Here is a 57,671-nt window from a genome sequence, read left to right as displayed (position 1 = left end):
AAAATCAGAAAAAACTGCAGGAAATTTTGCAGACAGAGGGCATTGAGAAACTTCAGGAAATTTTAAAAAATCTTGATCCTGAATATTTTGAGATCGTTGATTTTCATAATTACAGAAGACTTCTGCGTGCGATTGATATCATTTGGCAAACCGGAAAAAAATATTCTGAGCAGATTGCTGTTTCTCAGGATTCCAGAAATTTTAATGTCATCCGAATCGGAATTGAAGCTCCCAGAGAGGAATTATATGAAAGAATTAACCGCAGAGTAGATCTTATGATTGAAAACGGACTTTTGGAAGAAGTAAAAAGTCTTGATAGATTTAAAGATTTAACTGCTTTGAAAACTGTTGGTTATACAGAGCTTTTTAAATATCTTGACGGCGAATGGGATTTGGATTTTGCAGTTTCTGAAATTAAAAAAAACAGCCGAAGATATGCAAAACGCCAGCTGACTTGGTATAGGAAAGCCGATGATATTTATTATTTGTCTTTAGGTTATTCTGATAGTGATTTCATGAACCTGTTAGAATATATTCATCAGAAAATTAATGAATAATGCACAAAAAAGTCCTCAAAATAGAGGACTTTTATAATGTGTTGAGCAGCAATTAAGCTAAAATTCTTTTTACTGCTTCTTTTACGGCTGCTGCATCAATTTTATATTTCTTCATCAGTTCCGCAGGCGTTGCAGATTCCCCAAAAGTATCGTTTACCGCAACAAACTCTTGTCTTGTAGGTCTTTTTCTTGCCAACATTCCGGCAACCGATTCACCTAAACCACCTAAGTAATTGTGTTCTTCGGCAGTGACAATTTTACCTGTTTTTTCAACGGATTTCAAAATGATTTCTTCGTCTAATGGCTTAATGGTGTGTATATTAATCACTTCACAAGAGATGCCTTCTTTTTCAAGTTCATCTGCTGCAACCAAAGATTCCCAAACGAGGTGACCTGTTGCAACAATGGTTACATCGGTTCCTTCCTGAAGCATGATTCCTTTTCCAATTTCGAAAGGCATATCTTCCGGAATAAATACAGGAACAGTTGGTCTTCCGAATCTTAAATAAACAGGACCTTTGTGATCTGCAATAGCAAGTGTTGCCGCCTTGGTCTGGTTGTAATCACAAGGATTGATTACCGTCATTCCCGGAAGCATTTTCATCATTCCAATATCTTCTAAAACCTGATGTGTTGCCCCGTCTTCACCCAAAGTAAGACCTGCGTGAGAAGCACATATTTTTACATTTTTATCAGAATATGCAATCGACTGACGGATCTGATCGTATACTCTTGAAGTAGAAAAGTTGGCGAAAGTTCCTGTGAATGGAATTTTTCCTGTTATGCTTAATCCTGCTGCAATACCCATCATATTGGCTTCTGCGATACCTACCTGGTAAAATCTTTCAGGAGCTTTTTCGATGAACTTTTCCATCTTTAAAGAACCGATAAGGTCTGCGCAAAGTGCAACAACATTTGGATTTTTATCTGCTAATTCTGCTAATCCGGCTCCGAAACCAGAACGTGTATCTTTTTTTTCTGTATATGTATATTTCATGAGAATTCTAAATTTATAATTGTTTGATGATGTAAATAATTGACTTTTAAAAAATATCGTTTATCAATTATCATTAATCATTCATATTAATAATCTGTCGGAGCTTCTAAGTATAATTGTTTGAAAGCAGTATCCAATTGTTCGTCATTAGGAGCTTTTCCGTGCCAAGCGTGAGTTCCCATCATATAATCTACACCAAATCCCATTTGAGTATAAAGGATGATTGCTACAGGTTTTCCTTTTCCTGTTTCTGTTTTTGCTTTTTCTAAAATAGCGATCACGGCTTCCATATCGTTTCCGTTTTTCTCTTCAAGAACAGTCCATCCGAAAGCTTCCAGCTTTGCATGAAGATTTCCTAGGGAAAGTACGTTGTCTGTGCTTCCGTCAATCTGCTGTCCGTTATAATCTATAGTGGAAATAATATTGTCAACTTTTTTAGCTGCAGCATACATCAAAGCTTCCCAGATTTGTCCTTCCTGCAATTCCCCATCTCCGTGAAGCGAGTAAACTAAAGAATTGTCGCCATCTAATTTTTTTCCTTCAGCAACTCCCAAAGCAACAGAAAGTCCTTGTCCTAAAGATCCTGAAGCGATTCTTACTCCAGGTAAACCTTCATGAGTAGTAGGGTGTCCCTGTAATCTCGAATCTAATTTTCTGAAAGTTCTCAATTCATCCACAGGAAAGAAGTTGAATCTTGCTAAAGTAGAATAGAAAACCGGAGAGATATGTCCGTTGGAAAGATAGAAGTGGTCTTCATTTTTTCCTTCCATAGTAAATGGAAGATTATAGTTCATTACTTTACCATATAGTGCTGTGAAATACTCTGTACAGCCTAAACTTCCACCCGGGTGACCAGAATTTACAGCATGAACCATTCTTAAAATGTCTCTTCTGATTTGCGTAGTAAGAGATTTCAGCTCTTCAATACTTTTACTCATTTTTGATAGATTTATTTGCGTGCGAATTTACGATTTTTTGACGGTTTACGGAAATGTAAAAAATCCGGTTATTGAAGCCGGATTTATGTTAATAAATTAGTATTTTATTATTTTCAAATTAATAAATTAGTTTCTAAACTCTTAAGAATTCTACCGTCAGAAGTTTTCCATTCTGTCAAACCATTAGCATTTCTTCCCATCACTATAGCTGCAGCATAAGATGGACTTGAAAAAATAAAGTCTTCAGTGAATTGATTATTAACAATTATCTCTTTTTTTAATAACTCTTCCCTGAAGTTTTTAAAAGAATTTGATAATGATGGTGTAACTGAATCGGCTACTTTTGATCCTTTTAAAACAAGAAAGCCTTCAGATGTTTGTTCTCCTGTAGCCTCGCAACCTCTTGCAGATGTAATATAGAAAATTTCTTTGTTTTTTGAAGATTGAGAATTTTCTCTCTTATCTTCAAAAACTTTGTGACCAAGGGTATTAACCATTAGAAATATATAATTTAGAAATTCTTCCATTTCAGCTCGGTCAGATTCTGAAATTGAAGATTGGGTAGGTATACATCCGTTTTCTAAAATATATCTGTTAGTTTTTGTTGCAGTTTCATGGAGTCTATTTTCGAGGTATTTAATATGTGCTTTATTCAGATTCTCGTCTTTACTTGTAAATACAATTGCTTCATTCCAAAAGTCTTTACTGGAAAGGTGTTGATTTAATCTTGCAAATACATTTTCTGCTTCCCCAATGTAAACTAAATCTTTATTGCTGTCATTTTTTCCTAATAACAAATAAACGCCTGTAGACATTAAATCTTTTCGATCAACGCAATCTTTAATTTTTATTCTAGGGATTTTATATGCTTTACCTGTCCAGTTTGATAATTCGCAAGACATTCTTCCATTTGGATCACCGTCTATTAGAAATATTTTAATTGTTTTACCAAAAGCCATTATTCAATTTTTTTTAAATATAAAGTTTGCTTTAGCAATAATATTTTATGAAGTAACTTAAAAAGTTCTTTGATAATGATAATTTAAACCACCTTCAGATAATTCTTATTCTTCACCAACCATAAACCAACGAACGTCAGCAATCCATTCAGAATAATCAATTCTACGCCAATTTTGTAGTCAGTATAAGTAGTTACCGCTAAATTTATTAAGTATGTAATAATCGGTGCTAAAATCGTCACCGCAAGAATTGAATATTTTCTTGAAATTTTAAATTTGGTAAAAATTCCAAAAGCAAAAAGTCCCAGAAGTGGTCCATACGTATACCCGGCAACTTCCATGATTAAGTAAACAATAGATTTATCATTTAATGCTTTAAAAACCATAATTAGAAGAAAGAAAACTGCTGTAAAAGTTAAGTGAACCTTCATCCTAAGACGTTTTTTCTGCTTTTCTGTTTTCTTTTTGTCTTCATTCAGGTTGAGAAGATCCACACAATATGAACTTGTCACTGCGGTTAAAGCTCCGTCTGCCGAAGGGAAAAGAGCAGAAATAAGCCCGATGATGAAAATTACAGAAATTGCCATTGGAAAATATCCGTTTAAAGATAATGCAGGGAATAAATCGTCTCCCATAATATTGGTAATATTTCCCGAAGCATTTTTGAACCCGAAAATATTAGAAACAACTTCTTTTCCGTCTACAATATTGGTGATTTGAGCATAGCCCGCTCCATTTTGCAAGGCAAAAAGATAAAGTAACCCACCTAGAAACAGGAAAGCAAGATTTACAATAAGTAAAGTTCCTGCAAAAGTGAGCATATTTTTCTTGGAATTCTGAAGATTGTCAACCGAAATATTTTTTTGCATCATTTCCTGATCCAGTCCGGTCATGGCTATCGTAATGAAGATTCCACCTAAAATGGTTTTCAGAAAAAATGTTTTTGAATTTGGATCTAAATTGACGAAATGAGTGTAATTTTTCTGTTCTAAAATGGTATAAGCTTCTCCAAAAGATAGATTTAGATTAGATAAAATATAAACGATACAGGCTATTAAACTGATAATCATAAAAGAAGTCTGCAACGTATCTGTAATGACGATGGTTTTTACTCCGCCTTCAAAAGTATATAAAAGCACCATCAGTAAAAGCACCAACGCAGTTACCCAAAACGGAACTCCCAAAGCTTCAAGTAAAAATATCTGTAAAACATTTACAACAAGATAAAGTCTCGCAGTTGCCCCGATTGCTCTTGAAACAATGAAAAATACCGAACCGATTTTGTGTGCCTCAACATTGAATCTCTTGCCTAAATAAGTGTAAATTGAGGTAAGATTCATCTTATAATAAAGCGGAAGAAGAATAGCAGCAACAATAAAGTATCCGATGAAAAACCCGATAACCATCATATAATACTCGAAACCACCAAAAATATATTCAGTTCCGGTCATTTTTCCGACAGTTCCCGGAACGGAAATAAAGGTAACACCGCTTAAGCTGGTTCCGATCATTCCAAATGCTACAAGCCACCATTTACTTTTTTTATTTCCGATGAAAAAGGACTGATTATCAGAGTTTCGGCTTGTGAAATACGAGATGACCAAAAGCCCGATGAAGTATATAAAAACAAATAGCAAAAGGATTGTTCCTGAATTCATGCTTATAAATAATTTTCAGCAAATATAGTTTTTTTTCAAATGCAGCTGTATGTTGAATGTTTGTTGATGGAAGTTTTGGAAATTTCAAACAGATTGCGAAGCTTCACACAGATTTATTATATCTAAGAAAATAGCCACGAATGCACGAATTTGTTTAAGAAATTAGAAAAAACAAATTCGTGCATTTGTGGCAATGATAACAGATTTTCCATAAATTATCCGTGGAAATCTTTATTGTTTGTGGAAACCGACATCAAGCGTCCAGCTTCCATTATCCAAAATTACAGAACATCCTTTAAGTCTTCGTTTTTCTGGAAAGTAGCTTTCGCAAACGGGCAGAGAGGGATGATTTTTTTGTTGTTTTCTCTTGCAAATTCTACTGCTTTAATCAGCATTTCTTTTCCGACTCCTTTTCCGTTGTAGGCTTCTTCCACTTCGGTGTGATCTATAATAAACCTGTCTTCACCTGCCCATGTGTAGGTCATGAGTCCGGCTTTGTTTCCGTCGATTGAAGCTTCAAAGCTTCCGTGTTTTTTGTCGTCGTTTTGTTTTACTTCTATCATTTTAAGAAAATTTTGTTTGAATTTCTATTTCGTTGGTCAGAATTTTATGTATCGGACAGGCATCTGCAATAGCATGAAGCCTTTTTAGCTGTTCTTCGCTAAGATGTTTTCCGTCAAAACTGATGTTTCTTTTAAAAACAGCGAGTTTGGTGAGAGGGAAATTTTCCAGTTCTACTTCCACATCTATTTTCTCTACTTCCCATTCTTTTCTGTCGATATACATTCGCAGTGTAGCTGCAGTGCAGCTTGCCAAAGATGTTGCGAGTATTTCAAAAGGATTGAAGCCTTTGTTTTGTCCGCCTTTGTCAAGAGGTTCATCGGTAATCAGGTGATTGTCACCTGCTACAACTTCTGTATAATATTTTGTAGTTCCTAAGCTTGCTTTTACAGTTAGTGCCATTTTTTAGTAAAGATTTTATTTCAATAAAAACAATTTTATGAAAAAAAAATTAGAAATCTGAATAATTTGGTTTATCTCTATCAGACAATAAATTATCAGATTTCTAAAATACGTAATAATTTCGATTTTACAATTTTAATAGAAATTCAAAAATTATTTTAGAGGAATATTGGCCAAAATATCTTTGGTAAATTCCCAGAATTTCTGTGTCGAAGAAATGCTTGCTTTTTCATCAGGCGAATGAGCTCCTCTGATTGTAGGACCAAAGCTTACCATTTCCATCTCCGGATAATTGGCTCCGATGATTCCGCACTCCAGACCTGCGTGACAGGCAACAACATGAGGCTTTTCATTAAACTTTTCCGTATAAATTTTCTCCATGAGCTGAACGATTGCAGAGCCGGGTTTAGGTTTCCATCCGGGATACGAACCGCTGAATTCTACATTCATTCCTGCTAATTCTGCTACTGATTTCAGCTGTTCTGCTACGGAGTTTTTTGAAGATTCTACCGAAGATCTTGATAAGTTTAAAATTTTCAAATCACCATTTTTAAGATCAACTCTTGCGACATTGTTGGATGCTTCAACCAGATCAGCAACATCCGGGCTCATTCTATATACACCGTTATGCAATGATTTAAGCGTTAAAATTATCCTTTTAGAGTCTGCTTCTGATAAGGCTTTTTCTGTATTGCTTGTGTGTTCTATATTGATTTGAAGTCCCGGCTCAACGGAAGCGAATTCTTCAAGGATTTCTTTTTTTAAGCCATTACTTGTATTTTCTATAAACTCATTGGCATTTCTTACAGAAATTACAGCAAAAGCTTCTCTTGGAATGGCATTTCTAAGGCTTCCGCCGTCAATAGATATCAGTTGGATGTTTTGATTATTCAATCCTTCATATAAAAATCTTCCTAAAATGATGTTTGAATTTCCAAATCCTTTATGAATATCCATTCCGGAGTGACCTCCCTGTAAACCTTTTATTTCAATTCTTATAAACTGCCCTTTTGCTTCTTCTACTTGATAAGACTGCGTAATCGTCACATCAATTCCTCCGGCACAGCCTATGTCAATCTCATCATCTTCTTCAGTATCAAGATTGAGCAGAATTTGTCCGGTTAACTGTCCTGGTTTTAATCCTAAAGCACCTGTCATGCCTGTTTCTTCATCAATGGTAAACAAAGCTTCGAGATCAGGATGAGGAATATCCGTACTTTCTAAAACCGACATAATGGTTGCCACGCCTAAGCCATTGTCTGCACCTAATGTAGTTCCTTTTGCTTTTACCCAATCCCCGTCAATTTCCATTTGAATTCCCTGAGTTTCAAAATCAAAGTTTACATCATTGTTCTTTTGGCAGACCATATCCAGATGCGATTGCATGACAATAGATTGGCGGTTTTCCATTCCGGGAGTTGCCGGTTTTCTGATGATGACGTTTCCTGTTTCGTCTACAATGGTTTCAAGTCCGAGATTTTCACCAAATTCTTTGATAAATGCAATTACTTTTTCTTCTTTTTTTGAAGGTCTTGGAACAGCATTCAGCTTAGAAAAATTTTTCCAGATAATCTGAGGTTCTATGTTGGATAATTCCATAAAAATTTTATTTTTCTCAAATTTACGGATAAAAAAAATGCTCCCGAAATTCAGGAGCTGTATTTTTACTAATTACTAATTACTAATTACTAATTACTAATTACTAATTACTAATTACTAACTACTAATTGCTTAACATCCGCATTCGCCATAAATTGGAATCACGCTTTTTGTTCCGTCCGGCTTTTCTATCGTTAGAGTGCCTTCAAACAATAAGGCTTCTTCGTTTTTTATCTTTTTTCCTTTTACGGATATTTTATAATTTTCGTTTTCAATTTCTTTGCTAAGTTCATCATTGGCTTCCATGTCACTGGATGAGATCAGGTTTAATGCCATTCTTTTTCCGTCCAGCATCATATAAGCCGTTTTTCCGGCATCATCTGCATAAATATATTTTTCGTTAAGAAAATCTTCTCTGTTTTTAGAGAAAAAGCAGGAGCATTCTTTTATTTCTTTAGGAAAAGGAAAGGAATTAACAGTGATATCCGTATTCTGAATAGCTGTTTTTGCTGAATCCTGAATGTTTTTTATGGAGTCTGTTTTTACTGATTCCGAAATGCTTTCTTTATCTTTTTTACAGGCAATCAACATAAAAGCTGAAACTAAAATGATTAAATATTTCATTGATAAATTTTAAAAAAAATACAGTTTCAAATTATAAGCCATAAGCTTATTTATCCTCTTGATCTTTCCAGAAGAACCATCATCAATAAGGACAGAATAACAAGACTTTCATCTTCATCGTCTATATCAATCAATCTTTCCAGCTGAAACCTTCTTCCAAACATAGAAGGCATCTTTTTGAGTCTGAAATAATCTTTACCGTCAATTCCTTTTACGGTGTATGAAGGATTAAGAAAATATCCTGTAAACATACTGATAACCGGAATTTCTCCTACCATATTGTCGAAAATTTTCACCCACGGATTGTCTTCTGTAACGGTGAATCTGTTCTGATCAGTCTGATCCAAGATATTATAAGTAGATTTCCATATAGAACGCATTCCTTTTCTGGCAAGTCTTCCGAAATTTTTTCCATCCAAAATACTTTTGATAGAATAAGAAGCGTTAAAATCAATCCATTGGTTTGCCTGAATTCTAAACAGCTCCTTGGTTTTGCTTTCATCGTTAAAAACGATTACATCTTCTTTCAGTTTAAACATTTTCTGACGTACATACGCCACATAGTTTCCATTTTTATCTGTAATATTGAAATCACTGGCAAGAGTGGTAATTTTAAATTTAAAATCAAGCGGATAGTTCAGGTTGTTTAAAGTCATTCTGATTTTTTTATCATTTCAAAGATAGTGGTTTTTTATGTAAATTTCTCTTCTGGTCTAAGATAGATTTTAGCCTTATTTAGCTTCTGGTTATCAAGTATAATTGTTATTTTTGCAGATATGGATTATCCGAGTAAAGTATTGGCAAAAGCAGTTGACGAAATTTCAGGACTTCCCGGAATAGGAAAGAAAACCGCTTTACGCTTAGCTCTTCATCTTCTTAAGCAGCCGAGTTCCAGAGCAGCGGGACTGGGAAATTCTATCATAAGTCTTGTTAATGAAATAAAATACTGTAAAGAATGTCATAATTTTTCGGATTTTGAAATCTGTGAGATTTGCAGCAGCCATAAAAGAAGCGATGAGGTTGTCTGTATTGTGGAGGATGTACGAGACGTGATTGCGATTGAAAATACAGGGAAATATACAGGGAAATATCTTATTTTAGGCGGTAAAATTTCCCCAATGGAAGGAGTAGGTCCGAATCAGCTTAATATTCCGAGTATTGAAAAAAAGCTAAGTACAGGAAATGTAAAAGAATTTATTTTTGCTTTGAGCGCAACAATGGAGGGAGATACAACGGCATATTATATTTACAAAAAATTCAAAAATTCGGATGTTAAATTTTCCAGTATCGCAAGAGGAATTTCTGTAGGTGATGAATTGGAATATGCAGACGAAATTTCTTTGGGAAGATCTATTGTCAACAGGTTGCCATATAACGAAAAAGATTAAATGATGGTGAAACTTTCGTTTATAATCGTTAACTACAATGTTACGCAGTTATTGAGAAATTGCCTTCTTTCAATTCAAAAATACGGAACTGGGGTAGAGTATGAGGTGATTGTTATTGATAATAATTCTTCAGATGTGTCATGGAAAAATCTTATCAGCGAGTTTCCTGATTTCCACTTTATTGCTTCTGTTACCAATGACGGTTTTTCTAAGGCGAATAACAAAGCAATACAGTCGGCGAAAGGGGAATACCTTCTTATTCTGAATCCCGATACGGAGCTTGAAGGATTTTACTTAAAAGAAATTTTAGATTTTGCAGATTCTAAACCTAAATTTGGCTGTCTCGGTGTAAGAATGCATGATGCGGAAGGTAATTTTCTTCCTGAAAGTAAAAGATCCGTACCTGATATGTTCAATTCGTTTGAAAAACTTTTTGCAGGATTTAAGAAGAATAATTCAAAATCATATTACCGAAATGATATTGAAGAATATGACATTGGAGAAACAGAAGTCATTACCGGAGCTTTTTTTCTGATAAAAAAAGAAGTGTATCATGCTGTTGGCGGATTGGATGAGAAATACTTTATGTACGGAGAAGATATTGATATTTGCTATACTTTACTGAATCACGGATTTAGGAATTACTATTACGGTAAAGTTTCTATTCTTCATCATAAAGGAGAAAGCACCATAAAAGATGAGATATATCTGCAACGGTTTTACGGAGCAATGCAGGTTTTTATTGATAAATATTATAAAACTCAAAATCCCGTTCAATACTCTTTTCTTAAAGCTGGTTTAAAGCTCAGACATAAAATTGAAAAAATAAAGCTTAAATAAAAAATGCAACTCAGGATTGAGCTGCATTTTTTTATTATTAGTTAATTTAAATCTTATTTAGCCGGTGCGTTTGCCGGAGCAGGATTATTTTCAGAAGCCGGAGCATTCTTTGCCGGAGCTTCAGTTTTAACTGGTGCTGCCGGAATCGGAGCTACCGTTTTCTTTGGTTTACCTGTTACTACTACACTGATCAAAATTAAAACGATAATCACAGTTCCTAAAGTCCATGTAGATTTTTCCATAAAATCGTTGGTTCTCTGTACGCCAAACTGTGCGGAAGATGCTCCCCCGAATGTGCTTGAAAGACCTCCACCTTTAGGGTTTTGAGCCATAACAACGATTACCAGAAGTACGCAGGCAATCATAATAAGAACCATCAATAGTGTAAATATTGTATCCATTAATTTTGATATCTTTTTGAATGGGCAAATTTAATGTTTTTTTGCCGAACAGCAAAATAAGATTGATATAAAAATAAAAACGGCAGCTGAATGCCGCCGTTTCATTAAAAATATATTGATTCTTATTTGAAGTCTGTATCTTTCGCCTGATTTACTTCATAAGATTTTACCTTCATGGTCATATCCATTCCCATTTGGTTCACCGTCATTGTGTAAGGCATTTTTACACCGGAAACATCTTTGTAGTCAGAGAAAGTTGTAGGGATGGTAAATGTTTGTCCCTGCGCTGACATTGTTTTTGTTTCTCCTGTTTTAAGACCTGTTTTTACGCTATAGTAATAGGTAGTATCGTTGCTCTTAATTGCGTAAGAATCTTCACCGTTGATTTTTTCAATTCCTGCCAATTTGTAATCTCCAGATTTAGCAAAGCCAACCTCAGGAAAAAGTTCAGTGTTCTTCAATCTGTCTGCAATTTCCTCTTTAGTCATTTCTGCTTTTTGACCCATTTGCTCAGAAAAACCGGTTTTACCATCAAATACCTGCTTCTGGAAAGTCATTCCGTTAGCTGTAACAAGCATTAATTCTTTTCCTCCTTTAGCTTTGATGTTTTTAATATCAATGTTTTGTCCCTGCATAGACATTGATGCGTTTACAGTATAAGAATTAACTTTAGCAATGTTTTCCTTGCCTCCGATAGCTGCAATATATTTATCGGCAACAGAAGCAACAGTTACACCGGCATCAACTTTTTGTACAGTAGGTTTAGCTACAGGATTTGCATTGCTGTCATAATACTTTACAGGATATCCTAATTTTTCAAGGCTTTCAGAAATATCAGATGCTTTACCGGCAACAAAAATTCTGCTTTGATTTGGATTAATAGTAGATTTTACCGCATTAGAAACATCAGCTGCAGTTACTTTATCAATTGATTTCAAATAGTTGGTGTAGAAATCTTCCGGCAGATTCTGTACTTTTTGGTTTACTGCAAATCTTGCGATAGTCGCAGGCTGCTCCAATGACATGATGAAACTTCCTTTAAGCTTTGCCTTTGCATTTTCAAGCTCATCAGGTTTTACTGTTGAGATAGCATTAAGCTCATTCATAAACTCTTTTATCGCCTTGTCAGTCACTTCATTTCTTACACTTGCCTGCGCAGAAAAAGAAGGAGAATACTTGCTTGCACTCATGCTTGAGTAAGCTCCGTAAGTAAAGCCGTTTTTCTCACGAAGATTCATGAAAAGTCTTGCTTCACCACCACCTCCAAGAATGTAGTTGGCAATTGTTGCCGGGAAGTAGTTTGGATCTTTCATTTTCAATGTAGTAAGGTTTTCCACCGAAACTACTGACTGTACTGCAGTAGGAACGTCTACAACATTGATCTCTGTTTTGGCAACATTATTAGCCGGCTCAAGAGGCCGATATGTTGTTCCTGCTTTTTTCCAGTTAGCAAAAGCTTTCTCAACCATCGGTTTCACCTTGTCAAACTTTACATCACCCACAATTACCAGATAAGCATTGTCTGGTACATAATGTTTTTTGTATATATTCTGTACGTCTGATAATTGAATTTTGCTGATAGATTGTTCTGTCTCAAATTCACCTCTTGAAGTGTTTTTTCCGTAGGCTAATGCGTTGGAAACTTTTGATGCAATGGCATCGGCACTTTTTTCTGAAGCTTTTAAGCCTTCAATTGATCTTTCTTTTGATTTTTGAATTTCGTCAGCAGAAAATTTAGGATTGATGATTGCATCAGCCATTAAATTTAAAACTTCCGGAAAGTATTTTGAAAGGGAATTGGAAGCTGCACCTCCTGAGCTGAAGTTTAAATTAGCTCCTAAGAAGTCTACTTTTTTATTAAATTCGTCTTTGCTTAAAGTAGTGGTTCCGTTACCCAGCTGATCTGCCATGATTTCGCTTACTCCGGCAATATCTCCTTCGTAATAAGGAGGTCTGTCCATTGAAAGGCTCATGTTTACTCTTGGTAACTTGTTGTTTTCCACAACCATTACGGTCATCCCGTTTTTAAGCTGAAAAGTTTTTGGCTTGGCAATGTTGATCACAGGAGTTGGTCCTGGTTTTGGCATTGCATTCAAATCAATTTTTTGTGCAGAAAGCATTCCTGAAAATAAAAATGCTACGGCTATATATGTTAATTGCTTTTTCATTTGTAAAAATTTTAATGGATAATCTTTATAAAACTTAAGTTTTCTCTAGATTATTTTTTTTCAGGTAAGTAATTAAGGATGATTCTCTGGTTAGAATTCAAATACTTTTTAGCCGCATTTTGAAGATCTTGCTTAGTGATAGATCTGTAAATGTCAATTTCTTTGTTGATTAAATTGGTGTCACCCATCAAAACATTGTAAGTAGCAAGCGATGAAGCTATTCCTTCTATGCTTGAATTGGCATTTACAAACTGATTTTCGTATTGGTTTTGAAGCTTTTGATAATCTTCATCAGAAATGAGAGTAGTCTGGAGTTTTTTGATCTCAGCATCTATGTCGGTCTGAAGTGTCTGCTTCGTAGTCGCTCCCATAGGAATAGCAAAAAAAGCAAAAATACCGTAATCTTCAAGACCCTGGTTGAATGCAGCAACCTGAAGTGCTTTTTTCTCCTGATCTACCAGTTTTTTATAAAGTACAGAAGATTTTCCGCTGCTGAGGTAAGAAGAAAGCATATCTAATATATAGGCATCTTTTTCTTTATTCCCCGGAGTTCTGTAAGCGAAAACGTAAGCAGGAAGCTGGATATTCGGATCATAAGCGGTAACTTCTTTCTCTTTTGTTATTGGCTCGTCCTTAGGGAAATTTTTAGGATAAACTGTTCCTTTCGGAATGCTTCCGTAATATTCCTGAATCCATTTTTTTGTCTGTTCCGGTTTAATGTCACCTGCTACAACCAAAGTTGCATTATTCGGAACATAGTATTTCTTGTAAAATGCCTGAAACTCTTCCAGTTTAGCAGCATTCAGATCTTCCATCGAGCCAATGGTTGACCAATGGTAAGGGTGATTTGTGAAAAGATTTTTCTGCACATTAGTGAAAAGATTTCCATAAGGCTGGTTATCCATTCTCAATCTCTTTTCTTCTTTTACAACCTCTCTCTGAGTGTCTACACCAACCTGATTGATTTGTGCGTGGCGAAGTCTTTCTGCCTCCATCCAAAGACCAAGCTGCTCATTATTGGAAGGGAAAGTTTCGTAATAATAAGTTCTGTCGTTGGTTGTATTGGCATTATTCTGCCCACCGTTAGACGAAACAATTTTAAACCATTCTCCTCTTTTGATGTTAGGAGTTCCTTCAAATAACAGGTGTTCAAAGAAATGTGCAAAACCTGTTCTTCCCACTACTTCATCTTTCGCTCCTACATGATACATGATACCTGTTGTTACTACAGGTGCAGAATTGTCCTGATGAAGAATAACGTGAAGACCATTTGGTAAATCATATTCTTCAAACTTGATTTGCTGTGCGTTCAGCATTGCTCCGAAAAAGGCAGCTGCTGCAGCACTAAGAAGTCGTTTTTTCATAAATAGAAATTGTTTTGTCAATAAGTCTCAAAAATACATTATTTGTTACAATTTTGGAAAAACTTTTGCATAAGGTTGTGATAAAATTATTTTTTAAACTTTTGTGGTATCTGTTTCTAAAATTAAATTTTATTAAATTGATAAATAACAACTAATTTTGATTTCCAAATCTGATAATGAAAAATACTTTACCTTCCGATATATCCTACGATTCACTTATCACTCTATTCAGCCAGGCACCGGTAGCGATGTCTCTTCTGATGGGAGATGATTATGTCATTCATACTGCGAATCCTAAAATTCTTGAACTTTGGGGTAAAGATAAATCATGCATAGGTAAAGCATTGTTTGATGTTTTGCCTGAAATAAAATCGCAGGGTTTTATAGAAATCTTTGATAATGTCTACCATAAAGGTGAAATTTTCAAAGGTGATAAACTTTCGGTATATCTGGAAAAGTATGGTTTGTATGAAGAGCATTTTTTCGACTTTATTTATTCTCCGGTTTATGATAAAAATCACGAGCAGATTATTGGGGTAAGTGTTGTTGCAACAGAAGTTACGGATCAGGTTTTATCCGAAAAAAGATTAAAAGAAAGTGAATACAGATTTGAAGATCTGATACAAAAATCAGATTATTCGATTGCGATTTACAGATCAGGGGATTTGTTTATAGAATTGGCCAATGAGCCGATGCTGAAAACATGGGGCAAAGAGAAATCTGTCATCGGAATGAAACTGGAAGATGCACTTCCTGAACTGGAAGGTCAGCCATTTATAGGTTTGCTAAAAGATATTTTTATTACTGGTAAAACATATACCGCAAAAGAAGACAGAGTAGATCTTGTGGTAGACGGTAAACTTCAGACATTTTACTATAATTTTTCTTATAAACCTTTAAAGAACTCGGACGGTCAGGTTTATGCCATTTATAATGTTGCAGTAGATGTAACTCATTCTGTGAATGCCCGAAAAGAAATTCAGAAAAACGAAGAGAAGCTGCGGGAAATGGCAAATTCAATGCCTCAGATTGTATGGACTACCGATCCTAACGGAAGATTGCAGTACATGAATGAAAAATGGTTTGATTTTGCTGATGCCAATTCGGAAATGAATCTCACAGAGTCGGTAAAAAACATGATAAAGCCAGAGGTTTTTGAAAGAGTTGATGAAATTTGGAAAGAATGTGTGAAAACAGGAAAGCCTTTTGAAGTAGAGCACGAATTTCGCAATCCGTCTAATGAGGAAGAATATCGCTGGTTTCTCGCAAGAGCTGTACCTATCGTTAATGAAAAGAATGAAATCAAAGAATGGATAGGAACTTTCACCGATATTGATGATTTTAAAAAACTACAGACTCAAAAAGATAATTTTCTCGGTATTGCAAGCCATGAGCTGAAAACTCCTCTTACAAGTTTGAAACTCTACACACAGGTTATAGAAAGGAATCTTTTGCTCAACGGAGATCAAAGAAATGCAGAAATTGCTTCAAAAATGGACTCTCAGATTGAGCTTCTTAACGGTCTCGTAAGAGATTTGCTGGATGTTACAAAGATTCAGAATGGACAGATTCAGCTTAATGAGTCTTATTTTGATTTTGATACACTAATTGATGAGGTAGTAGCAGAACAGCAAATGGCATCCAGGCATAAAATTGTTGTTCAGAAGGGCGATATTGGTGAGATCTTTGCAGACAGGCACAGAATTGCACAGGTAATGAGCAATTTGATCTGTAATGCAACAAAATATTCTCCGGAAGCAGATGAGGTTCATGTAAAAGCTTCATTATTGAATGATAGTATTCAGTTTAGTGTAAAAGATTTCGGAATTGGTATTCCACCGGAAAAGCAGTCAAAAGTTTTTGAACAGTATTACCGCGTCAGCGGTTCCAAAGAACATACATTTCCGGGATTAGGTTTGGGACTTTATATTTCATCTGAAATCATTAAAAGGTCGGGAGGTAAAATTTTTGTCAACTCAATTGAAGGAAAAGGGTCTGATTTTTGCTTCCAGATTCCAACATGCAAAAAATAATAACGTACAAAAAATAAAAGATGTCTGATTCGCTGAAGGTATTGGTAGTGGATGATAGTCCTGCAATAGTAGATTCAATAGGGATGATGCTGGATTTTGAAGGTTTCCGGGTAGAAAAATTTTATAAAGGATCTGATATGTTCAAAACGCTGAGTCCGGAATCTAAGCCCAACGTAATTCTGATGGATATATGGCTTTCCGGAGAAGACGGAAGAGATATCTGCAAAATGGTAAAAGCTGATGAAAACCTGAAGAGTATCCCGGTTTTAATCATGTCTGCAAGCCGTGGATTAGAGCAGTCAGCATTAGATGCGGGTGCAGATGCATTTATTGCAAAACCTTTTGACATCAATGATATGATTGAAAAAATAAGGCTTTACTCTAAGTAAGAACTAATTGTTAGGACTGCGTTATAATTTGATTTTCAACGTATGATAACATTAATAAACGCAATCAGCCAAACAAGGCTGATTTTTATTTTTATCTCAAATGATGATTCATCTTTCAACGATCTAATTTGAATTCTCCTTATAAAACACTATTTTTGTTTTCCAAATTTTTTTGCAGTATGGATTATCTGAATGGACTGAATGAATCACAATATGAAGCTGTTACAACACTGGAAGGGCCTTTGATGGTGCTTGCAGGAGCTGGTTCCGGGAAAACGCGTGTTCTCACCATGCGGATTGCACATTTAATTACCAATGGAATAGATCCTTTCAATATTCTGGCGCTTACCTTTACCAATAAGGCAGCCAAAGAAATGAAAGAACGTATTGCAAAAGTTGTAGGACAAAGCAACGCAAGAAGTCTTTGGATGGGAACTTTTCACTCTGTTTTTGCAAGAATTCTGAGAAGTGAAGCGCATTATCTGGGATATCCATCCAATTTTACTATTTACGATCAGCAGGATGCGCTGAATGTGATTAAAAAAGTGATTAAAGACCTGAATATTGATGCGGATTTATACAAACCCAAAAAAGTTCAGGCAAGAATTTCATCCTACAAAAACAACCTTATTACCGTAAAGGCTTATTATAATAACCCTGAATTGCTGGAAGCTGACGAAAAAGCCAATATGAAGTTTCTGGGTAAAATTTATGAAAAATATGTTGAAGCCTGCTTCAGAAACGGGTCGATGGATTTTGATGATTTATTGTTAAAAACCAATGAATTGCTGACTAGATTCCCTGAAGTTTTGGCTAAATATCAGGACAGATTCAGATATATTCTCGTGGATGAGTATCAGGATACCAATCATTCACAATACCTTATTGTAAAAGCTTTAGCCTCAAAATTTGAAAATATTTGTGTAGTAGGAGACGATGCACAATCGATCTATTCTTTCCGTGGAGCGAATATTTACAATATTTTAAATTTCAAAAAAGATTATCCCGATGCAGTAACGGTTTCACTGGAGCAGAACTACCGTTCGACTCAGAATATCGTGAATGCTGCCAATGTAGTGATTGCTAAGAACCTTCAGCAGTTTAAGAAAAATGTTTTCAGTGAAAACGAAGAAGGAGAGAAAATAAAAGTGTACCGCTCACTTTCCGACGCTGATGAAGCCAATTTTGTTGCCGGAAATATCTGGGAGATTCACAATAGGGATCAAAGGAAATTTGGTGAATTTGCCATTTTGTACCGTACAAATTCTCAGACAAGAGCATTTGAAGATGCTTTAAGAAGAAAAAATATTCCGTATAAAGTATATGGAGGTCTCTCTTTTTATCAAAGAAAAGAAGTAAAAGATTTAATTGCCTATCTAAGGCTTTTAGTCAATGAAAATGACTCGGAAGCTTTGATGAGAGTCATCAATTATCCTGCAAGAGGAATTGGCGAAACTACTCAAAATAAATTAATCGTTTTTGCAGATTCTCAGAATGTTTCGGTGTCAAAAGTTCTAAGTAATCTGCCGATGTATGCACCTCATATGGGGTTTAATAACGGAGTTATTACCAAGCTGAATGATTTCTGGTCAATGATCAAAGCCTTTCAGGTTTTGCTTAAAACAGAAACGGCGTACAATGTTGCCATGGAAGTGGCAAAAAGAAGCGGTCTGATTAAATTTTTAAAAGACGATCAGACTCCTGAAGGAATTTCCAGAGTAGAAAACGTACAGGAATTAATGAACTCTATGCAGGGGTTCATTGAGGAGCAAATGCAGCTGGAAGACGGGGATCCGAGTTTACCCAACTTCCTGGAAAATATTGCGCTTTCGGCAGATACACAAAAGAAGGATGATGCAGATGATGCCGTTTCTTTAATGACGATTCACCTTTCCAAAGGTCTGGAATTTCCGGTTGTGCATCTGGTAGGTTTAGAGGAAAATCTTTTTCCGAGCTTTATGAGTTCTGCCACAAGAGAGGATCTGGAAGAAGAAAGAAGATTGTTTTATGTAGCTTTAACCAGAGCTGAAAAGCAGGCGTTTTTCTCCTATGCGGTGTCAAGATTTCAATGGGGGAAAATTACCGATGCAGAGCCATCAAGATTTTTAAGTGAAGTTGATGAAGAATATATCGAATTTTTAAATCCGGCGATGCAGGGCAGATTTATCAATAATTCCGGTATTACCTCCAATATTTTTGACGAGCATCCTTCGGAAATCCGCAGCTTTAAAAAAGTTGAGAAAAAAACTATTACTAAAGCAGATAAAGACAAACCTGTTGCCGAACCAAGAAAGCTAAAACCTGTAAGTACAGCCAAAATTATCAATCCAAGCGGAGCTTCTTCTCAGGATATTGAGGTAGGAGATAAAGTAAGGCATGATCGTTTCGGAGTTGGTGAAGTAGCATTTTTAGACGGTACAGATCCACAAAATATTAAAGCGAAAGTAATTTTCCTTCACGAAGGCGAAAAGAATCTGATTCTTAAATATGCAAAACTGACGAAGATTTAAAAAAAATCAACATATTTTTAAAAGTATTGGTACAGAAAGCTGTAAAGGATACCTATTGTCTTAGTTAAAAAGAAACTAAGTAAGAAATATCAAATTTGTATCTTTACACTCCAAAATATTTAAAATGAAAAAGCTTCTTTTTATTTTCTTTCTCAGTTTAGTTTCATTCCAAACTTTTGCGCAGGATTATAAAACGGTCAATAATATTCATTATTATGACGAAAAAACAAACAAGTCTGATGCATACATCAATGAAAGATGTGTTTTGGATATTTATATTCCGCAGAATATCAAAGATTTTCCGACAGTAATTTGGTTTCACGGCGGAGGAATTACCGGAGGGGAAAAGTTTATTCCTGAGGAACTAAAAAATCAGGGTATTGCTGTAATCGCTGTAAATTACAGATTGTCGCCAAAAGTAAAAGCGCCTAAATATATTGAAGATGCAGCAGCTGCAACAGCCTGGGTTTTTAATAATATTAAAAAATACGGAGGAAATGATGAGAAGATTTTCATTACAGGGCATTCTGCAGGAGGTTATCTTGCAATAATGGTCGGTCTAAACAAATCTTATCTGAATAAATATCAGATTGATGCCAATAAATTAGCCGGAATTATACCATTCAGCGGACAGATGATTTCGCATTTTACTACCAGAAAAGAAAAAGGCATTGGTGAACTTGATGCAAGAATAGATGATATGGCTCCTCTGTATTTTATACGTGCAGATGCTTCTCCTTTACTTTTGATTACCGGAGACAGAGAAAAAGAGCTGATGGGAAGATACGAAGAAAATGCCTATATGTGGAGAATGATGAAACTGAAAGGTCATAAAGAAACTACTTTATACGAGTTACAGGGTTTTGATCACGGGGGAATGGCACACCCTGCTTTTCCTTTGCTTTTGAACGAAATCAAAAGAGTGGAAAAAAGTAAGAAATAATGACATAATGCAGTGACTATTTGATCACTGCATTTATTTTTTGCCATAAAACATCATCAAAATCAGAAAGTGCGGGATTTATGCTGTCTGCCGCATCACCCATTCTTATTACTACTAATTTTTTGCTAGGGACAACATAAATTTTCTGATCGTTTTTTCCTAAAGCGCAAAAAAGATCATCCGGAGCATTAGGAATAATCTTTCCGCTAAACTGAAATTGCGTTTGGGGCAGATGATAGCTTGTTTTTCCGTTGAGCCACCACAGATATCCGTAAGCCAGATTAATGTTTTGTGAAGTGGTAATAGCATTCTGAAAATAATTGGAATTAATCACTTGAGTTCCGTTCCAGTTTCCCCGGTTTAAAGCCAATAATCCGAATCTTGCCATACTTTTTGTTGTACTCCAGTATACACTGTTGTTGCCATTTTGAATCCAGCTTCCGGTCATTCCTATTTTGTCTCTTAGTCTGGAATTAAAATACTGTGACCAGGTTTGACCTGTAGCAGAAGCAACCACATCCTGCAACTTTACATAAACATTATGATATGCCCATCTGGTACCGGCATCCGCTTTATACAGAAGGTTGGCAGGAGATACATCATCTCCGAGGCTGTCATCAAGACCTGATGTCATGGTGAGTAAGTTTTTGCACGTGATAAGATTTTCTTTGACCAACGGAGCACTTGTCCAGCCCGTTCCAATATACGTGGAAACTGTATTGTTGATATTTAAAAAACCTTCCTGCTCAGCAATTCCCGCAACGGCTGAGGTTAGAGTTTTACCGGCGCTTGCCCAATACCATGGTGTTACTGATGTGTGTCCCGAAAAATAATTTTCCATGACTATTCTTCCGTTTTGAAGGATAATAAAGCTTTTAGTGTTTTTGGTTTCAAGATAAGTCAAAAGATCCTGTACTTTTGTCTGGTTCCAGCCAAGAGATGAGATCGTTTTTCTTTCCCACAGATCACTATTGTTTGGTGGGAAATACATAGGTTCTTCAGATGGGGAATTTTCAGATTTAGCAGGTACTTCTTCAGAGGAATCAGTACTGCATGCAAAAAATATTAATAAAAAGATCCAAACAGAGAATAGATTTTTTGTTTTCATAGATTAGTTTTAAATCAGATTTTAGATTTATAAAAAACCTTATAGTTAAAAAAGATTTAAAATAAATTGACTGGCTCTTAGTAGAGAACCAGTCAATGATAAAAATTTATTTAAAAAAATTACTACCTGAAATTTTCAATAGCTTTATTAATCACATCAATTTGAGGATTGATGCTTGACGCTTTCTGAGGATTCTGCTTAAGCAGCTCCATTTTTTTGTTCAGACCATCTTTCAGCATTTGGCTGATCATCATTTTTACCTGAGGATTTTCGCCCATCTGGCTTTTTGCCTGCCCAAGAATTTTGGTAATACTTTGTGTAGCCTTCATGTTATCGGATGACATGATCCAGTTGTAGCCTTCTTCGGCAACTTTCCCCAAATCAGGATTCTGGAATTTTATGAAAGGATAAAACGCTGCAAGCGGAGCAATATTTGCCATTTGAGAGGTTACCTTATTTTTTACAACAATAGGCAAAAGCTGGGTAAGCATTTCTTCTGATGCGCCTTCCAGATCAATTTTATCAGCTAAGGAATTTACTTTTGAAGGATCTACCGCCACAATTGCAGCTAAAGAATTTCCTTTTACCGAGTTAGAAACAGCATTAACTCCTTTTTCAAAGATTGAAACGTATTTTTTATCTTTTGTTTTGGCTAATGCAGCAATTGCCGCACCTTGTACTAATGTTTTAGGATCGTTTACTGCTAATTTTTCAACCTCGCTTCCAAGAGCTTTCATTATCTCTGTATTGGTAAGATCAATAAGTTCTAAAGCCTTTATTCTGGTTCTGAAAAACGGATCCTTTAATGCTGCCGCCAATAATTTTGTAGTTGCAGGGTTTTTACCGACCTGATCTTTAATTCCGTTTAATGCGGTGTATTTACTTTTAAATTCTTTAGAACCAAGAAACTGCATCAGATACTGTTCAGGAGTTTTAGATTCGGTAATGTCAGCAAGCAGGATTCCGTCTGCATTGATGTTGATTAAGTCAGGGTTTTTTGAAACATCAAAAGTAAAGGTGTTTTTTGCTTCAGCATTTATCCAGACTTGATGTCTTTTAGGCTTACCGTTCTCATAAACATCAATTGTTAAAGGAAACTGAAAAGGCTCTTCCTGAGACTGATTGATCGTTACCGTAACCTGCTTTTTCACAGGCTCGAAGTTGTAAGAATAATTCAGCTTAGGATTTCCGCTTCCGAAATACCATTGGTTGAAAAACCAGTTCAGATCTTTTCCTGAAACCTTCTCAAAAGATAATCTCACCTGATGTGCTTCTGCTGCCTGATACTCATTGGTTTTCAGATAATCGGTCATTCCTGCAAAAAATGCATCATCACCAAGATAATTTCTCAGCATGTGCAGGATTCCGCCTCCTTTTTGATACGTAACCAGATCAAAAACATCTTCTCTTGATTTGTAGTCGAATCTTACCAAATCTTTTTTGAAATCTGAAGGATTATGAATGTAGTTATTCACATCTTCCATCTGATGATAATCTGCCTGATCTTTCCCGTATTTGAATTCGTTCCAAAGATATTCGGAATAGTTGGCAAAAGATTCATTCACGGTAAGATTGCTCCAGCTTTCTGCCGTCACAAGATCACCAAACCAATGATGGAAAAGCTCATGAGCAATAGTATCTTCCCATTTGTTTTCGTCAATTAACTGACCGGGTTTTTGCAGAATGTCACTTCCGTGAAGCGTTGCTGTAGTATTTTCCATTGCTCCGCTTACGTAATCTCTTCCCGAAATCTGTGCATATTTTGCCCATGGATAATCATAGCCCAGCTTTTTAGAAAAGAAATCCATCATTTCCGGAGTGTTTCCGTAAATCTGTTTTGCGTAGGGTTCATATTCCTTCTCAATATAATAATCTACAGGAATATTTTTCCATTTATCTTTTACTACAGCATATTCTCCAACGCCCATGAAGAAAAGGTAAGTAGAATGTCTTTTATCCATTACCCAATGATCGGTTCGCAATCCGTTGGCTTCTTTTTGTGAAGATTTTAAAACTCCGTTAGAAAGCGTTACATATTTATCAGGAACTGTCATGAAGATTTCCTGGGTTGTTTTTTGATTCGGTTTATCAATGGTCGGAAACCAGGCAGATGAAGATTCAGTTTCTCCCTGAGTCCAGATTTGAGTCGGCTTATCAGTATCTTTACCTTGTGCGTTGATAAAATAAAGACCTTTAGCATCATTGATGGCTGCGCTTCCTTCCTGTGTTACTTCGTTTGGACGTGAAGTATATTTGATGTAAACAGTATAATCCTGATTTCTCGTATATGTTTTGTCTAAATTAATTTTTAAAATATCATTTTTATACTCGTATTTCAGAGGTGTTTTTTTACCATTATTATCCAGAGCCACTTCGTGGATGAGCATTGCTTTTGCATCAAGGATCAATTCGCTGGCAGGATAGAAGTAAGGAGCGGCAGTAAGCCATTCTTCTCCGTTCATCTGTTCCTTTTCATAGTCAAAATTTACCTTCAGTTTGGTGTGTTTAAGCTCGGTAAGTTTGGTGTGCGTTGCTCTGTATACTTTTTCTCTTCCGGATGTTTCGGTTTGGGCAAAAGTTACATTTGAATTAAAAAATGCACCTAAAAATAACGATGCAATGAATATTTTTTTCATTCTGACGAATTTTGTATCGTGGTTATATTTTAAAGATTGATAAGTATTTTATTCTATGAAATTGTTACAAAAAAAGTGGGAATTCCCACTTTCTATTATATCGCAACGGGAGCTTTAATTCCCGGATGCGGATCATAATTTTCCAGAGTGAAATCTTCGAAATCAAAATCAAAAATATTTTTAATTTCAGGATTTAACTTCATGGAAGGAAGAGGTCTTGGATCTCTCGAAAGTTGTTTTTTCACCTGCTCGAAATGATTGTTATAAATATGTACATCTCCGAAACTGTGAACATAATCTCCAGCTTTAAGTCCGGTCACCTGAGCAACCATCAAAAGAAGAAGTGCATAACTTGCAATATTGAAAGGAACTCCCAGAAAAACATCTGCGCTTCTTTGGTATAATTGAAGCGACAGTTTACCGTCTGCTACATAAAACTGAAATAAAGCATGACAGGGAGCAAGTGCCATATTCGGGATTTCTGCGGCGTTCCATGCAGAAACAATTAATCTTCGGGAATCCGGATTTCTTTTGATTTGCTCAATAACTTCAGAAAACTGATCTACCACTTTTCCGTCTGCTCCGTTCCAGCTTCTCCATTGTGCACCATAAACAGGACCTAAATCTCCATTTTCGTCTGCCCATTCATCCCAGATAGAAACGCCATTGTCCTTTAGGTATTTGATGTTTGTATCCCCTTTTATGAACCATAATAATTCATAAATAATAGATTTCAGATGAACTTTTTTGGTTGTTACCAAAGGAAATCCTTCAGACAAGTCATACCTCAGCTGATAGCCAAAAATACTTCGGGTTCCGGTTCCCGTTCTGTCGGTTTTATCGGTTCCGTTCTCTAGTATATGCTTCAGTAAATCAAGATAATTTTGCATCGGGAAAAATTTATGCCTCAAATTTAAGAAAATGAATTTTTTTTAAGCTCTTTTAATAGTGAAAGTTTTAATTACTTACATATTTTTTTGGAACTATTTTCCTGTCTTAATTTTCGATTAAATAAGTAAAAGAATGGAATCTGTTATTGTCTGAAGTTGGAGTAAGGAATAATTAGCTAGAAGCGAATTAAAACAAAAAGGCTGCCGATTGAGGCAACCTTTTTTGTAACCAAAGAAACTTTACAGCAACTCCAGAATCTCCTGCACCGCATCTTTGCCTCTGTTTTTGGCATAATACACCTGCAGATCGTTGTAAAATAGATCTTTGGTGTAATTTTCGGGATCGGCTTTGTATTTCAGAAGAAGCTCATGCCCGAATTTCGGACGTGGTCCCCACGAATTTTTAACGTTAAAATCTTTATCCAGAATGATCACTTTCGGGATAGATTCGGTTCCGTTGGTCAGAAACTGACTAATCAGACTTTTGTCATTATCCCGGAGGAAAATTTTCACTTCGTTTCTGCCTTCAAAAAACTTAACCAAAGCAGGAACTGTGGCGCTTGCATCACCGCACCAGACTTCGGAAATGATCAGGATTTTTCCGTCAAAGTTTTTAGACTGAAGCTCAGTAAGCTGCTCTTCATTGGGAATATACTTTTTTAAAGTTCTGTCGATTCTCTGAAGTCCGAGTTCATAATAATGTTTGAAATCAGTCTCTTGCTGATTGGCAGGATTTTCCAGCCTGGATTTTCCTGTCTGTACATATTCCTCGAAAGAAATAGCTTTGTCCCAGTAATTTTTCATTACTTAAAAGATTATTTTAAAATTGATTTATATTTCTTGTTTTATTGATCAGAAATAAATCTGCCAACACAAAAGCGGCAAGATTTTCTACGATAGGCACAGCTCTGGGAACCACACACGGATCGTGTCTTCCTTTTCCTTCAACCGTAACAGCATTTCCGTATTGGTCTACACTTTCCTGCGGTCTGAGAATAGTTGCGACAGGTTTAAAGGCTACCCGGAAATAAATATCCATTCCGTTGGAAATTCCGCCCTGAATTCCACCCGAAAGGTTTGATTTTGTAGTGAAATCGGGATTAAATTCGTCGTTATGCTCAGAGCCGGTCATTCTTGCTCCGCAAAATCCGCTTCCGTATTCAAAACCTTTACAGGCATTAATATTGAGCATTGCTTTTGCCAGTTCTGCCTGTAATTTAGAAAAGACAGGTTCACCAATTCCGACAGGAACATTTTTGATAACACAGGTAATCGTTCCGCCGATGGTATTGCCTTGCTTTTTAATCTCTTTAATTTTAGAAATCATTTTTTCAGCTGTTTCCGTATCGGGACAGCGTACTTCATTGCTTTCGGTTTTAGAAAAATCTAAGGCCTGATAAGGTTTTTCGCAAAAAATTTCTCCTACAGAAGAAACATAGGCGTTGATCTCAATTTTAGGCAAAAGCTGTCTCGCCAAAGCTCCTGCAACCACCCAATTGATGGTTTCCCGTGCAGAAGATTTGCCACCACCACGATAATCACGAATGCCGAATTTCTGATCATAAGTAAAATCTGCATGACTCGGGCGGTATGATGCTGCAATATGATCGTAATCTTTGGACTTTTGATTTTCATTTTCAATTAAAAATCCAATAGGAGTTCCGGTTGTTTTTCCTTCAAAAATTCCGGATAGAAACTGTACGGTGTCACTTTCTTTTCTTTGGGTAACTATTGCCGACTGACCGGGCTTTCTGCGGTCTAATTCGTGTTGAATCTTATCTAAATTGATTTCCAGACCGGCGGGAAAATTATTGATGATTCCGCCGTAAGCTTTGCCGTGACTCTCACCAAATGTGGTAAGACTGAGAAAATTGCCTAATGAATTGAACATATTGCAAAATTATTGCTTTTTATTTAGAAAACGGCTGTGTTTGTTTCTGGCTTTAGCGATAATCGTTTTTAATGATGTCTATCGTTTTATTAACTTCTTTTTCTTCTGTGGAATCAAGTTTTTTCCAGATAAAGCCTTTTCTGAGATTATTTTTGTCTATTAGCTGCGGAAATATTTTTGCCTTTTGATAATCTAAAACATAACTTGTTGAAATAGCAGGAATAGGCGTTTCAAAGTTAAAAGGATATTGTTTTGAAACATTAAAATTCAAATTTCCGACTTTACAACGGTTGAAGTTTTTGTATTCGTAATTGGTTGGTTCGAAAAGTTGTTTCAGATCTTTTTTTACCATAAATTTTCCCACATTAAAACTTGGAATATAATTCTGGATAAAAGCCGGAAATGTGAATATTCCTGAAAAAATGACCACTAATAATATTGAAAAAGCAATCACAGCTTTTCTCTGCAGTGTCTGGAAACCTATTACAAAAAATATAACGAAGAATAAATCCAGAAAAAATCTGTATTGTGCTGAAAAAAGCAGTACGAGAATACTTTTAGCCAATACAGAAATGACGAGAAGTGAAATGATTTTTTTTTTCTTAATAAAAGCATAAATAATAAATCCCGTCAAACCGAGAATAAAAGCAATGTTGATAAAAGATTTTATTCCTGAAAGCAGAAACCAGTTTTTGATATAATCGAACCATGAAAAATGTAAGATTTCTTCATAAGTATACTGTCCGTCATACGTTTTTAAAATGGCATACTCCGAAGAGGACTGCAAAAGCTGGGGATTCGGTTTCCAGGGTATTCCGAGATCTAGTACTGCTACCGGAAATATAGGATATCCGAATGTCCAGATATTTTTAAATATAAATAAAGAAAAAATAAAACTGCCAAAAACTAATTTCTGAATACTCATTTTCATGCTAAAAGCGGAGTAGAGCAGCACAAATAAGGGCAGCCAGATCACTGTAGGTTTTACTGCAAAAGCAAAAACCGCTAAACCAAATAAAAAGGGAATGTTTTTACTGCCTGAGAAGATTTCATTCACAATAATCAAAGAAAAAATGACAACTGGCAAATCCGCACTTGGAGATTGTGCAAAAAACAGTAAAAAAGGTATGATAATCAGATGAATCCATGTTTTATTTTCAATGATATAAAAAATGTAAATGATTAATAATACACTGTTTAGCTTAAAAAAAGGATCGCAGAAGTTGCTGAAGCCGGCCTGCAGAATATGCCAGACAGACATTTGTCCCAAAATAAGATCAAGATTTGAGATTCCTTTTACAATTCCTACTTCTGTAAGCCATTTTATAGTAGGAATATAGTATCCGAAATGATCTAAAATAAATGGATATGAGGAACCGCAATAGAGAATGATCAGGATGAAAAACACCAGAATACTAAGGTTTTTCTTCTGAATTTTATAAAAATATTCATAAAGTTTTTCTTTAAAGAAAATTGCAAGTCCGATAATTACGGCAGGGATTTCCACCATCAGATTGAGAGGAACAAAAAATGAGACCATTGCAAAAATGATCCCTAAGGCTAAAATTCCGCTCAGAGATTTACCGGCTATTCCGCAAATATGAACCGGAATTATCTTTTCCAGCAATTTACCCCACCCCATAAGAGTAGGAATGATAAAAACCGATGAAAAAAATAGTAAAAGCATAAAAAAAGATTGCCTAAAAATAAGCAATCTCTCTGAAAGTATATGTATGTAAATTATTTTGGCTGTACTCTGCCGCTTTTTCTATCCTGCGCTCTACCTAAAGTATATCCGGTAGCTCCTCCGATAATACCTCCTACAACTGCACCACCGCCACGGTTTTTCTTATTAACAATTGCTCCCAGCGCGGCACCACTTACTACACCTATTGCAGTACCTTTTGCTGCTTCACTTATCCCTTGTTTTTGAGCAGTAGTTCCTTGTGAAGCACTGCTGCCTGAACTTGTTCCGCCTGAGGAAGCTCTTGGCGCATCACGATAAACTGTTTTAGTTTCCCTGATTACCTGAGGTTTAGACGCTGCGGCTGTTTTTGCCTGTTGAGCTGTAGCAATGCTGTCTGCTCTTTTTTGCGTTTCGTATTCAAATCTTTCTCTTTCGATCGCCAATTTTTGTTTTTCTATTTCAAGCTGTCTTACCTGAAATTCCATTTTTTGCTGTTCCAATGTTTTTTCAGCGACCTTATCTTCACTTTTCTTACAGGCTGTAACTGCAAATATTGAGATTACTCCTGCTAAAACTATATTTTTCATAACTCAAATTTTAAATTAAATAGTAAGCAGATAATTGCTTATAGCTATCTTATTTTCAATTATGAAGCCAAGTTTTAGTTAAGAAAATGTTAAAATAATTAAATTTTGTGAAATTTATTTATATAGTGAATGAGTACCTGTATTAATTACTGAAAACTTTTTTATTTACCTTTTTTTCTTTCACTTTAATAACGAAATTAGGAATTTCAGAAATTTGCCCGGCTTTAATTTCCACTTCCATAGAATTCTTTTCAGAATATGTATTGGAAGGTAGTGTGGATTCATTCAAAGTAATAATATATTTTCCGGTAGGTAAAAAAGAGGTGAAATGTCCCTCATCATCACTGGAAAGTCTTTGAACGACTTCATTATTCTTAATAATACTGAAAGATACAGAAGAAGCACGGCGCTCAAACTCAACGGCTGTTTTCGTATTGTAGTCAAAAATAATTTTTCCCTGTAAAGTTCCGTTTTGGTGAAGCGGAACCAAGAGCGGATAAGTGTAACTGTTAACTTCAAAATCAGTTTCATCATAATACCATCCCTGCTGTATACGCTGTTTGAGATTATATTTTCCGAAAGGAACATTTTTATAAGTTGCTGTACCTTCTGAGGTAGTTTTCAGAGCAATATCATTAATGTTGATGAGATAGCCTTCAGCTGGTTTTTCATCAGGATCAAAAACATTATTGTTGTTTTCGTCATAGAAAGCAAATATCTGAACTTTCCCTTTCTTGTCCGGATTTAATAGAGTTTTTTTGAGATTAAGAGTAAGTCCCAGCTCAACAGTAAGAATGTTGCTGGCTAATGTTCCTACCGCATAATTATACCAGGTAGAATTGAGAAAAATACTAAAATTTTTGCTGTTGTATCTTGTGTTGAGAAATGCTGATGGTGATTTTCCGTAAATAACATCATCTACATAGGAAACTCCTGTACTGAGATTGAGCTTATCTTTATAAAAATTGTTGTTATAAAACAGAGATAAACTGAGTTTTTTATAATCTACTTTTTCTTCCGTAAGCTGAGAAAAGGCATATTCTGATAAGTAATAACTTCCGGATTGGTAAATGGTATTAAAATTAAAATTTTTGAAACTGTAATTTGCATTCAGTCTTATCTGAAACTTCCGGGAATCTGAAGAAGGATACTTTGCAAAACCGGTTTCAACAGACAGGAGTGCAGATTGTTTTGATTTAATATGATTCCATGAAAGCTGTTCTATTATTCTGTGAGCCGATATTTTCCTGATCAGGTTATCTTCCCAGCTTCCGAAATAATTGTTGTAACTGTTTGAGTTCTCGTTCTGAAACTGATAGATTATACCTGCATTAAAGTTGCCCATTTTAGGGAATTTGCTTCCAAATTCGATTCTGGTGTTTTCGGAAATCTGCGGTCTGGTAAAAAAATAGAATTTAGGAGAAAAATTAGAATAAATAATATTGGTAAAGTAAGTATGGTTTTTAAAAGTAGTAGAAATATTTTGTTGAAGTTGTATGCTTCCACGGCGGTTTCCGGGATAGTAATCTGAACTGTAAAAGTAATTTCCGGTTACCAAATAATTTTTAATGACCCCGGAATAATTGCTTTCAGCAGAAAAGGAAGGCTTCATGGTTTTCAGATCTTCGTATGAGGTAAGACCTGCGTTTAGTTTTCCATTTGCTGTCCAGAATTCATTAAAGGTGTAATTTCCCTCACCTCCCAATATGTGATTGTTGCTTTTCTCAAAGGGATCGTTTCTGTAAATATAAGCTGCAGAAACATTTCTGGAATTGTTTTTGGCATTTAATGTTCCTTTTGTAAAAAAACCGTAGCCGTTTTTCAAAAAGTTGTTTCTTTCGATAAGATTAAAGTTTTGATCTACAACGCCTATTTCTATTTTTTTGTTGTCTCTGAAGGTATGGCTGTATTCAGCACCTCTTCCAACAAGAGTCATTTCCAATAATTTATTAATGCTTCCTGCGCTGTAATGATTATTTCCCTGTCTCAGCTGAATATTGGTATTGGTGACCAAAGGCTGCTGCTGGCTGTTGAGCAGTGCAATATTTCCTCGCATAAAAAGATAGCCGGAAGGAAGGTTTATGCCTCCGGAACCCAATAGCTGATACATGTTTATATTTTCTCCCACTCTTCTGTAGCTGGTTGTAATTTCGTTTCTGGCTTCTTCCGAAAAGTTGAAAAATTCAGGATTCTGATATTTTTGTACACTGGAAATATTCTGTACTAGAACATTAGACGTACTGAAAATTTCTTTTTCAGGATTTCTGAAAGCAGATAAACTCACCATCAGATTAGATACCCTTGATAAGTTCTTGGTATCATTATATCTGAAAACAAAAATGGAATCTTTTTTTACAGCAATCTCTGCATGTTGTTCCATAAAGATATTTCCATTGGAAGGATCAGGTATTTTGCAGACAACGGTAATATTCTGATCTATATTTCCAGAATTCACAATTCTTACTTTTACTTCTAATGGTTCATCTGATGAAGACCTGTAAATGTTAGAATTTAAAACTGTCATTGTCAATTCATTGCTGATTTCTACAATGTGGTTTTCAGTTTGTTCGGTGATAAGTGTTTCAAATTGATTAAATAGCTGTACCTGAATAGGGGAGATTCCGGCCTGTGCATCCGATCCTATAATAATTCTTACCGGAACAAAAATCTTTTCATTAGCTTTCAGTTCTATTGGGGTTTCGTCACCGGAAATTACTTTAAAACCTTTTGGAGCTTTATATCTTAGTTTTCCTGAAAAAGATATAGGATTGAAATTTTGAACAGCAATAACCAGACTCAGTATTCTTGAGTTGGATGTAGAGCTGTTTTTTTCGATTTGTAATGAAATATTGGAAGAGGTGTTTTGCCCGCTGATCCATACGAATACAATTGATAAAAAGAAGCTTAGTAAAAATTTTCTGCCCTGTAGAGGTATCATTTAGACTTTTATTGAGGGGTGATCTCGTACTGTAAGGTTGTAGAATAATTTTGAGGCTTTGCATTAATGAGAAGTGCATCCTGTGGCAACGTAAAATATTTTATGTCATAAGAATACGTCGTGGTTTGTGAAGTGTTTCCTTGCGCTATAATTTGATTGGCAACACTTAGACTGATAGGGAAAACAGCCTGATTAGCAAGGTTTGAAGACTGCAAAACCAGACGAATAGCATTTATAGGAATTGTATCTCCTGTATTGGAAATCAGATTGCTCTGTAATGATTTAACCTTAATCTGAAAATTAGTATTGGAGGTTACCTGCATTCCATTGATATATGTCACGCTTTTCCCTTCATTATAATCCTGCATGCTTTTAAATTCTAAAAGTCCATTCGCCGCATTGGTATTGATTTTTAGCGAAAATTCCTGCTGTATAGGCGGAGTTCCCGATAAAGTTCCTATTTGAATCTGAAAAGTATGATTCATTCTTCCAATAATATTATTGTGCTGATCGTAAGCTGTAAACTCAACTGGAGCATTAAAACGTGTCCATGCAGGATAGCTGCCCAGATAAGCACCACCAATAAGGGTTAAGCCATATTTTATCTGAAGATTATAATATCCGTTTGGTTTTGAGGGCATATTGTAAAACGGAGCGTTGGATTGCGGAACCAGAAATGCTTCGGTATTTTCCTGTAGAAAAACATTAAGAGGTGCTCCTATTTGTGTTATTGTAGGAATTGGATTTGGCTCAGCCTGTCCTGAAGTGGAGATTGGCTGAAAAGAGAGCTTGTTTCCCGGGATAGTATATTGTCCGTTTTGTGAGGTGATATTTTGTTTTAATTTTGCAGAAAGTTTCCAATAAGGCATATTCAGGTTTCCATTGGCTGCAAAGGTTACGGTAAGTGCGTCAGGATTATTATTACCATTGTAAGAGTTAATCTGCATATAGCTGTTAATCCACGAAGTAAAAGATACCTGTGCATTGCAAAAAAAACTTAAAGCTAAAAGAAGAAAAACAAAAAGTTTATTCATATTTAAAGTTTAGTTCTGCCATTTCCAATGTTTCATTATCTCCATAATCAATGATGACAGATGCGTTGTAAGAACCTTTTTCTTCCAGATTATTTACAGGAAGGCTTACTTTTCTTATATTTCCTGGAAGGGTATAAAATACAAGAGGTTCTATAGTTATTTTTTTACCCGTATTGGTATTAATAATGTCAGTAATTATTTTACCGTCTGTCCATATTTGAGACTGATTCTCAAATGTTAAGTTCAGCATTTTTTTGGAAGCATCAAATTTAAGGTCTTTTATTTCTACCTTTCTTTTGATGATGTCGGTGTATTTATGGAAAATTTTAATTCCTGATCGTATACTTACTTTGATTTTTGAGCCTTGCGCATCTACATCATCAACAGGATTCATCTGGCTGACAAATAAAACTGCGGTGTGAGCAGGAAGCTGATCTTTGGTATTAACCGGTGGAGTGATGGTGACATCCAAATCTTTTCTTTCTCCTGGTGCAAGACTGAAGTAGTTGTCTTCCTTTTTTATACTGATCCAGCTTGCGCATGAGTTTTTGAGCGTATTTGCAGGATGCATCATGTTTTCACCTTTTTCATCATATTCCCAGTCACCCAGACTCACCGCAAGATCTAATGAATTTTTTGCACTTACATTGGTAACAGTAATTTTCTGCGTGCTGCTGCTTCCTGAAGCCGACTCAAAATAAACTCTGGGTGGAGAAACAGAAATTCCAGTCTGTGCACTGATCTGAATAATCAGAAAACAAAATAACCATGCAAAATTTTTCATCTTAGAATCTTTTATTTATATGAAAAGAGTGTCACAATAGATTTGTGACACTTTTTATATCTATATATAGCTTATACTATTACTGGCTTACAATAGTGTAAGTTAATTCAGTTGTATAAACAGTTGGGTTTTGATTTGCAATATAGTTGTTGATGTATTCGTTTGCACCTGCTCCTTTATACTGAACGCTGATTTTTTTGTTTACACCACCATTCGTAGATGACACTAAAGTTGTTTCGTTAGCAGAAAGTGTTACGTTCTGAGCATACTGAGCTCCGTTTACAGCATCAGATCCCGGAGTAGCTTTTACCTGAATACTATTTGCCTGAATTTGCTTTCCGCCATTTTGCAATACTGCATTTCCACTTTTTACTTTTACCTGAAATCCTCCTGTGCTGTAGATATTAAGGTGATCCGTATTATCAGATTCAACTCCATTAGCATAATGATCTGTAGTTGAGTACTCTAAGTTTACAATCTTTTGTTGGTTATTTACTACAAGGGTTTGGATTGGTTTTAACACCACATTCAAAGTCACGTTTTGTGCGCTTGCTGTTGCAAAACCTAGCAAAGCTGCAGCTGTCAATAAAATTTGTTTCATTGTCAATCAGTTTTAATGTATTAATATCTATTCTTTTCGGATGCAAAGATATGCTGTATTTAGAGATTGGGATTTGCAAAAAAAGGTTTATTTTTTGTGAATTTTTACAAAAAATCTATTATTTACTGTAGTTTCAATTAAATAATAGATTATTATTATCAATAACATAATGTTGGAAAGCGTTCTGATGCGGATTTGCATGAATTTAGAAAAAAAATAAGGCAACAGGACTTATTGTTTAATTACAAGAAATCCTGTTGCCTTTCTGAAAACTGAATGATGAAAAGTTTATTAAAATACTGAATGCGTAGTTGAAAAGAATAGATTATCAATACTAATAAAACTTTGTGATTTGGTGTGGTGTTTTATTCTTATAGTTTATAATTTTTATTTGCTGTTGTTTATATTACAAATGTATCTACATTATCAAGGGAAAGCAAACTATATAGGGTTTGATTTAATAATTTTTACGTAAAAATTTATAAATATTTACGTAAAAATATTTTTTAATTATCTGTAAATTAAATGCTTGTATTTTATTTAATTTATATTCAGATCTATAAACTAATAAAAGAATTTAGGGTAAATTAATTATAAAAAAGTTAGAAAAAAAGGCAAATTATCCTGCTGTTTCACGCATTTCGGATGGTTTTTTGCCGAGATGTTTTTTAATGAAATTAGTAAAGTTTCCTTCATCATTGAATCCTAGGTCAAACGCAATTTCAGAAAGTGAGCGCGTTGAAAATCTGATTGCTTTTTCACATTCAAAACTTACTTTTTCTATAATCATTTGTTTGGCAGATTTTCCATATACTGATTCTGTAGTCTCTGTAAGTTTTCTGCTGGAAACTCTTAGCTGGTCGGCGTAATAAGATACTTTTTTGTGAATCTTATAGTTCTTTTGAAGAAGCAAAGTGAATCTATTGACTAAGTTTGAAGATTCCAAATGTTCGGGGCTGATGCTTTCAATATAATTTTCATTTAGATACGCGTCAAGGATGAGGCTTTCAATTGCGTTATGAGCAGCAGATAAATAAATTTTCTCATCATTAAGCTTGGAAAATTTTTGCAGTCTTTCTACCAATAGAACATTATTGTATTCATTAGTACCGTAATAAGGAGAAATGAATATTTCAGACTTGAAATTGAAAAACAGATGGGAATTTAGATAAAAACTGTCTTTAGATGTTTTATCAAAGAAATCTTTTGTGAATGCAATAACGTAAATGTTTCTGTCGTAAACGTCGCCAAGTTCAATTTTTTTTTGTGGTCCTACAAAAACTGCATTGCCGCCTGAAATGTTGTAGTTTTTTTCTTCTACCAATATTTCTAGGTCTTCAGCAACAAGAAAAATGCAAAAATATTCTTGTGTATTGAATATTTTTGAAAAATTATTGCGTTCTATTATTTTTGAGACAAGATTGATACTAAAGCCATTTTTACGTAATTCCTCTGTTATTTTGTACATGGTGTGTGAAAACGTGTTTTCTTTGAGATATTATTAGTCAAAAATAAGGTATTTAATTAATAATATTCATGTCAAAAATCATTTTTATTTAAATAATTATTAACACATAATGGAATATAGTTGATTATACTGTAAATTATGAGAGTGAATTATTTATGTCTGAGAAAATGCTGTGTTATTGTGTGGTTAGTATGCGGAGTATTTTGTTAAAAAGCGTAATTTTTACTTTTAATAATGAAAAAATCCACTTCTAAAAGAAGTGGATTTTATGCGATCCGGACGGGACTCGAACCCGCGACCTCCGCCGTGACAGGGCGGCATTCTAACCAGCTGAACTACCGGATCAATTTTTTTGAACTAAAAATTGTAAAAGCTTGCGATCCGGACGGGACTCGAACCCGCGACCTCCGCCGTGACAGGGCGGCATTCTAACCAGCTGAACTACCGGATCTTTTTTATAATCTTAGATTGTTACCCTTGATTATTGTGGTTGCAAATATATAGCTTTTTTCATTATCTGCAAATTTTAATTATTAAATTTTTTAGAATTGATGTTAAATTACAGAGAATCAAAATGATTATTTCGCTATATGATTAGTTTTGATCTCTATTATATTACAGTTGTTGTTATCAGGATTATATTTATTGGAGTTTTTTGATGAGTTACAAGCAAAAGTCTGCAACTATACATTGAATACTTTGAGCATTTTTCTGTGAAATTGAGATAGTATAAGCCAGAATTAAGCTTACTTAGAATGTAGTATTGTGGTATCTGAAAATTTCTACATCAAAAATCATGCTAAAAATATTTAAATTCAAAAAAAATTAGTAAATTCGTCCTAAATTATGTTAACAGACACAAAGTAGAATATGCTAAAACAAAATTTACAACTTAAGTTAGGACAGAAACTTGCGCCGCAGCAGATTCAGCTGATGAAGTTGATTCAGCTTCATACTTTGGAGTTTGAAGAGGAGCTGGAAAGAGAGCTGGAAGAAAACCCTGCACTTGAAATTGCTAAAGAAGAGACTGCAGATGATGAATATTCTTCACTGGATGATTCTTACGAATCTGAAGGTACGGAAAGTATTGAAACAGATTTCGATGTAAATGAATATCTTTATGATGATGAGCCAAGTTATAAAACGGCATCCAGTAATTATTCGGCAGATGATGAAGATTTTGATAATGAAAGTCTCCTTACAGAAGGTCAGTCACTTTTTGATTATTTGATGGAGCAAATTAATCTTATCAATATTGCAGATGAAGATTTAAAAATTGCAGAATATATCATCGGTAATCTTGATACAGACGGTTATCTGAGAAGAGAAATTAAATCTATTGTAGATGATCTTGCTTTTTCCCAAGGAATTTATACAACACAGGAAAAGGTAGAAGATATATTAGAAAATTATATTCAGAAACTGGATCCGCCCGGAGTAGGAGCGAGAGGTCTGCAGGAATGCCTTTTGCTGCAGATTGAGAAAAAAGTAAGCTCGGATAAAGCAGTGTCTCTTGCTGCAAATATTTTGCGTTTTCAATTTGATGCTTTAACTAACAAGCACTACAACAAGATTATTCAGAAATATGATATTGAGGAAGAAGATCTGAAAGATGCGTTAGAAGAAATCTCAAAATTATCTCCGAAAGTTGGGGGGAATTTTGATACTCAGACCATTACGATCAATCAGGAAATTATTCCGGATTTTGTTATTCAGGTAAAAGACGGACAGGTTATTCCTTTATTGAATAGTAAGAATGCTCCGACATTAAGAGTTTCTGAAGAATATAAAGATATTTTAACAACCTATTCTCACGATAAGAATTCATCTGAACACAAACAGGCTGCTCTGTTTATCAAGCAAAAACTGGATGCTGCAAAATGGTATATTGATGCCATTAACCAAAGACAGAATACTTTGCTGCAGACCATTAATGCTATTGTGAAATTTCAACACAATTACTTTATTACAGGAGATGAGAAATCTCTAAAACCAATGATTCTGAAAGATATTGCAGATATTACAGGTTTTGACATCTCTACCATCTCCAGAGTAGTAAAAAGCAAATATGCAGATACACCCAACGGAATTATTTATCTGAAAGATCTGTTTTCGGACAGTCTTACGAATGACGACGGTGAGGAAGTTTCCACAAAAGAGATCAAAAACCATCTTCAGGAAGTCATCAGCAAAGAAAATAAAAGAAAACCACTTACGGATGATGCTCTTGTAGTGATCCTAAAAGAACAGGGATATAATATCGCAAGAAGAACGATTGCTAAATATCGTGAACAGCTCAATATTCCGGTAGCAAGATTAAGAAAAGAACTTTAAAATAAAAAAGGCTTGAATATTATATTTAAGCCTTTTTAATTAAATCAGTCTTTGTAAATAATATATTTGTTTCTGACTTTAGAAAACTTTTCAAGTCCAGGTTTCCAAGAGGATTTAATTTCTTTTACAGATTTTCCCGCAATAATCTGCTTGCGAAGCTCATCTGAACCCGCAAGTTTATCAAAGAATAAATTTTTAAGAAAAAAATCCTGCTGTGGATTCTTATAATTTTTATACGCATTTATGAGCCATTCCAAATTAAGTTCCTGCAGCTTTTTCGGATAATCCGAAAGATTTTCACCATAGCACATTTGTCCGTTCAGAAACGGGTCTTTTGCTCCGTAATTAGGTTTAGGAGTAAACTGAAAGGGGAGTTCTTTTGTCCAGGGAGAACCATATACCTGAAACGGAAGATCTGTACCGCGGCCTACAGAAACCTGAGTTCCTTCAAAAAAGCATAAACTAGGGTAAAGATTAATAGATTGGTCATTAGGTAAGTTAGGAGAGGGTTTTTCAGAAATAGGATAGCGTTTCTTCTTATGATAATTTTTCATCGGAATCAAAGTATATTTAGCCTGAATTCCGTTTTTGAGCCATTTTTCCCCATTCACCATTTTTCCATATTCTCCGATGGTTAATCCATATACTACAGGAACTTCGTGCATTCCGACAAAACTTTCCCATTTTTTCTTTAAAACAGGTCCGTCAATATATCCGTCATGTGGATTTGGTCGGTCCAAAACCATAACTTCCACGTTATTTTCAGCAGCGGCTTCCATCAAATAAGTTAAAGTTGAGATATAAGTATAAAATCTCACGCCAACATCCTGAATATCAAAAACAATGACATCAATTCCTTTTAACTGTTCCGGTTTTGGTTTTTTATTAGAACCATAAAGAGAAATAATGGGAATTCCTGTTTTCAGATCTATTCCGTTTTTTACTTTTTCTCCCGCATCTGCATCACCTCTGAAACCGTGTTCAGGTGCAAAAATAGATTTAATCTGGAAATTGTTTTTTACTAAAAAATCGACAAGATGGCTTTTGTCGCTTAACAAGCCTGTCTGATTGGTCACAATACCTATCGTTTTATTTTTCAGCAGAGGTAAATAAAGTTCCGGCTGATCTGCCCCTGTTTTGAAATCTTTATCTGATGTTTGAGAATAATATATATTGAATACACCCAAAAAAATTAGGCAAATAAGAAGTAATGTTTTAATTTTGAAATTTAAATTCATAAGCTTGAAATTTCCATTATATTTCTCCAGAAAAATAGCGTTTTCCAAAGATAACAAAAATAACCTTTCACGGGTGATTATCTTCATTGGCAGGCTGTCTGTAGCTTTAGGAATTATTGTTTCGCTCATCACAGTCTCTACAGGATTGGGTTCTAAAAAAGCAATTAAAGAAAGACTTGCCGATTTCAGCGGACATGTAACGGTAAAATCTACCAAATCAAATTCTTCCTATAATACCTCTGTTTTAGATAATGAAGGATTGAATATTAAGCAGATTCTGTCTCTTCCGGATGTTGCAGCTGTTCAGAAATATGCGATGGTTACAGGAATCATGCGAAACGAGCACAGTTTTGCAGGAATCATTTTCAAAGGAGTAGCGAAAGATTTTGACAGTTTACGTTTCAGAAAATTTATAATTGAGGGTAAAACACCTTTCTTTAATGAAGACGGATACAACAATGGTGTGGCTATTTCGCAAAAATTGGCAGGAGATTTACACCTGAAAGTAAATGACAGTATTGTAACAGTATTCTCAAAGGCTGACCAGAAGCCAATTTACAGAAAATTTGAAGTTACCGGAATTTATAAAACAGATATTAAAATGATTGATGATCAGTTCGTTATTGGTGATATCAACCATGTGAAGAGAATTCTTGATATGAAGGATAATGAAATCGGCGGACTTGATGTTTTTTTCAAAAATGTAAACAATATTGATGAAGATTTTCCTGCGGTTGAAAAATTTATTGGTTATAAAAACTATGCTGAAAAAGCTACAGATAAATATCCTCAGATCAACGACTGGATCGGACTTTTTGACACCAATATAGGGATTATTATTTCGATTATGCTTTTGGTGGTGATCATTAATATTATTATGGTTTTGCTGATTCTCATTATAGAGCGAACCAATTCTATCGGGCTTCTTAAGACTTTAGGGGCAACCAACGGGCAAATTCGGGCGACATTTATCAATTATACTCTGATTATTATGATTCCCGGGCTTTTATATGGTAATGTCATTGGTCTTGGTCTTCTGATTCTGCAAAAATTCTTTGGAATTATCACACTTAACCCTGAAAACTATTATGTAAGTGTAGTTCCTGTAGATCTTAATCCTTTGGTGATTGTTTCTATTTCATTGGGAATTTTAATTATTTCCGGATTGGCATTAGTGATTCCAAGTTATCTGATCAGTAAAATTTCTCCTGTAAAATCAATTAAATATAATTAATTACTACAAATTGTTCCGTTAAGTTGTCTTTTTTTGCTGATTTTTTCATGTGATGGCAAACTACTAGCCCCGATTGCAGAGGAAATCCTTTTTTGCAAAAAAAGATTGGAACGGAAAGCGGGAATTGCTCCTAAAAATAATCTTTGCAGTTAAAAATCTCCAAAATCTATCAAATATGAAGAATTGTTAAGTGATTTGTATCATTAATCAGCCTCATAGAATTTAGTATTGCCCTAATTATTTTGAAAGCCTTATCTTTGTGCCGCTTATAAAAGATTTATGAAATACGCAGAAAATATACTCGAAACCATTGGAAATACTCCACTTGTAAAACTGAATAAAGTTTTGGGAGAAGATTTTCCGGCTTTGGTTTTGGCAAAAGTTGAGACATTCAATCCCGGTAACTCGGTAAAGGACAGAATGGCTCTGAAAATGATTGAAGATGCCGAAAAAGACGGTAGATTAAAGCCTGGAGGTACTATCATCGAAGGGACTTCAGGTAATACAGGAATGGGATTGGCTTTGGCAGCAATCATTAAAGGATACAAATGTATTTTTGTTACCAATTCCAAACAGTCTAAAGAAAAGTGTGATATTCTTCGTGCAGTGGGTGCAGAAGTTATTGTTTGTCCTACGGATGTAAAGCCTACAGATCCTCGTTCTTATTATTCGGTATCGAAAAGACTGGCAACAGAAACAGAAAACGGATGGTATGTAAATCAATATGATAATTTGTCTAACAGAACTGCTCATTACGAATCTACAGCTCCTGAAATCTGGGAACAGACAGAAGGAAAGCTTACTCACTTTTTGGTAGGAGCGGGAACTGGAGGTACCATTACAGGTTGCGGAATGTATTTCAAAGAAAAAAATCCTAATATCAAAGTTATTGGAGTTGATACTTATGGATCTATTCTTAAAGAAATCCACGAAACAGGTGAAATTCATCTTGAAAATGCTTACTCATACATTACAGAGGGTATTGGTGAAGATATTTTACCCGAAAACTATGATATGTCTGTAATTGATCATTTTGAGAAAGTTACAGATAAAGACGGAGCTGTATATGCAAGAAAACTGGCAAAAGAAGAAGGGATTTTCTGTGGATATTCTGCAGGAAGTGCTATTGCATCGCTGGTACAGATGAAGGATCAGTTTACTAAAGATGATGTAATTGTTGTACTGTTTCACGATCACGGTTCCAGATATGTAGGTAAAATCTACAATGATGAATGGATGAAAGAAATGGGATGGTTAGATTAGTTTCACTTTATAGCATACTAAAAAACTCAGAGTATGGCTCTGAGTTTTTTTATTTAAAAATTTGACTGTTCTAATTGAAAATATTGTTCTCTAGTGCATATTTTACAACTCCGACAGAGTTTTTTACATTGAGTTTCATCAGAATTCTTTTTCTGTGAGTTTCTACGGTGTTAATACTGATAAATAATTTTTCGCTGATATCTTTGCTGCTTAATCCGTTGCAGATGTGTTTTAAGATTTCTAGTTCCCTTTTAGTTAAAGATTCCCTGATGTTCGGATCATGTTTTTCTTCTTCGTGGCTGATGTAATTGATCATCATTTCTTTTACATGGTCACAGACATAGGTGTCATCATTCATTAATGTGGAAATAGATTTTACCAGTTCTTCGTAAGGGCTGTTTTTGTCCAGGTAACATTTGATTCCTTTATTAAAGAGCTTTCTGATACTTGAAATATCAAATGAATGTCCAATTACAATAATCTTGGTACATCTATATTGAAGTAAAGTTTCCTGAATTAAAGAATGTATATCAGTAAGAAGCATGGTATTGGTTCCTATCATCAGAAATTCCGGAGGCTCTTTCTTCAGATGCTCGGTAAACTTTTCGTAACAATTAAAAATTTCAACGGAACTAAAAATCTTGTTTTGAACAAGAAGTTTTGACAAGCCTTCTGCATACAGCAGTGACTCGTCAAAGATAATTAACTTTGGCTTCATCATGGAATAGTTTTCAGTTTTTAAATATATGAATATTATTTAATTATTTGCCATATTTTTTGATTTATTTTAATTATTTATTTAATCTATGGTATTTATTTTATCAAATTCGCAAAAGCATCTGTTTATATCAAATTTTAGGGATATATTTTGAATATTGTTTATTTAATTATTCTTTGCCATTGCCTTCTGGTGAAGCGTTTCAAATTTTCTAATAGTGAGTAATTTATCCAAGTGGGGAATTGGATGTAGATGATTAAGAAAAGAAAACACAGATTTTTGTTCAATTAATTTTAGATAAATAAATAAACGGCAAAATATTTATTTAAATTTTAAACAATAAAAAAGCCTCCTGATCGGAGGCTTAAATAAGCTGTTAATTAGAATAACCGCTCAATTCTTCTTTTTTAGAATTGTAAATTTTGTATTCCAGATACCTGAAAGAATCTCTCGGGATGATGGTTACCCATTTTTTGTATTTCAAAAACCATTTCATCTGTATGCTTTTCATGCCTTTTGTAAGATAAGCTTCTACGAAAGGATGCACGTGTAAGAAAAGTTTACCTTTTTCTTTTTGCATAATATTTCTGATGGTTTCACCCATTTTTTCCACAATAACGATAGGAGCTACAATTTCTCCATCTTTATTAGGATTTTCTTCTTTGGTATCAATTTGTTTTTCGGGACGGTTTCTTTGTCTTGTAATTTGTATCAGCCCAAACTTACTTGGCGGTAAAATTTTGTGACGTGCTTTGTCCCGGCTCATTTCTGTTCTGAAATGCTCATAAAGATCTTTTCTGTGATCAGGATTGGTCATATCGATAAAATCTACAACGATAATGCCGCCCATATCACGAAGACGAAGTTGTCTTGCTATTTCTGTGGCTGCCATTTTATTCACGTTAAGTGCGTGTTCTTTATTGGCAGTATTTCCGGCTGTGATGTTATTACCGGAATTCACGTCGATCACGTGAAGCGCTTCTGTATGTTCTATGACAAGATAAGCACCTTTGGAACTGGGAATATTTACATGTTTTCCGAAACTCTGTTTCAGTTGTTTTTCAACATTGTAATATTCTAATAGAGGAATGTGTGAGTCATAAAACTGAACAATATTTTTACGTTCAGGGGCAATGACTTCAAGATAGTTTTTCATTTCGCTTACCATTTGCTCATCATCGCAAATGATGTTTACAAAATCCTGATTAAAGTTGTCTCTAAGAATAGAAGATGCTTTATCATCTTCGCTCAAAACTTTTGACGGAACTTTATTTTTCTGAATATTTTTAAAAGTATTTTCCCATTTCTGAATCAGCTGATTCATGTCATTATGGAGATCTGCAACTTTTTTGCCTTCTGCAACTGTTCTGATAATAACGCCAAAGCCTTCAGGTTTTATACTGTTAATCAGGGTGCGGAGTCTCACTTTTTCTTCAGAGCTGCCTATTTTTTTTGAGATAGATACTTTATTGTCGAAAGGTATCAGAACCAAAAAACGTCCCGTTAAGGATATTTGTGTAGAAATTCTCGGTCCTTTGGTCGAAATAGGCTCTTTGGTAATTTGTAATAAAACGATATCATCTTTAGCGATGATTTTGTCGACAGTTCCGTTTTTATCAATCTCAGGCTGAATCTCGAAGTTCTTCAAGCTGGAGCTGGTCTGTTTTTTTGAGACGGAATCTTTCAGAAATTTCCGGTAGGTAAGATATTGCGGTCCCAAATCCTGGTAATGCAGAAAAGCGTCTTTATCATATCCGATATTTACAAACGCTGCATTAAGATTCGGAGCCAGTTTTTTTACTTTTCCGATAAATAAATCGCCTACAACAAAATCATTTTTGTCTTCTTCCTCATGAAGTTCACATAGTCTTCCGTCCTCCAGCAAAGCAATCTTTGTAAGATCATCTTCATACGAAACTATTAGTTCTTTCTTCATTGTTAAAATTAAAGATAAAAAGATTGATGATGAAATAAGATCTGTTGTCAGATCGTCATTTCCATTTGTTTACATAATAAAATATAGTCGGTGAATAATAAAATTAAAATTGCACCAACTATATTATTATATTAAAAACCTCGCGTGAGATTATTTTTTCTTATGTCTGTTTGCTCTTCTTCTTTTCTTTCTTTTGTGAGTTGCAACCTTGTGTCTTTTTCTTTTCTTTCCGCTTGGCATAATGTTAATTTTTTTAGTAAATCGTTAATATTAAATTTTTTATTTTACTGCAACTTTGGTCTTTACTTTCTCCACAAAAGATTTTGATGGTTTGAAAGCCGGAATATTGTGTGCAGGAATTTCTATTGCAGTGTTTTTTGAGATGTTTCTTCCCGTTTTAGCTGCTCTTGTTTTCACGATGAATGATCCAAAACCTCTTAAGTAAACATTGTCTCCATTGTACATAGAAGTTCTGATCTCCTGCATAAAAGCTTCTACAACTTTCTGTGTTTCATTCTTTTCGGTCCCCAATTTATTTGAGATGGTGTTTACCAATTCTGCCTTTGTCATTTCCTTTGTAAATTTTAAATTTTAGGTGTGCAAATTTAGTTAAAAAAATTGAATAGTCACAAATTAACAGCGAAAATATTTCACATAAATCCCTGACAATTTTATGTTTAGTATGGTTTTTAACTTATAAAATGAAATTTCACAGGCTAAATTAACTGGATTATTGTGAAATAATTCCGTAACTAACTCTTCAATTCAAATAAAAAGCCGAAACATTTCTGTAACGGCCTTCAAATGTAGTAATAATTTACTTATTTTTTCATTCCCGGAGGATAATTTGCCATAATTTCTGACATAATCTGAGGAATTTGTTTTTGCTTTGACTTTGGACGGTCAACTGCAATCCCGCTTCCTATACCTTGCCAAACGAGTTTCTGGCTCTGTGCATCAATCATATCTACGATAATAGCGCCTTCATTATAATTGCTTGTCCAGGTTCTGTTCATCCCGATTCCCCAGCCGAAACCGCCGCCCCAACCCCACATTCCGCCTGGATTAGTGCTGTTGATATCAGTGATTTTTTTATGATTTGCTTTTACATTAATAATCAGATCTGGTGTATTTGATGATGAAAGACCTTTCATCTGAAGTTGTTTAGAGAGTTCGTTCAAGACTCTGTCTTTATCAATATCATTCAGTTTAAGATCATCAATTCTGAGCTTATATGTTTTATACGTTGAAAAATTGGCAGTCTGCGCATAATCTGAACGTACCTTAAAAGGGCTGCATGAGCTTAAAGTTAAACCTGCGGCAAGTAAAATAAAAATATATTTTTTCATTGTATTGATTTTTTAATGTTTTTATTGAATGTGTCTGTCTTTTTATCGTATCCGTACGGACAATGTTTGCATCCGCTCTTACAGCAATATCCCCGTTTGAGATGAAATTTTTCCGTGAAAACTTTGTATCCCTGCTCATTGTAGTAAAAGTCTTCATGCTCTTTGATGTCAAAATTTGCCATAAGTTAAATCAAAACTTTTATATTTGTTAATATGATAATTGTGTGCCAATTCCTGCTCAAAAATACAAAAATAAACGGCATTACGCTTTTTCCTTTTATTTTAATTAAAAAACCTGAGGATAAGCACAATAAAGTTTTTATCAATCATGAGAAAATTCATCTCAGGCAACAGCTCGAACTGCTTATTATTTTTTTCTATATATGGTATATTGCTGAATATTATTACCATTTTTTCAGATTGAAAAACGCTTATCTTGCGTACCTTTCGATTTCTTTTGAAAGAGAAGCTTACGCAATGGAACACGATTTTAATTATCTTAAAAAAAGAAAATTCTGGTCATTCCGTAAATATTTGTCTTAATTTAACAATTTATAAAGGTTTTTAGATTTGTTTAACTTCAGCTTAAGTGTTCAATTGAAATAAATTCAGGAAATTTGCCCCAATGAAAATTCCAGAGATTCATATTCCGATTACAGAAATTCCTGTTGAGAAAAATATAAAGCTCTATATGAAAAGAGAAGACCTTATTCATCCTCAAATTTCAGGTAATAAGTATTGGAAGCTTTTCTACAACATCAATCAATATTTAGAAAAAAAGCCGAAAAATCTTTTAATCATAACATTTGGCGGAGCTTTTTCCAATCACATTTCGGCAGTAGCAGCCTTTGGAAATATTTCAGGTATTAAAACACTGGGAATAATAAGAGGAGAGGAACTTGAGCAAAAATGGCGGGAAAATCCCACTTTACTGGCTTCCAAGAGAAACGGAATGAATCTCAGATTTGTAACCCGTGAAGAATATCGTTATAAAGAAAAACTTACTGAATTTTTGCAGCAGGAATTCCCGGATGCTTTAATTATCCCAGAAGGCGGTACCAATCATAATGCTGTACAGGGCATTAAAATGATGCTGAACGAGCAAACAAAAGATTTTGACTATCTTTGCACGGCAGTAGGAACCGGTGGAACTATTGCAGGAATTGCCGAATTTTGTGAAGACAGTCAGAAAGTTATAGGCTTCAAGGCGGTACAGGATAGTTCTTTAGAAAAAAAGATTTCTGAACTTACGCAAAAGAAAAATTATATATTAACGGATTCTTCTTTAGGCGGTTATGGTAAAATAAATGATGATAACATTCGTTTTATTAATGATTTTAAATTAAAACACAATATTTCCTTAGATCCGGTGTATACAGGGAAAATGATGCAAAAAATTTTTGAGATGACAGACGAGGGATATTTCCCTGAAGGAAGCAGGATTCTGTGCTTTCATACAGGAGGCTTGCAGGGAATTGAAGGAACCAATTTATTTTTGGAAAAACAGAACAGAAATTTAATTATAATCTAAATAGAGAAACAGGAAACATCAAGTTCCATTTTTTATTTTAAAACAATAAATAAATAAAATGAAAAGACTTTTTTTACTCATTAGCCTTCTAGTTTTATCAAAATTCTCAGCTCAGACCTGGGCTACAGAAGATCAGTACATTCAAAAGTTTGCGCAATATGCGGTAGAGGAGATGGAGAAGTATAAAATTCCGGCTTCTATTACTCTCGCACAGGGACTTTTGGAAACCGGGGGCGGACAAAGCCGTCTCGCTCAGGAAGGAAAAAATCATTTCGGAATAAAATGTAAAGAAGACTGGACGGGAAAAACTATGAAGCATACTGATGATGCTCCCAACGAATGTTTTCGCGTGTACGACGATCCGAAACAGTCTTATGAAGATCACTCCGTATTTTTGGCGACCCGAAAGTATTACACCAAACTTTTTGAGCTGGATATGAAAGATTATAAAGCTTGGGCTCATGGTTTGAAGAAAGCAGGGTATGCTACAAACCCACGATATGCATCTATTCTCATCGGAAAAATTGAAAAATATAAACTGTACGAGTTTGATGAGGTCAATTCCAAGGAAGTTACTTACGCTTTGCTCAAAAAATACCCCGATCTGAAAGACGACAGAACCTTCATGGCAAGTTTAGAGCCTGCAAAACAGGTGAAAGAAATCAAAAAAGCTTCACAGCCTGTTATTGTAACGGTTCCTTACAAAGCAACATCTTATGCAGAGCAGAAAAAAAGGGTAGAAAGGATTAAAAAAGAAGAAACTTTAAATACTATTTTAATCAAAAGTCACCCGAATGATGGCTTAAAATATATTGTCATTCCGGAAGACACCAATGTGAAATACATTGCAGATAAATTTAAAATCAGCGAAAGTAAAATTTTAAAATGGAACGAACTGGAATCTGATGTCCTGAAAAAGAATGCTATTGTTTTTCTGGAATCTAAAAATTCTGACGGAAATACTCCTACCTATAAAGCTGCTTCTGGAGAAGACATGTACGACATTGCACAAAAATTCGGAATAAAACTTAATAAACTTTACACAAAAAACAGAATGAATGAAGGGCAGAAACCTTCTGCCGGACAGCTGATCTATTTAATCGACAAAAAACCTAAAAACTAAAATTGGTTGTTGGTTTTTAGTTGATGGTTGTCGGTTTTTAGCTTACAGGTATACTATCAACCAAAAACCAAAAACCATCAACTATTTAATATCAATGAAATATCAAAGAAGTTCAGCTTTATTTAATGAAGCTAACCAATACATTCCGGGAGGTGTAAATTCTCCTGTTCGCGCTTTTAAATCAGTAGGCGGGGTGCCTGTTTTCATGAAATCTGCAAAAGGGGCATATCTTACCGATGCTGATGATAATACATATATTGATTACATCAATTCCTGGGGACCGGCAATTTTAGGGCATACGCATCCTGAAGTTTTGGAAGAGCTTAAAATTCAGGCAGAGAAAGGTTTTTCTTTTGGTGCTCCCACAGAACTTGAAACAGAAATCGCAAAATTCATTACAGCAAATGTTCCGAATATAGACCAGATCAGAATGGTGTCTTCCGGAACCGAAGCCTGTATGAGTGCCATTAGACTGGCAAGAGGTTTTACGGGAAGAGATAAGATCGTAAAATTTGAGGGCTGTTATCATGGTCATTCAGATTCTTTTCTCATAAAAGCGGGAAGTGGTGCGGCAACTTTTGGAAATCCGAATTCTCCGGGAGTTACTTCGGGAACGGCAAAAGATACCTTGCTGGCAAGATACAATGATTTGGAACAGGTGAAAGATCTTTTCGCCAATAATCAGGAGGAAATTGCTGCGGTGATTATTGAGCCGGTAGCCGGAAATATGGGATGTGTGCTTCCTGAAAATAATTTTCTTCAGGAACTGAGAAAAATCTGTGATGAAAACGGAGCTTTGCTGATTTTCGATGAAGTAATGACGGGTTTCAGACTGGCTTTTGGCGGAGCGCAGGAATTGTATGGCGTAAAGGCAGATCTGGTAACGTACGGAAAAGTAATCGGAGGCGGGCTTCCGGTAGGAGCTTTTGCAGCAAGAAATGAAATTATGGATCATCTGGCTCCGAAGGGTGCGGTTTATCAGGCAGGAACATTAAGTGGAAATCCTCTGGCGATGAGAGCCGGTTTGAAAACTTTGCAGATCATTAAAAACGATGCAGGATTTTTCAGCAGACTGGAAAAAACTACCGAAATTTTAGATGCCGAAATCTCAAAAATTTTAACCGAGAAAGGGATGGCACATACCATCAACAGACAAGGATCGATGATGTCTGTTTTCTTCGACAGCGAAAATGTTTCTAATTTTGATGAAGCGCAGAAAGCCAACCACGACATATTTAACCGTTTCTTTCATCACATGCTTACCAACGGAATTTATCTTCCGCCGAGCGGCTACGAAACCTATTTCATCAGTGATGCCATCAAAGAAAACGAAATTGACATGACGCTGGAAGCGGTAAGAAAATTTGAAAGTTTGTAGGAGTAATTCTAACCAAAATAAAAAACGTCCGCATCTTTTCAGTAAAAGATGCGGACGTTTTCATTAAAACCTACGGACGTTTTGAATGAAAGATGCGGACGTTTTAGAAAGCGGCTTAGCAGCTGTAAAAAACTCATGCGTACTAATCTCTAAATTGATGCGGATAAACTGAACAATTCATGAGCATCATTTAGTAAAATAAGACGTGTCATTTTATCGGTTGACACGTCTCATTTTTAAAAGAAAGACTAATGACTTTTTTATTCTTCTAAAATCCTTTTTAAACCTCAGAAAACTGATGTTATCCGTTGGTTTTATTTTGATTTTAAAAGATTGATTTCTTCTTTTAACAATCTGTTCTCTTCTTTAAGAGAAGCAATGGTGTCATAAAGATTTTCCAGCATTTTTTCTGAAATATTGTAATTATTTGTTTGATTTTGAATCATATTGTTGCTGGAATTTTCATTGGTTGAATTTTCTTTATTTATCTGGGTATATCCTTCTTCCGGCTTCAAAATATCATCCAGATTTACCTCCAAAGAATGGCAGATATTTTCGATATGGTTGATCCAGGAGTTGGTTTCACCGTTTTCTATCCTTTGATACGTAGACCGTGAAATGTGCAGTTTTTCTGCCAGTTCTTCCTGCGAGAAACCTTTGTTTTCTCTGAAGGTTCGTATTCTTTTTCCAATGGTTGTATTCATGATCTCTGTTTAGCTAAGGCAAATATAATTTTTTTATTAAAATAATGATGCATCAAAAACAGGGCATTGTTTTTCAGATGTTTTTTTTCATTTTTGTTTCAGAAAAATTTATATCTTTAAACCATTAAAACATAAATGCTTATGAAAAAACATTTATTTCTCAGGCTCTGCCTGATGTTCCTGGTCGGTGTCTCGGCATTCTCCTGCCGCACCGAAGAATTTCACAACGAAGAAGAAGCGCACGGCAACACGGGCTTGCGTCTGACTTCCCAAAGAATTTCCCTTAACGAATCTAAGCACAGAACAAAGCTTTTACCTGAGCTTCAAAAAGCAGAGGTTGGGATTAAAGCTTTTGCGCAGAAAAATGCCAAAGGGAAAATTAATTACGCCGATGGAGTATCTATTGATACCGATCATGTAATGTACATTGAGAACGGTCCCAACTTTCACACCTACACTTTTCATCTTACCCGTCAAAATGCTTTACCGACAGATCCTATAGAAAATCTGGTACTGATCCCGGCTACAGACGGGAGTTATAGAGAAATAAATGCTCATCAGCTATAATCTGACGCCTCAGGAAAAGCAGATGATGATGTCGGGTGAATATGTAGATACCCAGGATAAAACAACGGTGACGCTTTTGGATGGTACGGTATACAATCCGCTGGGAGCTAAATCTAACCAAAGCTGTGTGTGGCAGTCGTATATCGTGGGGTATACAGCATGCAGTGAAAATGCGCATTTTAATGGCGAAGGCAGCAATGCATGTAGTGCAAAAGTAAAATCTAAACCTATAAAAGAATATTATCTGCAATGCAAGAGTATCGCAGAAGCACCCACAGATAATGGATGGTGGGCAGGTCCCGGAGGCGGAACCAACAGCGGAGGTGGTGACTGCTCCTCTTGTCCTGCAGAAAACCCGACTCCTGAGCCGGAACCCTGCAATGGTAACGGGGTTTCTATTCAGCCTGTAGATCCTATCGGCGGTATTGCCGAAGGTGGTTGTGAAGGAATTCCTACTGTGATTGAGTTTCCTCTTCCAGATGAAGCTTGTGAAAACGCAAAAGCAGATCTTAGTGATCCTTTTTTTAAACAGCAGTTTATCAATCTTAATACTCCTGCCAATTATAACAGTATCAATGAAAAAGGAGCGTTTGAAAGGACTCCGCCGGTTGGATCGGGATCAGCATCTTCTTTTGTGCCGATGAGTAACCAGGCGTGTACAACTCATCTTACACTACCTGCCAATAAAAATGGCATTACCGGGCTTTTCCATATTCACAATAATATTAACTGTAACGATAATCCTACATTTGGAACTAAAGTTAATGTAAAAGCACCTTCGCCTAAGGATCTGTACGAATTTTTTCATATCATTATCAAGCAGGCAAATCTTTATAAAGGCAGCTATTCTAAAGGATATTTTGTGACCATGACCGACTGGGGAAGTTATATGTTTAAGTATAACGGTACCAATTGGCCAAGTAATGTGACAGGAGCTGATTTTGCAAGGTGGAAGAATTGGTATGAACGAGAGTTTCAAAATCTTGAGTACAACCAACAAATGGATTCAGAGAATGTTAAACGTGTGTTTGCACAGTTTTTGAAGGAAGTGGTACAGGTAGACGGGCTGGATGTGTTTGAGATCACAGAAAATTCTGCATCCAAATTAGATTATGATTTAGCTACGAAAAAAGCTATCTCCATCCCTTGTCCTAAAAAATAATAACCTTAATTGATACATTATGAAAAAAATATTCACTATACTGTTACTATCCAATCTTTTTTATTTGGCTTTTGCCCAGCAAACCTGCTCAACATTTACAGAAGTTCCTTTGAGAACATTTACGACCATACCTCAAAACGAATGCTATTATTTGAAAGACACTCAAAATGAGCTGAACGATTATGTAGGAACTTGGAAAGCAAGTTGGAATGACAGAACAATCTATATTTATATAACTAAGCGAGTAAAGTTTTATGAGTGGGTTGGAAAATATTATTCAGATAATTTAGTAATCCGATTCAAAACCATAGCCAATAACGGAACGGTTCTTTTCGATAATACCTCATTACCGGATTCTCAGGTGAAAATTGAGGGGCTAAAATTCAGAAAAGCCGATGATAGGTATGGTTTTGTATATATAGATTTTGATTTATGCGACACATCAGGGGAAGTACGAATAAACTTTAATAATCCTACAAAAACCCAGCTGCAGTGGAATTATTTTCAGAATAAATATGAGTGGCTGGATTCAGACTGTTTTTTCTACAATTATCCTCCTGATCAGCTGCCTAATCCTTTGCCTAAAGCCGCAATATTTGTGAAGCAGTAAAGATGTTGGAAAGATTTTTGATTATATTGTTATTAGCATTGTACGGTTTAGTTTTTTCCCAGCAAGCCTGTACCGTTTTTACGGAGATTCCCTTAAGATCTGTAAATACAGATATTCCTGAGAATCAATGTTATTATTTGAAAGACACTAACAATGAGCTGAACGATTATGTAGGAACTTGGAAGGCAAGCTGGAATGATAGAACAATTTATGCATATATAGCAAAAAGAATAAAATATTATAGTTGGGTAAGTCAATATTATTCAGATAATTTAATAATACGATTCAAAACCGTAGCTAATAACGGAACCGTTCTTTTTGATAACACATCTTTACCAGATGATCAGGTAAAAATTTATGGTTTAGGATTCCGAAAAGCAGATGACAGATATGGTTTTGTATATATAGATTTTGATTTATGCGATACCTCAGGAGAAGTAAGAATAAACTTTAATAATCTGGCAAAAACTGAGTTACAGTGGAATTATTTACAGGATAAATATGAGTGGCTGGATTCAGACTGCTTCTTCTACAATTATCCTCCTGATCAGCTACCTAATCCTTTGCCTAAAGCCGCTATATTTGTGAAGCAGTAAAGATGTTGAAAAGATTTTTAATTATATTGTTTTTAACATTATACAGTTTTGTTTTTTCTCAACAAACCTGTTTAATGTTTACAGAGGTTTCTTTAAGAACATTTACGACCATACCTCAAAACGAATGCTATTATTTGAAAGACACTCAAAATGAGCTGAACGATTATGTAGGAACTTGGAAAGCAAACTGGAATGACAGAACAATCTATGTGTATATTACAAAACAAGTAAAGCATTATGATTGGACTGGTGAATACTATGTAGATAATCTGGTAATAAAATTTAAGACCATAACCAATAACGGAACAGTTCTTTTCGATAATACCTATTTACCAGATGCTCAGGTTAAAATATATGGATTGATGTTTGGTAAAGCCGATGATAGATACTCTCTTACCTACATAGATCCAGACTTGTGCTACACAAGCGGAAATATAAGGATAAACTTTAATAATCCTACAAAAACCCAGCTGCAGTGGAATTATTTTCAGAATAAATATGAGTGGCTGGATTCAGACTGCTTCTTCTACAATTATCCTCCTGATCAGCTGCCTAATCCTTTGCCTAAAGCCGCTATATTTGTGAAGCAGTAAAGATGTTGAAAAGATTTTTGATTATATTGTTATTAGCATTGTACGGTTTTGTTTTTTCCCAGCAAGCCTGTACCGTTTTTACAGAGATTCCTTTAAGATCTGTAACTACAGATATTCCTGAGAATCAATGTTACTATAGAAAAGATACCAACAATGAACTAAATGATTATATAGGAACTTGGAAGGCAAGCTGGGACAGTAAAACCATATTTATTTACATAAAAAAGATTACAAATAAATATGATAATGTCTTTAAGTTTAATAGAGACTTTTTAATAATCAAATTTAAAACTTTAGATATTAATGGGGCAGTTCTTTTTGACAATACTTTACTATCAGACGAACAAGCTAAAATTGAAGGACTGAATTTTAGAAAAGCAGATGACAGGTATGGTTTTGTATACTTAGATCCTGATTTATGCGATACCTCAGGAGAAGTAAGAATAAACTTTAATAATCTGGCAAAAACCGAGTTGCAGTGGAATTATTTTCAGAATAAATATGAGTGGCTGGATTCAGACTGTTTCTTCTACAATTATCCTCCTGATCAGCTGCCTAATCCTTTGCCTAAAGCCGCTATATTTGTGAAGCAGTAAATACTCAAAACCTCTTTAAGAGGTTTTTTGCTTTGTAATAAAAAGTAAAGGTATAATTTCTACCACGTTGATGGTGACTGCTCCTCGTGTCCTGCAGAAAACCCGACTCCTGAGCCGGAACCCTGCAACGGCAACGGTGTAGCTATCCAGCCTGTAGATCCTATCGGCGGTATTGCCGAAGGTGGATGTGAAGGAATTCCTACGGTGATAGAGTTTAATCCATCTGAAACTCCTTGTCAAATATTAAAAAATAATGATGCTATTCCAGAACTTAAACATAAAATAGACAGCTTAAGAACACTTGTTACTAAGGCAAATCCTGATAAACATGAAACAATGGTGGTAGTTACAAAAGAAGAACCTAGTGGTGAGCTTATATACAGTACATATGTGTCGGCAACATCAGGTACCGGATTTATTGGTGTCTCGGGTGTAGGAACTAATAATGACATAGCAGATGCACATAATCACCCTCCAGATACTATTCCTATATTTGCTTTTGGAGATATTGTGAATATTTATGATTCGTATAAATTTTTGTATCCAAATAGAAAACAGGTATTTGTTTCTTATTTGGTTAATTTTAACGGAACAACTTATGCCTTGAAAATAAATGACACCACCGCTCTTGATGCATTGTTTGCAGGTATGAATATCGGTACAGCTACGACTACTACAGTACAGAAAAATATAGCAAAGGATAAAGTCAAAAAAATGTTTAAAGATTGTGGTCAGGATGAGCAGCCTTACAATCAAACAAGAGCTGAAAAACTTTTTATGAGCGTAATTGATGACCCTGAAGCTGGTAGTGGAAATTCAATACATTTATATAGAAAAGATGCTGACGGATGGGGTAAACTGAATATAGATTCTAATGGAAATGTAAGCAAAGAAAATTGCCCTTTGTAACTATAAAAAAAAGATAAAATGAACAGAATATTTTTATTGATAATTTTACTGATAATGATCAGTTGTAAATCTCAAACGAATATTATAGATATTGTTAACAGATGTAATCATGCACCATTAAACAGGAGTAATGGAAGCTTATATTTGAAGGATATAAGTAATATTTATGAACCATATATTGGAACTTGGAAATGGGCAGAAGGAAACAAAGAAATGTTTTTGACATTATTAAAACAGACTAAATATCATATTAATAATTATGGTAGTGATAATTACTTTGAAGACAGATTAGTTGGATATTATATATATAAAGAAAATGGGATCATTGTTGTTAATACATCAGGTGACAATCTTAATTTGGATTATGGTTTAAACGTTAGTTTTGATATTCTTTGTAATGGGAAGCTAGATAGCTCCCTTTTTCAAGATGTTTTTAGAGGAACGAGTTACGAGGTGAAGCTTGAAAAATTATCTCCAACTCAAATGAAGTTTACAGGTAAAATAGGAGAAAATACATATCCTCGACCTAGAACTGGAACGATTTATTATCAGTCGGGAACCACATTTCCCTTAGATATGATTTTTACGAAGCAGTAAAATGAGAACCTCTAAAAAGAGGTTTTTTTACTTTTTAAATAAGGCTTTGGGAAGTAGTTATTAGTTTACAATGCAAGAGCATCGCAGAGGCACCCATAGATAATGGATGGTGGGCAGGTCCCGGAGGCGGAACCAACAGCGGAGGTGGTGACTGCTCCTCCTGTCCTGCAGAAAACCCGACTCCTGAGCCGGAACCCTGCAACGGCAACGGTGTAGCTATCCAGCCTGTAGATCCTATCGGCGGTATTGCCGAAGGTGGATGTGAAGGTATTCCTACGGTGATAGAGTTTCCTAATCCAAATTCTCCATGCAGTAAGGTAAAAGCTCAGTTTGCTAATGAAAATTATAAAAACAAGGTAGCAACCATCAACAAAAATTATAATTTCAATTTAAAAAAAGAGACTGGTTTCAGCGAAAATAAAGATGGGACATTTGTAGATTTGCTTCCTTCCGCAAACAACAAGTCCGATGTGTTAACGATAACTTTCGACCAGAATACAAAAGGGTATACCCATGTGCATGTGAATGATAAAACGACTTCTGATCTTACACCTGAAGGATTCATGCTTTCCAGCGACGGTACCTATGTCATCAAATTTACCGGAACAGCAGCTGATATTAAAATGGGGTTTGATACGGAATATTGGAGGGTAGAATATAAGAATTATTTTGATAAATATTTTGATAGAGATAATGAAACTAATCTTTTATTATTTATGAAAAATAAAATGTTAATACAAGGTGTCTCCTTGTATAAAGTAAAACCAAACGGAAAGGTATCTGAATACAAGCTCAATACCACACAAACAAATGCAGAACCTATCGAATGCGGAAATTAATATAATATAAATATTTAAAAAATGAAAAATATAATTAAATTATGTGTCGTCTTATTGCTAATTGTATCTTATTCCTGTAAATCACAATCTATATCTCTACAACAAATGGAAGAATGCGGTAACAGGCCTAATCGAGCTACAGAAGGATGCCCCGACTTGCAAAGCGCGAAATATGTAAAAGATGTAGATAACCGCCTTAATACTTATGAAGGAACCTGGAAAGGAACATTTGAAGGTAAACAAATAGAGCTAAAACTGGAGAAAAAAATAGACTTTGGTGATGATGACAGAAAATGGGATAAGCTAATGGGAAAAATCAGGATAAAAGATGGACAGGGAAATATTCTCTATGACAGTTTTCAGAATGCTGACGATAACGCAGATCCTTACGGATATAATTTTCAGCATACTGTATACGAAATGGGATTTAGTGGAAAAA

General features: G+C 35.1%; 56 protein-coding genes and 2 tRNA genes (1 of these 58 running past the window's edge). 24 read left to right on the top strand and 34 right to left on the bottom strand.

The window, feature by feature from the left end:
* On the top strand, positions 1–557 hold the 3' portion of the coding sequence (miaA, locus tag FNE73_RS14780; protein ID WP_143885334.1) for a tRNA (adenosine(37)-N6)-dimethylallyltransferase MiaA. It extends 364 nt beyond the left edge of the window; only the last 557 of its 921 coding nucleotides appear in the window; its start codon lies off the left edge, out of view; the stop codon is at positions 555–557.
* A 52-nt stretch (positions 558–609) separates the two neighbouring features.
* Here miaA and FNE73_RS14775 read toward each other — a convergent pair whose 3' ends face one another.
* The 9 genes from FNE73_RS14775 to FNE73_RS14735 all read right to left on the bottom strand — a co-directional run bounded on the left by FNE73_RS14775 (position 610) and on the right by FNE73_RS14735 (position 8,951).
* Positions 610–1,554 (bottom strand): transketolase family protein, encoded by a 945-nt coding sequence (locus FNE73_RS14775; protein WP_143885333.1) that lies wholly within the window; start codon positions 1,552–1,554, stop codon positions 610–612.
* Positions 1,555–1,640: 86 nt separating this feature from the next.
* Positions 1,641–2,492 carry a transketolase gene (locus tag FNE73_RS14770; protein ID WP_143885332.1) on the bottom strand — a complete coding sequence of 284 codons (852 nt, stop codon included), beginning with the start codon at positions 2,490–2,492 and terminating at the stop codon, positions 1,641–1,643.
* Between the two features lie 113 nt (positions 2,493–2,605).
* Entirely contained in the window at positions 2,606–3,451 is an 846-nt protein-coding gene (locus tag FNE73_RS14765) for a GIY-YIG nuclease family protein (protein ID WP_143885331.1), read from the bottom strand.
* An 83-nt stretch (positions 3,452–3,534) separates the two neighbouring features.
* Positions 3,535–5,109 (bottom strand): sodium:solute symporter, encoded by a 1,575-nt coding sequence (locus FNE73_RS14760; protein ID WP_143885330.1) that lies wholly within the window; start codon positions 5,107–5,109, stop codon positions 3,535–3,537.
* 281 nt (positions 5,110–5,390) lie between these two features.
* The gene (locus FNE73_RS14755; RefSeq protein ID WP_185147360.1) at positions 5,391–5,672 is read right to left on the bottom strand and encodes a GNAT family N-acetyltransferase; all 282 of its coding nucleotides are present in this window, start codon (positions 5,670–5,672) and stop codon (positions 5,391–5,393) included.
* Position 5,673: 1 nt separating this feature from the next.
* Positions 5,674–6,072, bottom strand: coding sequence for an OsmC family protein (locus FNE73_RS14750; RefSeq protein WP_143885329.1), 399 nt, complete (start codon positions 6,070–6,072; stop codon positions 5,674–5,676).
* A gap of 153 nt (positions 6,073–6,225) precedes the next feature.
* Entirely contained in the window at positions 6,226–7,671 is a 1,446-nt protein-coding gene (locus tag FNE73_RS14745) for an aminoacyl-histidine dipeptidase (protein WP_143885328.1), read from the bottom strand.
* Positions 7,672–7,803: 132 nt separating this feature from the next.
* The gene (locus FNE73_RS14740) at positions 7,804–8,295 is read right to left on the bottom strand and encodes a hypothetical protein (protein ID WP_143885327.1); all 492 of its coding nucleotides are present in this window, start codon (positions 8,293–8,295) and stop codon (positions 7,804–7,806) included.
* A 50-nt stretch (positions 8,296–8,345) separates the two neighbouring features.
* Positions 8,346–8,951, bottom strand: coding sequence for an LURP-one-related/scramblase family protein (locus FNE73_RS14735; RefSeq protein WP_143885326.1), 606 nt, complete (start codon positions 8,949–8,951; stop codon positions 8,346–8,348).
* Between the two features lie 120 nt (positions 8,952–9,071).
* Between FNE73_RS14735 and recR the strand changes: the two genes are divergently transcribed.
* Together recR and FNE73_RS14725 are read left to right on the top strand one after the other, a co-directional pair.
* Positions 9,072–9,683, top strand: coding sequence for a recombination mediator RecR (gene recR, locus FNE73_RS14730; RefSeq protein WP_143885325.1), 612 nt, complete (start codon positions 9,072–9,074; stop codon positions 9,681–9,683).
* Entirely contained in the window at positions 9,684–10,523 is an 840-nt protein-coding gene (locus FNE73_RS14725) for a glycosyltransferase family 2 protein (RefSeq protein WP_143885324.1), read from the top strand.
* Between the two features lie 53 nt (positions 10,524–10,576).
* On the opposite strand, the gene secG is transcribed toward FNE73_RS14725, so the two are convergent.
* The 3 genes from secG to FNE73_RS14710 form a co-directional block, all read right to left on the bottom strand.
* On the bottom strand, positions 10,577–10,924 hold the full coding sequence (secG, locus tag FNE73_RS14720; RefSeq protein ID WP_143885323.1) for a preprotein translocase subunit SecG: 348 nt from the start codon (positions 10,922–10,924) through the stop codon (positions 10,577–10,579).
* Positions 10,925–11,046: 122 nt separating this feature from the next.
* On the bottom strand, positions 11,047–13,092 hold the full coding sequence (locus tag FNE73_RS14715) for a M16 family metallopeptidase (protein WP_143885322.1): 2,046 nt from the start codon (positions 13,090–13,092) through the stop codon (positions 11,047–11,049).
* Positions 13,093–13,142: 50 nt separating this feature from the next.
* Positions 13,143–14,456, bottom strand: coding sequence for a M16 family metallopeptidase (locus FNE73_RS14710; protein WP_143885321.1), 1,314 nt, complete (start codon positions 14,454–14,456; stop codon positions 13,143–13,145).
* A 176-nt stretch (positions 14,457–14,632) separates the two neighbouring features.
* On the opposite strand from FNE73_RS14710, the gene FNE73_RS14705 reads away from it, so the two are divergent.
* The 4 genes from FNE73_RS14705 (at position 14,633) to FNE73_RS14690 (ending at position 20,331) form a co-directional block, all read left to right on the top strand.
* Entirely contained in the window at positions 14,633–16,489 is a 1,857-nt protein-coding gene (locus FNE73_RS14705) for a PAS domain-containing sensor histidine kinase (RefSeq protein ID WP_143885320.1), read from the top strand.
* Between the two features lie 20 nt (positions 16,490–16,509).
* Positions 16,510–16,878: a response regulator transcription factor gene (locus FNE73_RS14700; RefSeq protein ID WP_143885319.1), complete on the top strand. Its 369-nt coding sequence runs from the start codon at positions 16,510–16,512 to the stop codon at positions 16,876–16,878.
* A gap of 179 nt (positions 16,879–17,057) precedes the next feature.
* Positions 17,058–19,388, top strand: coding sequence for an ATP-dependent helicase (locus FNE73_RS14695; protein ID WP_143885318.1), 2,331 nt, complete (start codon positions 17,058–17,060; stop codon positions 19,386–19,388).
* 124 nt (positions 19,389–19,512) lie between these two features.
* Positions 19,513–20,331 (top strand): alpha/beta hydrolase, encoded by an 819-nt coding sequence (locus tag FNE73_RS14690; RefSeq protein WP_143885317.1) that lies wholly within the window; start codon positions 19,513–19,515, stop codon positions 20,329–20,331.
* A 16-nt stretch (positions 20,332–20,347) separates the two neighbouring features.
* On the opposite strand, the gene FNE73_RS14685 is transcribed toward FNE73_RS14690, so the two are convergent.
* From FNE73_RS14685 to FNE73_RS14620, 14 genes are all read right to left on the bottom strand, one after another.
* A complete protein-coding gene (locus tag FNE73_RS14685; RefSeq protein ID WP_143885316.1) occupies positions 20,348–21,439 on the bottom strand; it encodes a serine hydrolase domain-containing protein in 1,092 nt (363 codons plus the stop codon).
* A 122-nt stretch (positions 21,440–21,561) separates the two neighbouring features.
* Positions 21,562–24,075, bottom strand: a complete 2,514-nt coding sequence (locus FNE73_RS14680) for a M1 family metallopeptidase (protein ID WP_143885315.1) — start codon at positions 24,073–24,075, stop codon at positions 21,562–21,564.
* Between the two features lie 95 nt (positions 24,076–24,170).
* A complete protein-coding gene (locus FNE73_RS14675) occupies positions 24,171–24,965 on the bottom strand; it encodes a thymidylate synthase (protein WP_143885314.1) in 795 nt (264 codons plus the stop codon).
* A 240-nt stretch (positions 24,966–25,205) separates the two neighbouring features.
* On the bottom strand, positions 25,206–25,769 hold the full coding sequence (locus FNE73_RS14670; RefSeq protein ID WP_143885313.1) for a thioredoxin family protein: 564 nt from the start codon (positions 25,767–25,769) through the stop codon (positions 25,206–25,208).
* A 16-nt stretch (positions 25,770–25,785) separates the two neighbouring features.
* Positions 25,786–26,856 (bottom strand): chorismate synthase, encoded by a 1,071-nt coding sequence (aroC, locus tag FNE73_RS14665; RefSeq protein WP_143885312.1) that lies wholly within the window; start codon positions 26,854–26,856, stop codon positions 25,786–25,788.
* A 52-nt stretch (positions 26,857–26,908) separates the two neighbouring features.
* Positions 26,909–28,543, bottom strand: coding sequence for an LIC_10190 family membrane protein (locus FNE73_RS14660; RefSeq protein WP_228430142.1), 1,635 nt, complete (start codon positions 28,541–28,543; stop codon positions 26,909–26,911).
* A gap of 53 nt (positions 28,544–28,596) precedes the next feature.
* Positions 28,597–29,130: a glycine zipper family protein gene (locus tag FNE73_RS14655; protein WP_143885311.1), complete on the bottom strand. Its 534-nt coding sequence runs from the start codon at positions 29,128–29,130 to the stop codon at positions 28,597–28,599.
* A gap of 142 nt (positions 29,131–29,272) precedes the next feature.
* Positions 29,273–32,068 carry a COG1470 family protein gene (locus FNE73_RS14650; RefSeq protein ID WP_143885310.1) on the bottom strand — a complete coding sequence of 932 codons (2,796 nt, stop codon included), beginning with the start codon at positions 32,066–32,068 and terminating at the stop codon, positions 29,273–29,275.
* Positions 32,069–32,076: 8 nt separating this feature from the next.
* Positions 32,077–33,102 (bottom strand): hypothetical protein, encoded by a 1,026-nt coding sequence (locus FNE73_RS14645; RefSeq protein WP_143885309.1) that lies wholly within the window; start codon positions 33,100–33,102, stop codon positions 32,077–32,079.
* The gene (locus FNE73_RS14640; protein ID WP_143885308.1) at positions 33,095–33,886 is read right to left on the bottom strand and encodes a fimbrial biogenesis chaperone; all 792 of its coding nucleotides are present in this window, start codon (positions 33,884–33,886) and stop codon (positions 33,095–33,097) included. Before FNE73_RS14640 ends, FNE73_RS14645 begins: the two co-directional genes overlap by 8 nt.
* A gap of 79 nt (positions 33,887–33,965) precedes the next feature.
* Positions 33,966–34,487 (bottom strand): hypothetical protein, encoded by a 522-nt coding sequence (locus tag FNE73_RS14635; RefSeq protein ID WP_143885307.1) that lies wholly within the window; start codon positions 34,485–34,487, stop codon positions 33,966–33,968.
* A 619-nt stretch (positions 34,488–35,106) separates the two neighbouring features.
* Positions 35,107–35,955 (bottom strand): helix-turn-helix domain-containing protein, encoded by an 849-nt coding sequence (locus FNE73_RS14630; RefSeq protein ID WP_143885306.1) that lies wholly within the window; start codon positions 35,953–35,955, stop codon positions 35,107–35,109.
* 271 nt (positions 35,956–36,226) lie between these two features.
* A tRNA-Asp gene (locus FNE73_RS14625) sits at positions 36,227–36,300 on the bottom strand.
* Between the two features lie 32 nt (positions 36,301–36,332).
* A tRNA-Asp gene (locus FNE73_RS14620) sits at positions 36,333–36,406 on the bottom strand.
* A gap of 419 nt (positions 36,407–36,825) precedes the next feature.
* On the opposite strand from FNE73_RS14620, the gene rpoN reads away from it, so the two are divergent.
* The gene (gene rpoN, locus FNE73_RS14615) at positions 36,826–38,289 is read left to right on the top strand and encodes an RNA polymerase factor sigma-54 (RefSeq protein ID WP_143885305.1); all 1,464 of its coding nucleotides are present in this window, start codon (positions 36,826–36,828) and stop codon (positions 38,287–38,289) included.
* A gap of 44 nt (positions 38,290–38,333) precedes the next feature.
* On the opposite strand, the gene FNE73_RS14610 is transcribed toward rpoN, so the two are convergent.
* Entirely contained in the window at positions 38,334–39,527 is a 1,194-nt protein-coding gene (locus FNE73_RS14610; protein ID WP_143885304.1) for an exo-beta-N-acetylmuramidase NamZ family protein, read from the bottom strand.
* A gap of 4 nt (positions 39,528–39,531) precedes the next feature.
* On the opposite strand from FNE73_RS14610, the gene FNE73_RS14605 reads away from it, so the two are divergent.
* Both FNE73_RS14605 and FNE73_RS14600 read left to right on the top strand, forming a co-directional pair.
* Positions 39,532–40,761, top strand: a complete 1,230-nt coding sequence (locus tag FNE73_RS14605) for an ABC transporter permease (RefSeq protein ID WP_143885303.1) — start codon at positions 39,532–39,534, stop codon at positions 40,759–40,761.
* 279 nt (positions 40,762–41,040) lie between these two features.
* Positions 41,041–42,024 (top strand): PLP-dependent cysteine synthase family protein, encoded by a 984-nt coding sequence (locus FNE73_RS14600; protein ID WP_089742547.1) that lies wholly within the window; start codon positions 41,041–41,043, stop codon positions 42,022–42,024.
* 70 nt (positions 42,025–42,094) lie between these two features.
* Here FNE73_RS14600 and FNE73_RS14595 read toward each other — a convergent pair whose 3' ends face one another.
* From FNE73_RS14595 to FNE73_RS14575, 5 genes are all read right to left on the bottom strand, one after another.
* A complete protein-coding gene (locus FNE73_RS14595) occupies positions 42,095–42,742 on the bottom strand; it encodes a response regulator transcription factor (protein WP_143885302.1) in 648 nt (215 codons plus the stop codon).
* Between the two features lie 376 nt (positions 42,743–43,118).
* Positions 43,119–44,678 (bottom strand): Rne/Rng family ribonuclease, encoded by a 1,560-nt coding sequence (locus tag FNE73_RS14590; RefSeq protein ID WP_143885301.1) that lies wholly within the window; start codon positions 44,676–44,678, stop codon positions 43,119–43,121.
* A 279-nt stretch (positions 44,679–44,957) separates the two neighbouring features.
* Positions 44,958–45,248 (bottom strand): HU family DNA-binding protein, encoded by a 291-nt coding sequence (locus FNE73_RS14585; protein ID WP_034674127.1) that lies wholly within the window; start codon positions 45,246–45,248, stop codon positions 44,958–44,960.
* Between the two features lie 251 nt (positions 45,249–45,499).
* Positions 45,500–46,027 carry a DUF4136 domain-containing protein gene (locus tag FNE73_RS14580; RefSeq protein WP_143885300.1) on the bottom strand — a complete coding sequence of 176 codons (528 nt, stop codon included), beginning with the start codon at positions 46,025–46,027 and terminating at the stop codon, positions 45,500–45,502.
* On the bottom strand, positions 46,024–46,209 hold the full coding sequence (locus tag FNE73_RS14575; protein ID WP_089742553.1) for a DUF5522 domain-containing protein: 186 nt from the start codon (positions 46,207–46,209) through the stop codon (positions 46,024–46,026). The genes FNE73_RS14580 and FNE73_RS14575 overlap by 4 nt, the downstream gene beginning before the upstream one ends.
* A 31-nt stretch (positions 46,210–46,240) precedes the next feature.
* Between FNE73_RS14575 and FNE73_RS14570 the strand changes: the two genes are divergently transcribed.
* The 4 genes from FNE73_RS14570 to hemL all read left to right on the top strand — a co-directional run bounded on the left by FNE73_RS14570 (position 46,241) and on the right by hemL (position 50,059).
* On the top strand, positions 46,241–46,570 hold the full coding sequence (locus FNE73_RS14570; RefSeq protein WP_143885299.1) for a hypothetical protein: 330 nt from the start codon (positions 46,241–46,243) through the stop codon (positions 46,568–46,570).
* A gap of 82 nt (positions 46,571–46,652) precedes the next feature.
* Positions 46,653–47,558, top strand: a complete 906-nt coding sequence (locus FNE73_RS14565; protein ID WP_185147359.1) for a 1-aminocyclopropane-1-carboxylate deaminase/D-cysteine desulfhydrase — start codon at positions 46,653–46,655, stop codon at positions 47,556–47,558.
* A gap of 58 nt (positions 47,559–47,616) precedes the next feature.
* Positions 47,617–48,681 carry a glucosaminidase domain-containing protein gene (locus tag FNE73_RS14560; RefSeq protein ID WP_143885298.1) on the top strand — a complete coding sequence of 355 codons (1,065 nt, stop codon included), beginning with the start codon at positions 47,617–47,619 and terminating at the stop codon, positions 48,679–48,681.
* Positions 48,682–48,775: 94 nt separating this feature from the next.
* Positions 48,776–50,059, top strand: a complete 1,284-nt coding sequence (gene hemL, locus FNE73_RS14555) for a glutamate-1-semialdehyde 2,1-aminomutase (protein ID WP_143885297.1) — start codon at positions 48,776–48,778, stop codon at positions 50,057–50,059.
* A gap of 314 nt (positions 50,060–50,373) precedes the next feature.
* On the opposite strand, the gene FNE73_RS14550 is transcribed toward hemL, so the two are convergent.
* Positions 50,374–50,763 carry a helix-turn-helix domain-containing protein gene (locus FNE73_RS14550; RefSeq protein WP_143885296.1) on the bottom strand — a complete coding sequence of 130 codons (390 nt, stop codon included), beginning with the start codon at positions 50,761–50,763 and terminating at the stop codon, positions 50,374–50,376.
* 141 nt (positions 50,764–50,904) lie between these two features.
* Here FNE73_RS14550 and FNE73_RS14545 point away from each other — a divergent pair, with 141 nt between their 5' ends.
* From FNE73_RS14545 to FNE73_RS14510, 8 genes are all read left to right on the top strand, one after another.
* Positions 50,905–51,330, top strand: a complete 426-nt coding sequence (locus FNE73_RS14545) for a hypothetical protein (protein WP_143885295.1) — start codon at positions 50,905–50,907, stop codon at positions 51,328–51,330.
* Positions 51,314–52,492 (top strand): hypothetical protein, encoded by a 1,179-nt coding sequence (locus FNE73_RS14540; RefSeq protein WP_143885294.1) that lies wholly within the window; start codon positions 51,314–51,316, stop codon positions 52,490–52,492. Before FNE73_RS14545 ends, FNE73_RS14540 begins: the two co-directional genes overlap by 17 nt.
* A gap of 19 nt (positions 52,493–52,511) precedes the next feature.
* Positions 52,512–53,102 (top strand): DUF6705 family protein, encoded by a 591-nt coding sequence (locus tag FNE73_RS14535; RefSeq protein ID WP_143885293.1) that lies wholly within the window; start codon positions 52,512–52,514, stop codon positions 53,100–53,102.
* Between the two features lie 2 nt (positions 53,103–53,104).
* Positions 53,105–53,698 (top strand): DUF6705 family protein, encoded by a 594-nt coding sequence (locus FNE73_RS14530; protein ID WP_143885292.1) that lies wholly within the window; start codon positions 53,105–53,107, stop codon positions 53,696–53,698.
* Between the two features lie 74 nt (positions 53,699–53,772).
* Positions 53,773–54,291, top strand: coding sequence for a DUF6705 family protein (locus FNE73_RS14525; RefSeq protein ID WP_143885291.1), 519 nt, complete (start codon positions 53,773–53,775; stop codon positions 54,289–54,291).
* A 2-nt stretch (positions 54,292–54,293) separates the two neighbouring features.
* Complete coding sequence (locus FNE73_RS14520) at positions 54,294–54,887, top strand: DUF6705 family protein (RefSeq protein ID WP_143885290.1); 594 nt, start codon at positions 54,294–54,296, stop codon at positions 54,885–54,887.
* A gap of 336 nt (positions 54,888–55,223) precedes the next feature.
* The gene (locus FNE73_RS14515; protein ID WP_143885289.1) at positions 55,224–55,796 is read left to right on the top strand and encodes a hypothetical protein; all 573 of its coding nucleotides are present in this window, start codon (positions 55,224–55,226) and stop codon (positions 55,794–55,796) included.
* A gap of 18 nt (positions 55,797–55,814) precedes the next feature.
* On the top strand, positions 55,815–56,393 hold the full coding sequence (locus FNE73_RS14510) for a DUF6705 family protein (RefSeq protein ID WP_143885288.1): 579 nt from the start codon (positions 55,815–55,817) through the stop codon (positions 56,391–56,393).
* 34 nt (positions 56,394–56,427) lie between these two features.
* Here FNE73_RS14510 and FNE73_RS16775 read toward each other — a convergent pair whose 3' ends face one another.
* Complete coding sequence (locus tag FNE73_RS16775; RefSeq protein ID WP_185147358.1) at positions 56,428–56,601, bottom strand: hypothetical protein; 174 nt, start codon at positions 56,599–56,601, stop codon at positions 56,428–56,430.
* Between the two features lie 70 nt (positions 56,602–56,671).
* On the opposite strand from FNE73_RS16775, the gene FNE73_RS14505 reads away from it, so the two are divergent.
* Both FNE73_RS14505 and FNE73_RS14500 read left to right on the top strand, forming a co-directional pair.
* On the top strand, positions 56,672–57,232 hold the full coding sequence (locus tag FNE73_RS14505) for a hypothetical protein (protein ID WP_143885287.1): 561 nt from the start codon (positions 56,672–56,674) through the stop codon (positions 57,230–57,232).
* A 21-nt stretch (positions 57,233–57,253) separates the two neighbouring features.
* A partial coding sequence (locus FNE73_RS14500; RefSeq protein ID WP_143885286.1) for a DUF6705 family protein occupies positions 57,254–57,671 on the top strand: 418 nt, incomplete at its 3' end.

The sequence above is a fragment of the Chryseobacterium binzhouense genome (assembly GCF_007474545.1).
Taxonomy (GTDB): Bacteria; Bacteroidota; Bacteroidia; order Flavobacteriales; family Weeksellaceae; genus Chryseobacterium; species Chryseobacterium binzhouense.
This window is presented reverse-complemented; position numbering and strand designations above follow the sequence as displayed.

Excerpts from the sequence above, each read along its gene's own strand:
- secG (WP_143885323.1), bottom strand. The coding sequence starts at position 10,924 with ATGGATACAATATTTACACTATTGATGGTTCTTATTATGATTGCCTGC.
- FNE73_RS14540 (WP_143885294.1), top strand. The coding sequence starts at position 51,314 with ATGCTCATCAGCTATAATCTGACGCCTCAGGAAAAGCAGATGATGATG.
- FNE73_RS14585 (WP_034674127.1), bottom strand. The coding sequence starts at position 45,248 with ATGACAAAGGCAGAATTGGTAAACACCATCTCAAATAAATTGGGGACC.
- FNE73_RS14560 (WP_143885298.1), top strand. The coding sequence starts at position 47,617 with ATGAAAAGACTTTTTTTACTCATTAGCCTTCTAGTTTTATCAAAATTC.
- FNE73_RS14510 (WP_143885288.1), top strand. The coding sequence starts at position 55,815 with ATGAACAGAATATTTTTATTGATAATTTTACTGATAATGATCAGTTGT.
- FNE73_RS14765 (WP_143885331.1), bottom strand. The coding sequence starts at position 3,451 with ATGGCTTTTGGTAAAACAATTAAAATATTTCTAATAGACGGTGATCCA.
- FNE73_RS14685 (WP_143885316.1), bottom strand. The coding sequence starts at position 21,439 with ATGAAAACAAAAAATCTATTCTCTGTTTGGATCTTTTTATTAATATTT.
- FNE73_RS14735 (WP_143885326.1), bottom strand. The coding sequence starts at position 8,951 with ATGACTTTAAACAACCTGAACTATCCGCTTGATTTTAAATTTAAAATT.
- FNE73_RS14775 (WP_143885333.1), bottom strand. The coding sequence starts at position 1,554 with ATGAAATATACATATACAGAAAAAAAAGATACACGTTCTGGTTTCGGA.
- FNE73_RS14655 (WP_143885311.1), bottom strand. The coding sequence starts at position 29,130 with ATGAAAAATATAGTTTTAGCAGGAGTAATCTCAATATTTGCAGTTACA.
- FNE73_RS14760 (WP_143885330.1), bottom strand. The coding sequence starts at position 5,109 with ATGAATTCAGGAACAATCCTTTTGCTATTTGTTTTTATATACTTCATC.
- FNE73_RS14520 (WP_143885290.1), top strand. The coding sequence starts at position 54,294 with ATGTTGAAAAGATTTTTGATTATATTGTTATTAGCATTGTACGGTTTT.
- FNE73_RS14750 (WP_143885329.1), bottom strand. The coding sequence starts at position 6,072 with ATGGCACTAACTGTAAAAGCAAGCTTAGGAACTACAAAATATTATACA.
- FNE73_RS14580 (WP_143885300.1), bottom strand. The coding sequence starts at position 46,027 with ATGAAAAAATATATTTTTATTTTACTTGCCGCAGGTTTAACTTTAAGC.
- FNE73_RS14570 (WP_143885299.1), top strand. The coding sequence starts at position 46,241 with ATGATAATTGTGTGCCAATTCCTGCTCAAAAATACAAAAATAAACGGC.
- FNE73_RS14715 (WP_143885322.1), bottom strand. The coding sequence starts at position 13,092 with ATGAAAAAGCAATTAACATATATAGCCGTAGCATTTTTATTTTCAGGA.
- FNE73_RS14590 (WP_143885301.1), bottom strand. The coding sequence starts at position 44,678 with ATGAAGAAAGAACTAATAGTTTCGTATGAAGATGATCTTACAAAGATT.
- FNE73_RS14725 (WP_143885324.1), top strand. The coding sequence starts at position 9,684 with ATGATGGTGAAACTTTCGTTTATAATCGTTAACTACAATGTTACGCAG.
- FNE73_RS14530 (WP_143885292.1), top strand. The coding sequence starts at position 53,105 with ATGTTGGAAAGATTTTTGATTATATTGTTATTAGCATTGTACGGTTTA.
- rpoN (WP_143885305.1), top strand. The coding sequence starts at position 36,826 with ATGCTAAAACAAAATTTACAACTTAAGTTAGGACAGAAACTTGCGCCG.
- FNE73_RS14710 (WP_143885321.1), bottom strand. The coding sequence starts at position 14,456 with ATGAAAAAACGACTTCTTAGTGCTGCAGCAGCTGCCTTTTTCGGAGCA.
- FNE73_RS14770 (WP_143885332.1), bottom strand. The coding sequence starts at position 2,492 with ATGAGTAAAAGTATTGAAGAGCTGAAATCTCTTACTACGCAAATCAGA.
- FNE73_RS14675 (WP_143885314.1), bottom strand. The coding sequence starts at position 24,965 with ATGCAAAATTATCTTGATTTACTGAAGCATATACTAGAGAACGGAACC.
- FNE73_RS14595 (WP_143885302.1), bottom strand. The coding sequence starts at position 42,742 with ATGAAGCCAAAGTTAATTATCTTTGACGAGTCACTGCTGTATGCAGAA.
- FNE73_RS14525 (WP_143885291.1), top strand. The coding sequence starts at position 53,773 with ATGTTTACAGAGGTTTCTTTAAGAACATTTACGACCATACCTCAAAAC.
- FNE73_RS14545 (WP_143885295.1), top strand. The coding sequence starts at position 50,905 with ATGAAAAAACATTTATTTCTCAGGCTCTGCCTGATGTTCCTGGTCGGT.
- FNE73_RS14640 (WP_143885308.1), bottom strand. The coding sequence starts at position 33,886 with ATGAAAAATTTTGCATGGTTATTTTGTTTTCTGATTATTCAGATCAGT.
- FNE73_RS14535 (WP_143885293.1), top strand. The coding sequence starts at position 52,512 with ATGAAAAAAATATTCACTATACTGTTACTATCCAATCTTTTTTATTTG.
- recR (WP_143885325.1), top strand. The coding sequence starts at position 9,072 with ATGGATTATCCGAGTAAAGTATTGGCAAAAGCAGTTGACGAAATTTCA.
- FNE73_RS14550 (WP_143885296.1), bottom strand. The coding sequence starts at position 50,763 with ATGAATACAACCATTGGAAAAAGAATACGAACCTTCAGAGAAAACAAA.
- FNE73_RS14650 (WP_143885310.1), bottom strand. The coding sequence starts at position 32,068 with ATGATACCTCTACAGGGCAGAAAATTTTTACTAAGCTTCTTTTTATCA.
- FNE73_RS14705 (WP_143885320.1), top strand. The coding sequence starts at position 14,633 with ATGAAAAATACTTTACCTTCCGATATATCCTACGATTCACTTATCACT.
- FNE73_RS14745 (WP_143885328.1), bottom strand. The coding sequence starts at position 7,671 with ATGGAATTATCCAACATAGAACCTCAGATTATCTGGAAAAATTTTTCT.
- FNE73_RS14610 (WP_143885304.1), bottom strand. The coding sequence starts at position 39,527 with ATGAATTTAAATTTCAAAATTAAAACATTACTTCTTATTTGCCTAATT.
- FNE73_RS14695 (WP_143885318.1), top strand. The coding sequence starts at position 17,058 with ATGGATTATCTGAATGGACTGAATGAATCACAATATGAAGCTGTTACA.
- FNE73_RS14630 (WP_143885306.1), bottom strand. The coding sequence starts at position 35,955 with ATGTACAAAATAACAGAGGAATTACGTAAAAATGGCTTTAGTATCAAT.
- aroC (WP_143885312.1), bottom strand. The coding sequence starts at position 26,856 with ATGTTCAATTCATTAGGCAATTTTCTCAGTCTTACCACATTTGGTGAG.
- FNE73_RS14690 (WP_143885317.1), top strand. The coding sequence starts at position 19,513 with ATGAAAAAGCTTCTTTTTATTTTCTTTCTCAGTTTAGTTTCATTCCAA.
- FNE73_RS14635 (WP_143885307.1), bottom strand. The coding sequence starts at position 34,487 with ATGAAACAAATTTTATTGACAGCTGCAGCTTTGCTAGGTTTTGCAACA.
- FNE73_RS14515 (WP_143885289.1), top strand. The coding sequence starts at position 55,224 with ATGGTGGTAGTTACAAAAGAAGAACCTAGTGGTGAGCTTATATACAGT.
- FNE73_RS14680 (WP_143885315.1), bottom strand. The coding sequence starts at position 24,075 with ATGAAAAAAATATTCATTGCATCGTTATTTTTAGGTGCATTTTTTAAT.
- FNE73_RS14755 (WP_185147360.1), bottom strand. The coding sequence starts at position 5,672 with ATGATAGAAGTAAAACAAAACGACGACAAAAAACACGGAAGCTTTGAA.
- FNE73_RS14670 (WP_143885313.1), bottom strand. The coding sequence starts at position 25,769 with ATGAAAAATTACTGGGACAAAGCTATTTCTTTCGAGGAATATGTACAG.
- FNE73_RS14645 (WP_143885309.1), bottom strand. The coding sequence starts at position 33,102 with ATGAATAAACTTTTTGTTTTTCTTCTTTTAGCTTTAAGTTTTTTTTGC.
- FNE73_RS14575 (WP_089742553.1), bottom strand. The coding sequence starts at position 46,209 with ATGGCAAATTTTGACATCAAAGAGCATGAAGACTTTTACTACAATGAG.
- FNE73_RS14740 (WP_143885327.1), bottom strand. The coding sequence starts at position 8,295 with ATGAAATATTTAATCATTTTAGTTTCAGCTTTTATGTTGATTGCCTGT.
- hemL (WP_143885297.1), top strand. The coding sequence starts at position 48,776 with ATGAAATATCAAAGAAGTTCAGCTTTATTTAATGAAGCTAACCAATAC.
- FNE73_RS14700 (WP_143885319.1), top strand. The coding sequence starts at position 16,510 with ATGTCTGATTCGCTGAAGGTATTGGTAGTGGATGATAGTCCTGCAATA.
- FNE73_RS14660 (WP_228430142.1), bottom strand. The coding sequence starts at position 28,543 with ATGCTTTTACTATTTTTTTCATCGGTTTTTATCATTCCTACTCTTATG.
- FNE73_RS14600 (WP_089742547.1), top strand. The coding sequence starts at position 41,041 with ATGAAATACGCAGAAAATATACTCGAAACCATTGGAAATACTCCACTT.
- FNE73_RS14565 (WP_185147359.1), top strand. The coding sequence starts at position 46,653 with ATGAAAATTCCAGAGATTCATATTCCGATTACAGAAATTCCTGTTGAG.